We start from the raw sequence: 54,685 nt of genomic DNA on the forward strand, positions 1-54,685 counted from the left end.
CGGCGGTGGTGCCGAACAGTCCGGCGATGGCGGTGGTCAGCAGGGACACTGTGACGGCGATCACCAGCGACCTGCCGAGGCCGTGCACGAGCTGGGCGTAGACGTCATTGCCCGCGCCATTGGTGCCCAGCAGGTGGCCTCCGGTCCCGGGGGCGACGGTGAGTGCGGCGAAGTCCGCCTCACTGTAGTTCCAGTGCGTCAGGAACCGGCCGAAGACTGCGAAGAACACGAGGAGGGCGAAAAGCAACAGGCCGCCGAGCGCTGCCTTGTTGCGTGCGAAGCGCCGCATGTACAGCTTGAACGGGGAGAGCCGCCTGCCGCCGGGCCCGGTCTTCCCGGCGGCCGGTGCCCCGGTCCTCGCGGGGCGCATGTCTTCGGCGTCGGGTCCGGCGCCTGGCATGTTGATGACCATGTCAGCTCACCCTGATCCTGGGGTCGAGGGCCACGATGACGAGGTCGGCGAGGATGGCGCCGATCGCCGTCATGAGGGCGCCGAAGGCTGCGACGGCGACGACGCCGTGCACGTCGTTGGTGCTGATGGTCTTGGTGAAGTACTCGCCCATCCCGTGCCAGGCGAAGACCGTCTCCGTGATCACGGCGCCGGTGAAGAGCGCGGGCATCGCGAAGGCGACCTGGGTGGCGACGGGAATGATGGAAGTCCGCAGCCCATGGCGGTAGATGGCCTGTTGCCGCGTCAGCCCCTTGGCGCGGGCCGTACGGACATAGTCGGAGTTGATGTGGTCGAGCAGCAGCGACCGCTGCAAGAGGTGGTACCCGGCATAGGAGATGAAGGTGAGCGAGATCGTGGGCAGGATCGCGTGCGACGCGCGGGAGCCCAGGATTGCCCAGAAGCCGCCGACGTCGGGGCTCTGGGCACCGGCCACGGGCAGCAGTGTGTTCCCCAGGGCCTGGTTCAGCGCGATCGCCCCGAGCACCACGGCGAGGGAGGCCACCGCGGAGGGCGTGTTGAAGGAGAGGACGGAGATTCCCTGCCACACCCGGTCGGCGGGCCGGTACTGGCGTGACGCGGTGTGGACGCCCAGTGCGACCCCGACGATGATGGAGAGGACCGTGGACGCGAGGACCAACTGCCCACTGACGAAGATCCGGTAGGCGACCTGCGCGTTGACACTGCCGCCGGTCGGCGACTGGCCCCAGTCGAAGTGGGTCACGATCTGGGATATCCAGTGCCACCACCGATCGAGGATCGGCTTGTCCGGATTGAGGTTGTAGAGCGACAGCGAATGGTTGATCTGGGCTGGAGTTCGAGGCGGTCGCAGCGCGGTGTAGTTCGACGCGGGCTTGAGGAAGGCGTTGGCGAGGAAGTACGTGAGGTTGGTCGCGACGACGATCATCAAAAACCAGCCGACTGCTTTGCGGGCGATGTAACGCAGCACTGTGAGCCGGCCTTTCGTGAGGTAGGGCGAGTCGGCCCGCGGATCCGGTGGGTGACCGGACGCTTGGCCGCGTTGACCGGGCACCGGTTCACGAGCGCTCGGGCAGGACGACGTGCGGATGCTCGGGGGGTCAGAAAAGGGTTGGCGCGCAGCCGCTCTGATGCACGATCCTGGGGTGGGCTGCCGGATCCGCACGGGCGGGCGGGGCAGGGGTGAGCAGTGCGCCGGGCATGAAGCGACAACCTCGCGTGGGTGTGAGCCAGTTCAAGACGGCCGCAGGATGCAGCGCCGTTGCTGACAATCCCAACTGCCCTTATGTCACGTCAAGGTTGGTCAGGTCGCGATCCGGTTAAGCCGAAACCACATTTCAGTCATTCTTCGTGAAACTTTTCAACGCCGTGGCGGACGCGCGTTGAACGACAGGATTCCGGCGGTCGCCGGGCGCCGCGCGATGCCCGGGCTCCGTCGCTCGGCGAGGTGGGATACGGGGTCTCGTGACTCCGGGGGCGGGCTCCTGGTGCGCGGCGACGCCGGTGTCCCCGACCGGCTTCCGGCAGGCCCACGAAAATGATCGAAGGCCGGTTTCGGATGGTTCCGAAACCGGCCTTCGATGACGACTCTCACGAGTCGGGACGACAGGATTTGAACCTGCGACCCCTTGACCCCCAGTCAAGTGCGCTACCAAGCTGCGCCACGTCCCGGTGCGTGATCACGCGGGACAACCATACCGCACGGCCAAGGGTGCCCAGGTCACGTCGGGCGCCCGCGCGGGGGACAATCGCGGGATGGAGCACGGAAAGGGTACGGGAGGCGCGGCGCGGGGCGGCAGGGACCGGGACGCCGGGGGCAGGGCCCGCAGCGCGCGGCCGCGCGACGGCCTCGGCAGGCCGCTGCCGTACGGAGCGCGCGGGGTCGCGCGGCAGCCCGAGGGCGTGGTGCGCACCCCCGCGGAGAGCGTCGCCGAGGCGCAGCGGCTGCTCGACGCGGGGCTGCCGTTCCACGCGCACGAGGTGTTCGAGGACGCCTGGAAGTCGGGCCCCGACGAGGAGCGCGCGCTGTGGCGCGGGCTCGCGCAGCTCGCCGTGGGGCTGACGCACGCGGCGCGCGGCAATGCCAAGGGCGCGCGGCGGCTGCTGCTGCGGGGCGCCGCGGTCGTCGAGGCGTACGGGCGTCCCGCGCACGGCCTCGACCTGCCGGGGCTCACGGCGTGGGCGCGCGGCCTCGCGGACCGGGTGGGCGCGGGCAGGCCGGCGGCCGACCCCGCGGCCGAGGCGCCGCGCCTGCTCGGTTGACGCTGCGGGCACGCTCACCCCTCGACGAGGATCACCTCCAGGGTGCGCGGGCCGTGCACGCCCTCCACCCGGTCGAGCTCGATGTCGCTGGTCGCGGACGGCCCGGAGATCCAGGTCAGCGGGCGGGTCGGGTCAAGGCGCGGCATGGCCTGCGGGACGCCGCCGACGACCTGTTCGGGGACACGCACGACGCAGATGTGGTGGTCGGGCACGAGCGTGATGCGGCGCCTGCCCTGGTCGGGCCCCGCGTCCAGGACGATGGTGCCGGTCTCGGCGATCGCGAGGGCGCAGCCGGTGACGACGGAGTCCACGGCGTCGAGCCGGGCGGGCGTGGCCGTCTCGGGGACGCGGGTCGCTGCGGCGTCGGCGAGCCACTCGTCGGGCAGCCCGTGCGGGACGGCGACGGAGGTGCTGCCGCGCTCGGCGAGCAGGCGTACGACGAGCGCGGGCAGCCCGGCGGCCGCGCACCGGTGCACGACGGCGCGGTAGTCGTCGAGATTCTCCGCGAGCAGGTCCACGATCCGGTCGTCCGGCGTGTGGGTGTCGCGGTAGCCGCGCTCGGGCTCCGGCGCCTCGGGCGCCTGGGCGACGGCCGCGCGCACCCGGGCCAGGATGCGTGCGCGGGCGTGGGGTGCGGTGCTCACGATCCGCCGTCCTTCCTGCCGCCCGTGCGGGTGGCGCCGTTGGTGCGGTTCTTGCGCCACCAGTCGCGGAACGACTCGGGCGGCAGCTCCGGCAGGTCGCGGCTGTCGGTCCAGGCACCGGCGCCCGGGACCCGCGACGGGTGCAGCCTGCGGGTGGCACTCGCCGCCCGCTCCCCCGCCGCGAGGACGCCCGGGTGCTCGAACACCCAGGTGGCCGCCTTGATCGCGGCGCGCTCCAGCCGGTGCCCCTTGCCGCCCTGGTGGGCGATCTCGTCCCGCAGGTGCACCAGCACCTCGGGGATGTCGATGGCGACGGGGCACACCTCGTAGCAGGCGCCGCACAGCGAGGAGGCGTACGGCAGCGACGCGTCGATCTCGCTGCGCGTCCCCCGCAGCTGGGGGCTGAGGATCGCGCCGATCGGGCCGGGGTAGACCGAGCCGTACGCGTGGCCGCCGGCCCGCTCGTACACGGGGCAGACGTTGAGGCAGGCGGAGCAGCGGATGCAGCGCAGCGCCTGGCGTCCGACCTCGTCGGCGAGGGTGTCCGTGCGGCCGTTGTCGAGGAGGACGAGGTGGAAGGTCTCCGGTCCGTCGCCCTCGGTGGTGCCGGTCCACATGGTCGTGTACGGGTTCATCCGCTCGGCGGTGGACGAGCGCGGCAGGGTCTGGAGGAAGACCTCCAGGTCGCGCCAGGTCGGTACGACCTTCTCGATACCGACGACGGAGATCAGCGTCTCGGGGAGGGTCAGGCACATCCGCCCGTTGCCCTCGGACTCGAAGACGGCGAGGGTGCCGGTCTCGGCGACCATGAAATTGGCCCCGGAGACGCCGACCTTGGCGCGCAGGAACTTCTCGCGGAGGTGGAGGCGCGCGGCCTCGGCGAGTTCGGCGGGCGCGTCGGAGAGGTCGTCGGGCGCCGGCCTGCCCCACTGGGCCATCCGGCGGGCGAAGATCTCCCTGATCTCGGCGCGGTTGCGGTGGATGGCGGGCACCAGGATGTGGGACGGCCGGTCGTCGCCGAGCTGGACGATCAGCTCGGCGAGATCGGTCTCGTACGCGGCGATGCCCTCGGCCGCGAGCGCCTCGTTGAGCCCGATCTCCTGCGTGGCCATCGACTTGACCTTGACGACCTCGGTCTCGCCCGTGGCCTTCACCAGGTCGGCGACGATGCGGTTGGCCTCGTCGGCGTCGGCGGCCCAGTGGACCTGGCCGCCCGCCGCGGTGACGGACTCCTCCAGCTGGACGAGGTAGCGGTCCAGGTTGCGGAGGGTGTGGTCCTTGATCTGCTTGCCGGCCTCGCGCAGCTCGGCCCAGTCGTCGAGTTCCGCGACGGCCTTCGCGCGCTTGTCGCGGATGGTGTGGGTGGCGTAGCGGAGGTTGCCCCGCAGGGTCTCGTCGGCGAGCGCCTCCTTCGCCGCCGTGGGGAACGCCGGCATTCCGACGAACGTGCCGCTCATGACCAGGGCTCCTCTTCGGTCGAGGCAAGGATCTCGGCGAGGTGCAGGGGGCGCACCGGGTCGCCCTCGCGCCTGAGCACGCCCCCGATGTGCATCAGGCAGGAGTTGTCGGCGCCGCACAGCACCTCGGCGCCGGTGGACCCGGCGTTGCGGGCCTTGTCCCGGCCCATCGCCGCCGACACGTCGGGGTTCTTGACGGCGAAGGTGCCGCCGAAGCCGCAGCACTCCTCGGCGCCGGGCAGCTCGCGCAGGTCAAGGCCCTTGACCGCGCCGAGCAGCCGGCGGGGGCGGTCGCCGAGCCCGATCAGGCGCAGGCCGTGGCAGGAGGGGTGGTAGGTGACGGAGTGCGGGAAGTACGCGCCGACGTCGGTCACACCGAGGACGTCCACCAGGAACTCGGTGAGCTCATACATCCGAGGGGCGAGCGCGGCGGCCGCGCTGTCCCCCATCGCCGGGTAGTGGTTCCTGACCATGGCGGCGCAGGAGCCCGACGGGGTCACCACGTGGTCGTAGCCGTCGAAGACGTCCGCCATGCGGCGGGCGAGGGGCACGGTCTCCGCGCGGTACCCCGTGTTGAACTGGGGCTGTCCGCAACAGGTCTGCCCTTCGGGGAAGTCGACCTCCACCCCGAGGCGCTCCAGGAGCCGCACGGTCGCGACACCGGTGGACGGGTACACGGCGTCATTGACGCAGGTGACGAAGAGAGCGACGCGCATGGGTCGAGCATATGCCGGGCCCGTGCGCGTACAGAAGGGCCGGGCCGGTGTGAGGGGACGCCAGACATCGGATGGCTGCGGGCGTTCCGTACGTCCGCCCGCCCGGCCGAGGGGGGCGGGCGCCGGGGGCCGGTCTCTGGCGCTGTGACGGCCGCCACGCGACCTGGCGCGCATGTCCGGCCGGATCGCGGGAAGGCGCGGGTCCGAAGTCCGCCTGAAGGACCCCTGCGGAGAAAGGCAGGCACACCCGTGCTGATGGCTCACCCCACGATGCTGCGTCACCTCGTCGAGAGCTACGAGGCGGCAAGGGCCCTGCATGCCCGGCAGGGCGGCAAGGAGGCTTTGCGGCGCCTGGAGGACGCCACGTACACGCTGTGCGTCTCGACCGGCACCAGGACCGCCGAGGAGGCGCTGGCGGCCGCGGGCAGACGGATCGCCGCGGCCGAGGCCGCCACCGAGGCACCCGGCGGGCTCGCGGCCGCCGTCTGACCGGTCGGCAGCGCCCCGCCGCGGCAGCCCAGCCAGCCGTACGACACGTGGAACGAACGGATCGGGCCCATGGAAGGGCGTCTCCCTGAACCCACCGCGGAAACGCTCCGCGAGGCGGCCGAGAAACTGGCGGACTCGGCGGAGGCCGTGAGCGAGATCGCCGTGAGCGCGGCGGCGGCCGTGGATCCGTGGCTGCTGCCGCACCGCCTGAGAATCCTCCGGTTCGTCGGTGACCGGCCGGGGCTCAACCTGACCCGGCTCGCCGAGGGGACCGGCATGACACTGCCGCGCGCCAGCCGCATGTGCGCGACCCTGGAGGCGGCAGAGCTGATCGAGCGCAGGCCCGTACGCGGGGACCGCAGGGAGATCGGCCTCGTCCTGACCGAGCGGGGCGCGAGCCTGCTCGCCGACTACCGCGACCGGCGGGCCGCACGCCTCACCGACGTCATGCGCCACATGCCGGGCGAGAGCGCCCTCGCCCTCCTCGCCGGACTGCGCTCCTTCGTCTCCTCACTCGCCGACACCCAGGACCCCTGAGCCTCCCCGCGGCTCGTCGCCGGCGGCGAGCGCCTCGGGCACAGAGCCGTACACCGGCAGCGCCTCGTCGAGGCCTATGACGTCGAACAGCCGCCGCAGGAAGGCGGAGGGGCTGGCGATCCGCAGCCGGCCGCCGAGCGCGACACGGGCGCGCAGCAGCACGTTCACCGTCGTGGAGTCGGCGAAGGCGACCTTCGACAGATCCACCACGACCGGTCCGTCGGCCTGCCCGTCCGCCGCTTCTGCGAGCGCGTCGCCGAGCGGGGCGACCGTGTCGAGGTCGAGTTCGCCGTCGACGGCCAGGACGACCGCGGCGCCTTCCCGGCTCGACGTCAGTTCCATCGCCCTGTCGGCGCTGGGAGGAGGCAGCACGGTGTTCCTTAGGACGGTGGACGGCTCGGCATCAGGAGACCCCACGATAGAAGCGATAGTTGTCATTTGACAACATTCTCTGGTGGGCAACAATCTGTTCACCGGCTGCGGGCGGGTCCGCCGCGCCGGGAGTACAACGTGCCGTACCAGGAAGCAGGGGCTGAATGACGCTACGCGCTGTCCGCCACGTGACCTCGCGCCGCCTCGGCCGGCGGACCGCCGAGCTCGCCGAGGCGCCCCGCCGCCGCGGCGCGGAAGGCGCTGAGCCCCTCGGCGAGCGCCACGATGTCCCCGGGCTCCATGCGGTCGAGCACCGTCTCGACCTCGCGCGCGCGAAAGGAGCGGTACTCGTCGAGCACGGTGCGCCCCTGCCTGCTGAGCCGCAGCTCCACCTCGCGCCTGCTGGTCGGGCTCGGCGAGCGGACGACCAGGCCCATGGCCTCCATCCGGTCGCACAATCTGCTCAACGACGAGGGACGCGAGCCGAGGATCTCGCTCAGCGTGCGAAGATTGGCGCCCTCGTACCCTTCGATGACCAGCAGAGCCCGTAGTTGCGACGGCGAGACGGGCCCGGACGGCGCCGCCTCCTGGCCACGGCCCCAGAGCACCTCAAGCAGCTCGGAGGCGGCGCGGGCGGCCATGGCGACCTGCTCGCGCCGGTGCGACTGAGCCGTGAAGCGGGACATCGATCCACTCTTTCATCCGACACGGGTATTTGTCAGCCCAGACAGATTCACCCTGAGAAGAAGGCCTCAAGAACGTGACTGTACTGGCGGACATGGAAAGAGCGGTCCGGTCAGCGGCCCCGCACGCCCTCGTGGACGTGGTGCGCGAAGGGCTCGCCGCCGCGTACGGCGCGACTCGGGTGCGGCTCTACCTGGCGGATTACGGGCTGACGGCGCTGCGGCCCGTCGGCGGTCTCGCCGAGGAGGCCCTGTCGCTGAACAACAGTGCCGAGGGCCGCGCCTTCGGCAGCCAGGAGCCCCGGGAGCACCAGGGGCGCGAGGAGGTCGACCACCATCTGCCCGTCTCGGTGCGCGGCGACCGGCTCGGGATCCTGAGCGTGCGGATGCCGCTCGCGCGGTCGGTGCCCGAGGCGGTGGCCGAGCTGGTGCGCGTCGCCGACCTGCTGGGGCACGAGATCCTGGTCGCAGAGCGCGACACCGACCTGTACCGGCAGGCGCGCCGGGTCAGCAGGCTGACGCTCGCCGCCGAGATGCAGTGGGAGCTGCTGCCCGCGCGGGCGTGCGAGGCGGCGGAGTACGCGATCGGGGCGCAGCTGGAGCCCGCGTACGCGATCCACGGCGACAACTTCGACTGGTCGGCCGACGAGCACGCGCTGACCCTGTCGGTCACCAACGGCATGGGCAAGGGCATCGAGGCGTCCCTGCTGACCCATCTGGCCGTGAAGGCGCTGCGCAACGCCCGCAGGGCGGGCATCGGCATCGCCGACCAGGCGGCGCTCGCCGACCAGGCGCTGTACGCGCAGCACCGGGGCGCGCAGTACGTGTCGACGCTGCTGCTCCACTTCGACCTGGCCACGGGCCAGGTGCAGGCGGTGGACGCGGGCTCGCCGCAGCTGTGGCGCAGGCGGGGCAAGTCGGTGGAGCGGATCGATCTGGAGGCGCAGCTGCCGCTCGGCATGTTCGAGGAGTCCGACTACCGTGCGCAGCCGTTCCTGGTGGAGCCGGGCGACCGGCTGCTGTTCGTGAGCGACGGGGTGTACTCGGCGGTCTCGCCGCACGGCGAGGCGTACGGGGACCGGGCGCTGGCCAGGGCGATCAGCTCGACGAGTCTGCTGCCCGCGGCGCTGGTGCCGCAGGCGGTGCTCGGGGAGCTGGCGCAGCACCGGCAGACGGAGACGCTCGACGACGCCCTGGTGGTCTGCGTGGACTGGTTCGGCCGGGGGGTGCGGGCGTAGGGGCGCACGCACCGGTCGGCGGGGTGCGCGGGCCCGGGCGGAGGCCGAAGAACGGGGCGGGCCGCCGGCTCCCCGGCCTGTGGGCCGGTGGTCGGGGTCCTCTGTGAGTCCCGGGCCGGCGGGCCGGTGTGCCGGAGACGGGGGCTTGGGCCGGAGCCCGGGGTCTGCGGCTGCCTGACCTGTGGGCCGGGCCTCGGGGGCTTGCGGGTACCGGGTCTCGGGGCGCGCGTGCGCCCGGCGGGTGGGCCGCCGGGCTCAGGTCTACCGGGGCAGGTCGAAGCGGGCCCTGACGCGCTTGCCGACGGGGACGAGCTCGGCGGTGACCGCGTCGCTGACCGCGCGGACGATCTCCATGCCGTGGCCGCCGAGCCGCGCGGGGTCCGGCGGGAAGAAGCGGGGCAGCGTCGTGCTGCTGTCGTAGACGGTGACCGACGCGTAGCGCGCGGTGCCTTCGAGCTCGATCACGTAGGGGCCGTGGCTGTGCCGCTCCGCGTTGGTGACCAGCTCGCTCACCACGAGCAGCACGTCCTGGCGGGTGCGCTCGTCGAGCGGGGCGAGCCACTCGGCGCCGAGCTGCTGGAGGAAACGCACGGCGAGGTCTCTGGCCGACGCTATGGAACCCGGCTCCCCGGTGAACTGCGCGGCCCTGTTCAGGCACTGGGTCGGCTGCACGGACGGCTCCGTACCGACGGGGAGCGTCGCCCCCGAGACGGTGATCTGTTCGTTCATCTGCTCCTGCCCGCGCACCAGTGGGCGTCCGGGATCCCCGCTGTCCGTCCACGCTTATGCCCCCTCATGCGCTTCTCATGCGCACGGTCGGCGGTGAGGGCTGTCACGACCTGCCGGGCAGCCTCACGACGGTCACGAAGAACTCGTCGATCTGCCGGACGGCCGCGATGAACTGGTCGAGGTCGACCGGCTTGGTGACATAGGCGTTGGCGTGCAGCTTGTAGCTGCGCAGGATGTCCTCCTCGGCCGACGAGGTGGTGAGGACCACCACGGGGATCAGCGCGAGCTCCGGGTCCGTCTTGATGCGCTCGAGGACCTGGCGGCCGTCGTAGCGGGGCAGGTTGAGGTCGAGGAGGATCAGGTCGGGGCGCGGCGCGTCCTCGTACGGGGCGCGGCGGTAGAGGAAGTCGAGGGCCTCCTGGCCGTCGCGCACGACGTGCAGGGCGTTGCGGATCTTGTTGTCCTCGAACGCCTCGCGGGTCATCAGCTCGTCGCCCGCGTCGTCCTCGACCAGGAGGACCTCGATGGGCTTCGGCTGCGCGGGAAGGGTCATGTCGCGGCTCCGTACGGGGTGCTCGTTGCGGGGGCGGGGGCGGGGAGCGGCACGGGCCGCTGCGCGGCGTGCCGGTCGGCGGAGTCTGCGGGCAGGACGAAGTGCAGGGCGGTGCCGCCGTCGGGCACCGGTTCGAGCCAGATCCGGCCCCCGTGGAACTCGACGATCTTCCGGCACAGGGCGAGCCCGATGCCGGTGCCCTCGTACTCGTCGCGCGCGTGCAGGCGCTGGAAGATCACGAAGACCTTCTCGGCGAACTCGGGGGCCACGCCGATGCCGTTGTCCGTGACGCTGAAGTGCCACAGGGCGGCGTCCTCGGCGCCGGGCGCCGAGTTCTCGCGCACGCAGTCGAGCACGATGCGCGCGGGCCGGTCGGGGCTGCGGAACTTGATCGCGTTGCCGATGAGGTTCTGCCAGAGCATGGCGAGGGTGGTGGGGTCGCCGTGCACCTCGGGCAGCGGGGACTGCCGTACGACGGTGACGCCGTTCTCCTCGATGACCATGGCGAGGTTGCCGAGGGCCCGGTCGACGGACGCGTCGAGGCCCACGGCCTGCCAGGCGTCGTGGACGCGGCCGACGCGGGAGAACGTCAGCAGGTCGTTGATGAGGACCTGCATGCGCTTGGCTCCGTCGACGGCGAAGTCGATGTACTGCTTGCCCCGGTCGTCGAGCCGGTCGCCGTACCGCTTCTCCAGGAGCTGGCAGAACGAGGCGACCTTGCGCAGCGGCTCCTGGAGGTCGTGCGAGGCGACGTAGGCGAACTGCTCCAGCTCCGAGTTGGAGCGGCGCAGCTCCTCGGTCTGGTCGGCGAGCAGTTCCTCGCGCTGCCTGCTGTCGTCCAGCTCGGCGACGAACCGCGCCCGCATGTCCTCGACGGCGGCGCCCACGGCGCGCAGGTCGGAGGGGCCCGTGACCTCGATGCGGCGGCCGAACGCCCCGGCCCGCACGCCGTCCGACGCGGCCCGCAGCTGGGCGAGGGGGCGGCCGACCATGTGGTGGAGCAGGAGCGCGAGGGCCACGACGGCGGCCACGAAGAAGACGAGCATCACGAGGAAGACGACCTCGCTGACCTGCCTGCTGTGTTCGAGGCGCGCCCTGGCCTGGTCCCTCGCGGTGTCGAGGTGGTCGCCCTGGGTGGCGAACAGCTTGCGCAGCCCGTCGAACTGGATCCTGCTGCGGTTGAGCTGGGCGCCGGACGCGGTGAGCTTGCCGTGCGCGCGTACCTGGCTGATCAGGGGCTGTGCGACGTCGGCGCGCCAGCGCGCGGCGGCGCGGGTGATGGCCTCGGTGTCACCGAGGAGCGCGGGGTCGTCCGCCAGGATGCGGTGCACCCCGGCGGTGAAGCGACGCTCGCTCTCGACGCCGTCGGTGTAGGGCTGGAGGAACGTGGGGTCGGCGGTCAGGGCGTAGCCCCGTACGCCGGTCTCCTGGTCGAGCAGCGACTTCTGGAGCTGGTAGACGGCGGCCCTCGCGGGCTGGATGCGGTCGGTCAGCTCGTCGCTGCGGCTGTTGGTCCTGGAGAGCAGCACGCCGCCGACGGCGGTGCAGCCGACCACCACGACGACCATGGCGGCGAGGATCAGCCGGCCCCAGCCCTGGACGGACAGCCGGTCGCGGGTGAGGTGCCAGAGGGTCATGCGCGGCCTCCCCAGCCGAGGTGGAGTACGGCGACGTCGTCGGCGAGCCCGCCGAAGGGCGCGGCGCCCGCGGTGGCCTCGGCGACCAGGGTGTCGACGAAGTCCCGTGCGGACAGGGCGCCGTGGCGCCTGGCGAGGGCGAGGAGGCCCTCCTCGCCGAGGCGGGACACGGGGCCCGTACGGCCCTCGAACAGGCCGTCGGTGAAGAGCACGACATGGCCGCCAGGCGGCAGCGGGACCGTGCTCTCGCTCCAGCGGCCCGCGCCGGGCAGCAGGCCGAGCGCCATGCCGACGCTCGGCTCGATCCAGCTGACGGAGGTGCCCTCGCGGACCAGGAGCCCGGGGTGGCCGGCCCGCACGACGCGTACCTCGCCGCCGCCCCGCGGGAAGGAGAGCGAGGTGACGGTGGCGAAGACGTGCTGGTCGGAGCGTTCCGCGACGAGTATCTCCTCCAGCAGCCCGACCAGTTCGAGCGGGGCGGTGCCGCACAGGACCGCGGTGCGCCAGGCGACGCGGAGGCAGACGCCGAGCGCGGCCTCGGCGGCGCCGTGGCCCGACACGTCGCCTATGACCGCGTGGACGGTGCCGTCCGTGGTCTGCACCACGTCGTAGAAGTCGCCGCTGAGGAGGCCGTGGGCGCGCCCCGGCTCGTAGCGGGCGAACGCCTCGAAGTCGTCGCCGCGCAGCAGCGGCACGGGCAGCAGGCCGCGTTCGAGCCTGGCGTTCTCCTGGGCCATGAGCTCGTTGGCGCGCAGGGCGGCGGTGGCGCGTTCGACCTGCTTGCGCTGGAGCGCGTAGCGGACGGCGCGGCTGAGGATCTCCGGGTCGAGGCGGTCCTTGACCAGGTAGTCCTGGGCGCCGGTGGCGACGGCGGTGAGGCCGGTCTCGCCCTCGGCCATGCCGGTCAGCACGACGATGGCGGCGTCGGGGGCCCGGTGGACGATGCGGGTGACGGCGTCGACGCCGTGGGCGTCGGGGAGGTGGAGGTCGAGCAGGACGCAGACGGGCCCGGTGGCGCCTGTCAGGTGCCGCTGGGCCTCGCTGACCGTCTTGCACCAGGTCAGGGCGGACTCCAGGTCGCTGTCCGCGAGCATCTCCTCGACCAGCAGCGCGTCGCCCGGGTCGTCCTCGACCAGGAGCAGGACGGCGTCCACCGCGCGCCGGGCGTCCCGTGCGCCGGACGCCGTCTCCTGCACGGGCAGCGCACCGGACGCCGGCACGCTGCTCCGCCTCGGCCCAAGCTGCGGCACGGGCACCCGAAGGGGCGACTCTGCCACGCTCACACCCCCACTCGCCTGGCGGCGCGCACGACGGCACCGCTCCGGCGGGAAGCATATGCGACAGCGGTTACGTGTTTTCGGGGACGGCCGCCCCGGCCGGGGAGCGATCGGTGGCAAATGGCACGCGTCACCCCGGCGTCGGCGGGCAGACGGACTCCCGAGGAAGGAAGATCCGCGAAGGGGGGTGCCGATGACCACCGTCGAAGAAGGGCCTGACGGCGCGACCGCCGAGGGCTCGCGGTGGCTGGACGCCCGGCCCGCGGGGGCGGCCGAGGCACGTGACCTGACCGCCGCCTACCTGGCGGGGCAGGGTGCCCGGGTGCCGGAGCCCGTGCGGGACGACGTACTGCTCGTGGTCTCCGAGCTGGTGACCAACGCCCTGCGGCACGCGGGCGGGGCGCACGGCCTGCGGGTCGCGGTCCGCCCTGCGGGTGTCGAGGTGACCGTGCAGGACGGCAGTGCCCGGCGGCCCGTCGAGCGCGGGCACGGCGGCGAGTGGCTGCCTGGCGGCTACGGCTGGCCGATGGTGTGCCGCCTCGCCGAGGTGGCGGTCGTGCCGCTGGGCCCTGACGGGAAGCTCGTACGGGCGACCGTGCCGGTGCGGCAGGGCTGACGGAGGGGCCGGTGCCCGCCCTTCGGGGCGAGCCTGGCGCCGCCGGCGGGAAGCCGGGCGGCGAGCCGCGGATGAGGACGGCGAAGAGGAAGACGGCGAGGAAGAAGACGAAGGGCACACGGGAAGGGCCGAAGACCGCGTCGAGCGGGAGAGCGGTGTCCGGCCCCTCGGGCCCTGGCACCCGGGCCCAGGCCGACCGCCCCGCGCAGGGCTGCCGGCGCTACCGGTGGCCGACCGGCGTCGCGGTCGGTGCCGGGGCCGCTCATGACGAGTGCCGGCACCGACCGCGGCCAGTGGCCGCGCGCTGCGGAGGCTTACGCCCCCCGCTTCCCCCCAGAACCGGTTCGCAGCGCGCTGTGCGACAAGCATGGCGCAGGTGGGGGCCGCTTTTCTTCGTTCAGCTTCTCTTACGAAATCCGGTGTGAATAATGGTGAGGCCAACAGGACGACCCCTCTCCCCTTCCCCCCGGAGGGCCACCGGACATGCACAAGAAGGCGCTCAGCGCCATGCTGCGCGAACGCCGCGCCCTGATCAGCCCTGAGTCGCACGGGCTGGCCCGGCCGACCGGGCAGGGAAGACGCGCGCCCGGCCTCTCGCAGCAGCAGGTGGACCTGCTGCTGAACCGCGCGATCCACACGTACCACCGCCTCGAATCGGGCACGTACCACAATCCGCCGGTCGGTCTGCTGCGTGAGGTCGCGCAGCTGTTCCGCTTCGACGAGCAGGAGTGGGTGTCCCTGTGCCGCTACGCGCGGGACGAGGACCCGCCGGGGCCGCTGCGCCCCTCGGCGGGCAAGGAGATCCCCGGCATGTGGCAGGAGGCGGTCGAGGGCATCCTGCACCCGGCCTACATCACGGACGCGTCCTGGGACATGCTGGCGTGCAACAGCCCGTTCACGGAGATGGTGCCGGACGGGCGGGTGCCCGCGAACATGATGCGGTTCATGCTGCTCGACCCGGACGGGCGCGCGATCCTCAGCGACTGGGAGACCGCCTGGGCTCCGCTGCTGGTACCGCAGTTGCGGGCCGCGCTGGTGGCGCGGCCCGACGACACGGTGCTGCGGGAGATCGAGCGCGAGGTGCTCGCCGACCCGCTCGCGGGGCCGCTGTACGAGGCGGGCGGCGCGGTCATCCACCCCGACGGCGACGAGCGGCCGATCCGGCACGTGAAGCTGGGGCCCGGCTGGCTGCGGATGTGCGCGGCGCAGCCGCTGGCGTCGCCGGGGGCGCGGCTGATCATCCTGATGTACCAGCAGGGCCCGCGGCAGGACGGCGCACCGGCGATCCGCTCGGGCGGGGTCTGAGCCCCGCCGCCGCCCGCCGGGGCCGCCGCGGTCAGGAGTTGCCGAGCGGCAGCCCTGGCGGGTTGACGCGTGAGGTGGGCACGGCCTCGTCGGTGAGGTTCCACGCCTTCAGCCAGGCCGCGTACTGGCCGTGCCTGATCAGGTGGTCGACGGCATCCGAGAGGGGCTCTGCGAGCCCGCTGCCCCTCTTGGCGGTGGCGCAGATGAGGCCCTGGAGCGTGGAGCCGGCGCCCGAGTAGGTGCCGGCGCTGCGGGTGGCGCCGGGGGTGTGCGCGGTGCGCACGGTGTGGTAGGCGACGCTGGGGTTGGGCGCGAGGTAGGCGTCGATGCGCCCGGATTTCAGGGCGAGGTAGGTGCTGTTGGCGTCCTGGAAGTACCTGACGGTCAGTGCCTTCCCCGCGGCCTTCAGCTGGTCGCGCCAGTGGAGCAGCAGCTTCTCCTGGTTGGTGCCCGCGCCGACCGCGACGGTCTTGCCCGCGAGGCTGCGGTACGTGCCGTCGAACCTCCACGGGTCGGATGCGCGCACCTCGAAGCCGAGGTTGTCCTTGCGGTAGCAGGCGAACTCGTACTTCTCCTTGCGCTGTTCGGTGTCGGTGATGTTGGAGAAGCCGACGTCGGTACGGCCGCTGTCGATGCCGACGAAGAGGTTGTCCCAGGTGGCGTTGGAAAGCTGGGGCCGCAGGCCGAACACGGCGGCGACGAGGCGGCCGAGGTCGGGTTCTGAACCGGTCAGGGTCCGCTGGTCGCCGCCGACGTAGCCGAGCGGCGGGGAGCCGGCGGGGAGGAAGCCGAACCCGATGTCGAGGGTGCCCTTCCGGATGAGCCGCTTCGGCAGCTCGGCCCGGATCGCGGCGACCTCGGGGACCTTGAGGACGGCTTGGCGCGCGGCGCCGTTGGACTGCGCGCCGACGGTGACGGTGCCCTGGGCCGCGGCGGGAGTGCCGGCGGCGCCGTCCGCCGCGGCGGAGGACGAGGAGCCGCCGCAAGCGGCGAGGGAGAGGGCGAGCGCGGAGGCGGCGAGCAGCGCGACGGCGGCGCGGGGGCCGCTGCGGACACGGAGAGACGGCATGGGGATCCTCGGGCGTTCGGGGGCGGAAAGGCGGAAAGGGGCGCGGCGGGCGGGACGCCCGCCGGGCGGGTGCGGTGGGCCGGGACGCGGTGCGACCGCCGTGCGAGGCGCGGTCAGAGGACGCGGCTGAGGAACGCGCGGGTGCGCTCGTGGACGGGGTCGACCAGCACCTGTTCCGGCGGGCCCTGCTCGACGATGCGGCCCCCGTCGAGGAAGACCACGTCGTCGGCGACCTCGCGGGCGAAGCCGGTCTCGTGTGTCACGACGATCAGGGTCGTGCCGCCCTCGGCGAGCGCGGAGATCACGGCGAGCACCTCGCCGACGAGTTCCGGGTCGAGCGCGGAGGTGGGTTCGTCGAAGAGGATCACACCGGGTTCGAGCGCGAGCGCCCTGGCGATCGCGACGCGCTGCTGCTGGCCGCCGGAGAGCTGCCGGGGGTAGGCGTCCCCCTTGTCGCCGAGCCCGACGCCCGCGAGGAGTTCGCGGGCCTGCTCCTGCGCCTGGGCGCGGGTTTTGCGTCCGGTGGCGACGGGCGCCGCTGCCACGTTCTCCGCGGCCGTCAGGTGGGGGAAGAGGTTGAAGCCCTGGAACACGAAGCCGATGCGGGCCCGTTGGGCGCGGATGGCGCGGGGCGCGAGCTCCCGCAGCCTGCGGCCCTGCCGGCGCACACCGATGAGTTCGCCGTTGACCTCGACGTGTCCGGCGTCGAGTTTCTCCAGGTGGTTGACGGCCCGCAGCAGGGTGGACTTGCCGCTGCCCGAGGGACCGAGCACGGCGGTGACGTGCCCCGCGGGGACCGTCAGGTCGATCCCGTCGAGCACGTGGTGGGGCCCGAACCACTTGTGTGCGCCGCTCACCTCCACGGCGGCGGGGGCGGCCGGGGCTGCGGCGGCCGCGGTGTGTTCGCGGAATGCGGGCGCGGCTGGTGTGTTCACGCGGGGGCTCCCGGGGCGGTGCGGGCCCGCAGGGTGCGCACCGCGGTGCGGAGCCTGGCGAGCGGGGTGGGCGGCAGGGTGCGCAGGGCACCGCGGGCGAAGCGGCGTTCCACGGAGTACTGGACGACGGATACGGCGCTGGTGAGAATCACGTACCAGACCGTCGCCACCAGCAGCAGCGGGACCACGTCGCCGGGGAAGGTGCTGCCCATGTTCTGCACCTGTCCGAACAGGTCGAGCAGGGAGACGTAGAAGACCAGCGAGGTGCTCTTGACCAGGCCGATCAGCTGGTTGACGTAGGACGGCACGATGGCGCGCAGCGCCTGCGGCAGGACGATGCGGGTGAACTGGTGGCGCCGCGGCAGGCCGAGGGCGTCCGCGGCCTCGTGCTGCCCCTGGTCGACCGAGAGCAGCCCTGCCCGCACCACCTCCGCGGCGTAGGCGGCCTCGTTGAGGCTGAGTCCCACCACGGCGATGACGAGGTCGGTGGCGAGGTGGGACTCGTCGAAGTGGACGAAGCCGGGCCCGAAGGGGATGCCGAGGCTCAGTGTCCTGTACAGGGCGGAGAAGTTGTACAGGAACAGCAGCACCACGATGAGCGGCACCGAGCGGAACAGCCAGATGTAGAGCCAACTGACAGCGCGGAGAACGGGGTTGCGGGAGAGCCTGCCCAGTGCGAGCAGGATGCCGCCGGCGAGGCCGAGTACCGCGCTGTACGCGGCCGCCTTCAGTGTGACCAGCAGGCCGCCGAGGATCGAGGGCCGCAGGAACCAGTACGAGAACCGGTCCCACTGGTAGAACGGGTTGGTCGCAAGGCCGTGTGCGATCTGGGCGGCGAGCACCAGCACGACGAGGGTGGCGGCCCAGCGCCAGGGGCGCCGCTGCGGCAGCACGCGCTGTGCGGCGGCGGGCCGCGCCGGGCCGTCGCCCCGCGGTGGCGCGGCGGTGACGGGCGCCGCGGTGACGGGCGCGGGTGGCTCGCTCATGGGGGCTCCAGCGGAGTCGGTGAGGGGAGGGCGTGGACGGGGACGCGCGGCAGCCGGAGTGCGGCGGCAACCAGCCGTGCGGGGAGGCCGTTGCCGTGCGGGCGCGGCTCGGCGGTGTGCCGTGCGAGCGGCACGGGCCCGGGTGGTGAGGACGGTGCGCGGACCCGCGCGCCCGCGGCGGGCGCCGGGTCAGGCGCGGTGCGTGGCGGGGCGGCGCCGACAGAGCGCGCTGCTGACGCGGAGCAGGTCGACGCTGCGGTCGAGGACCGCGGAGAAGCAGCGGTGGCAGCGCCACATGGCCTCGTCAGCCGCTGTGCGCATGCCCTCTCACCCGCCCCCGGTCTCGTGTGCTCCCACCGCCGAAGACGCCCGGCGGGCCCTCAGTTAGGCACGGGGAACGGATCGGTGTCAACGTGCGCGGCGCGGTGCGGCCCGCGTGCCCACCCCGCGTCCCACCCCTCAGGACGGCGGTTGACGCGGCGCGGCGCGGGTGGTCGACTGACGCCATGCAGAGGCGAGTTGCGCTGGTCACCCGCGGGCACATCGACTTCGGTCGCGTGTGGTCCGCGGCGTGTAGCGCCTGACGGCCACCCTCCAGGTCCTCAGCCGCCCGCGCTCCGTCTGCCCCTCGCCGCCCCGTCCACCGCTCGCCGTGTGCCCGCGCACCCGTCCTGGAGCCCGTGCACGGGGGTCGGCGGCCGCGCCCTGTCCGCGCGTTCCCGCAGGAAGGTTCCCTTTCCCATGGCCACGACGCCCTCCGTGCCCGCAAACCCCCAGGACGCCGCCTGGGTGCGGGTGCGGGCCTCGGATCCGCTGGTGGCCCCGATGCTGCGCCAGCTCGGGGACGAGTACTCCGCCCGCTACGGCAAGGACGCACACACCGAACTGGCGCGCTATCCGGCCGAGGAGTTCGAACCGCCGCACGGGGTCCTGCTGTTGCTGCTGGAGCAGGGCGCCGCGGTGGCCGGCGGCGCGTACCGCCGCCGTGACGCGTCGACCGCCGAGCTGAAGCGGATCTGGACGCACCCGGCGCACCGCAGGAGGGGTCTCGCCCGCCGGGTGGTCGCCGAGTTGGAGCGGACGGCGGCCGCGGCGGGCTACCCCCGGGTCTACCTCACCACGGGCCCGCGCCAGCCGGAGGCACGCGCCCTGTATCTCGCCGCCGGCTACACGCCTCTCTTCGACCTGTCGGCGGATCCGGAGGACATCGGCCCGCTGCCGTTCACGAAGGACCTCGCACCGCCGCCGTACACCGGCCGGCGCGTGGTGTGAAGCGGCCGCCGGCGGGAAAGGGGTCCGGCAGTCATCGCCGCGGCGCCCGCACGGGTCCCGCGGCGCGGTACCGACGAGGGGCGCGCTGACGACATGGGTGAAGGGCCGGCGGACGCCGGACGGCAGCTGGCGGGCGGCGGCCCCGCCGCGGGAGTCGGCACGGAGCGTGCGGGGCGGCCGCGGCTGCCGGTCCGGCAGCTGGCGGCGGCCTCCGTCGGCAACGCCGCGGAGTGGTACGACTGGTACGCCTACTCGTTCCTCGCGGTCTACTTCGCCGACCAGGTGTTCCCCAAGGGCGCAGGCGACTCCCTCGTGCCGCTCCTCTCCGCCTTCGCGGTGTTCGCCGTGGGGTTCTTCATGCGGCCCGTCGGCGGCCTGCTGATGGGGGCCGTGGCGGACCGGCGGGGCCGCCGCGCCGCACTGACCCTCACCATCCTGCTGATGGGCGGCGGCAGCCTGCTGGTCGGCGTGACACCGACGTACGCCGCGTCCGGGCTGCTCGCCCCGGTGGTCCTCGTGGCGGCCCGGCTCGTCCAAGGCCTCTCGGTGGGTGGGGAGTTCGCGGCGTCGACGACCTTCCTCGTGGAGTCGGCGGGAGAGGGCAGGCGCGGGCTGTTCTCCAGCTTCCAGTACGTGTCGACGACCGTGGGCCAACTGGTGGCATCCGGCATCGCGGCCCTGCTCGCCGGCAACCTGACCGAGGGCCAGATGGCGTCCTGGGGCTGGCGGATCCCGTTCCTCCTCGGCGCGGTCATCGCGCTCGTCGGCTTCTGGATCAGGCGCGGGGCCGTGGAGACCCGCAGCGCGCCCGCGCCGGGGGCCGCGCGGCCCGGTCTCTTCGAGGCGCTGCGCCGCCACCCGCGCGCCTCGCTGCTGATCTGCGGGATCACCGCGGGCGGCACGATCGCCTACTACACGTGGACGACGTACCTGCCCACGTATGCGACGGTCAACGCGGGTGTCGGCAAGGGGACGGCGCTCACCGCGGGCACGATCTCGCTGGCCTTCTTCGCGGTGCTCCAGCCGCTCGGCGGCATCCTCTCCGACCGCGTGGGCCGCAAGCCGCCGCTGATCGCCTTCGCCGTCGGGTTCGCCGTGCTCGCCGTGCCGCTGCTGCACCTGCTCCGCGGGGGCTTCTGGTCGCTGCTGCTGGTGCAGTGCGCCGGCATGGTCCTGCTGACCGGGTACACGGCGGTCGCCGCCGCCGTGAACGCGGAGGTCTTCCCCGCGCGGGTGCGCGCCGCGGGCATCGGCTTCCCCTACTCCCTGACAGTGGCCCTCTTCGGCGGGACCGCGCCGTACGTCGGCACCTGGTTCGCCGACGCCGGGCACGCCGGCTGGTTCCCCTGGTACGTGGCGGTGCTGTGCCTGGTCTCCGCCCTGGTGTACGCCAGGCTCCCGGAGACGGCCCACGGGACGCTGGAGCGCTGACCGCGCGCGTCCGCATCACGCCTCGCCGGGGTCCTCCTTCCGTTCCGCGAGGTCCTGTTCGAGCAGCCCCACGAGTTCCCTTGCGCGTGAGATGTGCACCACGAGCAGCGCTCGGTAGCGGGCGAAGTCCCCCTGCCGCAGGGCGTCGAGCAGTTCGCGGTGCTCGGCCGCCGCCGCGCGGTCACGCTCGGGGATGCGCTCGGACATCAGCACCCGGTACGGCCGCTGCCGCTCCGCGACCCGCTTGACCTCGTGGAAGAGCACGGGGCGGTCCGCCAGGCGCCAGAGGATCTCGTGGAACCGCTCGTCGAGTTCCACCCTGCGCCACACCGCGCCGGTGTCGATGAGGGACTCGATCTCTCCGTTGATCTCGTCGAGCCGTTCGATGTCCCGTGCGGGGATACGCCCGGCGGTCCTGGCGAGTTCGGCCTCCAGGGACTCCCGCAGCCAGCAGATGTCGGCCATCTCGCGCGGGGTCAGCTCGGTGACGAAGTGGCCCCGGTTGCGGTGGTGGATGAGCAGTTGCTCCGCCACGAGGATCTTGAACGCCTCGCGGACCGGGACGCGCGACTGACCGAGCGCCAGCGCCGTCTGGTCCTGGCGCAGGTGCATGCCCGGCCTGAACTCCCCCACCGCGATCTTGTGGCGGATCTGGTCCGCGGCGTTCTGCACCTTGAGCCCGTAGCCCCCGTCGACGGGTTCCTCACCTGACACCGCAGTCACCTCCGACTCGTTGACCGTCACCCTATGCGAGTTATACGGTCCATAGATAACATGTTATGTCATCGGAGCCGGATGAGCCCGCAGGACTCGACGCCTCCGCAGAGTCCGTTGCGGGGCCCGGCAGCGCAGAGCCCCGCACGATCCGCAGACCAAGGACGGTGTCACGTTGCCCCCCACCACGAGCCACGCATTCAAGACACTCGGCCGCCGACTCAGCAACTGGGGCCGCTGGGGCGAGGACGACCAGCTCGGCACGGCGAACCTCCTCACCGACGAGACGCGCAGGGCGGCCGCCGCCCTGATCCGCACCGGGAGGATCGTCGACCTGGGGATGCCGTTCGGCGACGAAGGGCCCCAGACCGGGGCCAACGGAAGATTCAACCCCATCCACCGCATGACGCAGCTGCCCACGGACGGTGCGACGCCGAGCGGCCAGATCGTCTCCGACGACATGGTCGTCATGCCGCTGCAGTGCGCCACCCAGTGGGACAGCCTCGCGCACGTGGGATACGACGGGCTGCTCTACAACGGCGTGCCGGCCACCGCGGTGACGGCCTCCGCCGGAGCCACGCGGAACTCCGCGGACCAGGTCGTCGGCCGCCTCGTCGGGCGCGGGGTGCTGCTCGACATCGCCCGCCTCAAGGGCGTCCCCAGCCTCGGCGCCTCGGAGGAGATCACCGCGGACGACCTGGACGCGGCGGCTCTCGCGCAGGATGTCGAGGTGCGTCCGGGCGACATCCTGCTCGTCCGCACGGGGTGGTACCGCCACTTCCTCGATCCCTCGCTCGGCGTGCCCTACGTGAGCGACGCCGTGCCGGGACTCGGCGTCTCCTGCTGCGCGTGGCTGCACAAGCGGCAGGTGGCAGCCGTGGCGGCGGACAACCAGGCGGTGGAGGTCAAGCCCAGCGTGGAGCCGGGCGCGGGGCTGCCGGTGCACATGGTCCTGATCAGGGACCTCGGCATGACCCTCGGTGAGATGTTCGACCTGGAGGAGCTCTCCGGGGTCTGCGCGTCGGAGGGCCGCTGGGAGTTCTTCTTCAGCGGTCTCGGCCTCAAGGTCAGCCGGTCCGTGGGCTCGCCCGTCTCCCCCGTGGCCATCATGTAGCGGCGCGGGACCCCTTCCCCGCCCCCAGATAGTATGTTATTTCTTCTGGGAGGGCGCGGACAGGGCCTTCACACAGCATGCGCGCGCCGCGTGGCGCGGGGTGCCCCCACCTCCCCTGAGCACGAACGAGCCGCCGCTGGTCCAAAGGAGCACCAGTAAGGAGCATCACCATGGATGTCGGTCACAGCGCCGCGAAGGGGCACGTCACCAGGCCCTCGGCCCGTGAGCAGTTCACGGTCTACCTGTCGGGCTACCTCGGCACCGCGATCGAGTGGTACGACTTCTACATCTACGGCGTCGCCTCGACGCTCATCTTCGCCAAGATCTTCTTCCCCGACGTGCCGTCCTGGCTGGGGATCATCGCGTCCTTCGGAACGTTCGCCACCGGCTACATCGTCCGGCCGATAGGCGCGGTCATCTGGGGGCACTACGGCGACCGCCTCGGGCGCAAGCGGGTGCTCGTGCTCACCGCACTGCTCATGGGGCTCGCCACCGTCCTCGTCGGTGCGATGCCCACCGCGGCCCAGGTCGGGCTGGTCGCGCCCCTCCTCCTCGTCCTCCTGCGAGTGGTGCAGGGGCTCGCCGCTGCCGGCGAGTGGGGCGGCGCGTCGGTCATGACCTCGGAGTTCGCCAGGCCGGAGCAGCGCGGCCTGTGGGGCAGCATCTCCCAGCTCGGCTCCATCTCCGGCACCGTCATCGCGACCCTCGTCTTCACCTGGGTCGAGTCCCTGCCGAAGGCCGCGTTCATGTCCTGGGGGTGGCGCCTGCCCTTCCTTGCCGCAGCCCTCCTGGTGGGCCTCGGCCTGTGGATGCGGTTCCGGCTGGAGGAGAGCCCGGTCTTCCGCGCCGCGCAGGAGCACAAGGACCTGCACGCCCGGGTGCCGCTCCTCGAACTGCTGCACAAGAACAGGCGCGGTGTGGCCCAGGCACTGCTGATCACCATCGGCCCCTTCACCGCGAGCTCCATCTTCCTCACGTTCTCGGTGACGTACGCCGTGCAGATCGGCTACGCGACGGACACCGTCCTGCACGCCGCGATCATCTGCCAGGCCGTCTCGATCCCCTTCATCCTTGGCTTCGGCGCGCTGTCCGACCGGGTGGGGCGCCGACGGCTGTGCTCGATCGGCGCTGTCCTCCTCGGCGTGAGTGCGCTCACCGTGTTCCCGCTGATCAACACGCATTCCCCGGCCGGGCTCTACGCCGGCTGGCTGTTCATGTACGTGTGCTGGTCGATGATCTTCTCGATCGCGCCGTCCTTCTACTCCGAGCTGTTCCCCACCAACACCCGGTACACCGGTGTGTCCCTCGGCTGGCAGCTGTCGGGCGCCGTGGGCGGCGGCCTGACCCCACTGATCGCCAGCTCGCTGCTGCTCGCCGCCGGCGGCCCGCCGCACACCTGGCTCATCGGCCTCTTCACGGCCCTGACCTGCGTGGGCACACTCGTCGGCGCGCTGCTCACGCCCAAGGCAGCGCGCGCGGCCGAGCTGGTGTGAGCACACCACGGCCCCGCGTTCCGCCGCCCAGGACCGCCGTCCGGGTCCCCCTCAGAAAGGAAGCCCCATGAGTACCTCCCGACCGCCGGAACTCCTCGCCACGCGCAACACCATGAAGGACAAACTCGCCCGCGGAGAACACGTCTTCGGCGTGTGGCTCGACTCGATGCGCACACCGGCCATCGTCCGCATCGCCGCCGCCGCGGGCTGCGACTACGTGTTCATCGACATGGAGCACTCAAGCCTCTCTTTCGAGAGCGTCGGCGACATGTGCGAGATGGCCAGGGCATGCGGTATCACCCCCGTGGTCCGGCCGTACTCACTCGACTCCGGAGTCGTCGGCCGGGTCCTCGACATCGGCGCGATGGGTGTCATGTTCCACGACGTGACCACCCCGCAGGAGGTACGGCGCATGCGGGACGCGGCGCTCTACCCGCCCGCGGGCAACCGCGGTTCGACCGCCCAGTCGGCGGCCCAGGACTACCGGGGCGGCCCGGGCGCCCGGATCAAGGCCGCCGTGGACGACCAGGTGCTGATCGCCGCGCAGGTCGAGAGCGCCGAAGGGGTGGCGCGCCTCGACGAGTTGCTGGCCGAGGGCGTCATCGGGTTCGTCGAGGTGGGCAGGGGCGACCTCTCCACCGACCTCGGCCATCCCCTGGAGACACGCCACCCCGAGGTTCTCGCGGCGATCGACTCCGTGGTCGCGGCCTGCGACCGCCACGGGGTGGCCTGCGGCACGCTGTGCTCCTCGCTGGAGGACGCCGCCGACATGCTCGCCCGCGGGATGCGGTCCGTCGTCTACCCCAACGAGCGGAACATCCTGCTCAGTTACTACCGTGACACGATGGACTCCCTGCGTGGCCTGGCCGCGGGCAGGCCGGCGGCGGGAGGCTCCCCGTGTTCGTCGTGATCGTGTCCTTCACCGCCCGCGAGGAGTCCCTCGCGGAGGTGCACCGCGAGATCGCCCGCAACGCCCGGGCGTCCGAGGCCGAACCGGGCTGCCTCTCCTTCACCGTGCTCCAGGACCCGCAGGACCCGCGGGCGTTCGTGCTGTACGAGCAGTACCGCGACGAACGGGCCTTCACCGAGGAGCACCGTTCGACCCCGCACTACGAGCGGTGGAAGGCCGTGGAGCGCCGGTGCGTGATCGACGGCAGCCGGTCGGTGCGCACCCTGGTGCCGCAGGCGGGCACACCCGCGGGGGCGCAGGGACAGCACGGGGTGGGCGCGTGATAGCCACCGTCAACCCCGCGACGGGCGAAGAGGTGCGCAGGTACGCCCCGCACACCAGCGCCGAGGTCGAGCGCAGGGTGGCGCTCGCCGCGACGGCGCAGAGCGCCTGGCGGCACACTCCCGTGGCCCGGCGCGCGGAACTGCTCGGCGCTGTCGCCCGGGTCCTGCGGGCGGGCGCCGAGGACCACGCCCGGCTGATCACCCTGGAGATGGGCAAGCCCCTTGCCGAGGCGCGGGCCGAGGTCGAGAAGTGTGCCGTCACGCTCGACCACTACGCACGGCACGCGCCGGGGTTCCTCGCCGACGAGGCCCTGGCGTCGGACGCGGCCGACAGCAGGGCCGTCTTCGAACCGCTGGGCGTGGTGCTGGCCGTCATGCCGTGGAACTTCCCCTTCTGGCAGTTCTTCCGTTTCGCGGCGCCCGCGCTCGCAGCGGGCAACGCCGCCCTGCTCAAGCACGCGGCCAACGTCCCCGGGTGCGCACTCGCCGTCGAAAGGGTGCTGGCCGCGGCCGGCGCGCCCGTCGGCCTCATCTCCGCGCTGCTGGTCGAGGCCGACGCGGTGGCCCCGCTCATCGACGACCCGCGTGTCGCCGCCGTCACCCTGACGGGATCGACCCGGGTCGGCGCCCTCGTGGCCGCCCGCGCGGCGGCCGCCGTCAAGAAGCAGGTGCTCGAACTCGGCGGCTCCGACCCGTTCGTGGTCCTCGCCGACGCCGACGTACGAGAGGCGGCGCACGCCGCGGTCGCGGCCCGTTTCACCAACACGGGCCAGAGCTGCGTCAACGCCAAGCGGTTCATCGTCGATGCCGCCGTGGCCGACGAGTTCACCGCGCGCTTCACGGAGCGGGCGCGCGCACTGACGGTCGGCGACCCCTTCGACCCGGCCACGGCCGTCGGGCCGCTGGCCAGGCCCGACCTGCGGGCCGCCCTGCACGACCAGGTGCGCCGCAGCGTCGAGGCGGGTGCCGTGCTGCGTACCGGCGGCGAACCACTGCCGGGCCCGGGGTCGTACTACCCGCCCACGGTCCTCGACCGGGTGGTGCCGGGCCATGCGGTCTTCGACGAGGAGACGTTCGGTCCCGTCGCGGCCGTCACCCGGGTCGAAGGCGACGACGAGGCGGTCAGGCTCGCGAACCAGACGGAGTTCGGGCTCGGCGCGTCGCTGTGGACATCGGACCGGGAACGCGCCGAGCGGCTCGCCCGGCGGATCGACGCGGGTGCGGTCTTCGTCAACGGGATCGTCGCCTCGGACCCGCGACTGCCCTTCGGCGGCGTCAAGGCATCCGGCTACGGGCGCGAACTCGGCTCCTACGGCATCCGGGAGTTCGTCAACGTCAAGACGCTGTGGATCGGACCGCGGCACGACAAGGAGGTGCCACGATGACAGGACCCACACCCCGGCGGCCCTTCCCCCCGGCCGTCCTGCGCCCCGAGGAGCGGCCCGCGGTCGACCGCGGCAACGGCGCACGCACCACACCGCTGGTCGACCGCGCCCTCGGCGCGACCGGCTTCCTCAACGGGATCACGGCCTTCGAACCGGGCGCGGCGATCGGGCACCACCTGCACAACTGCCCCGAGAGCGTCATGGTCATCGAGGGCGAGGCCGTGGTGGACATCGACGGGCGGGAGACGCCGCTGCGCCCCTTCGACGTGACGTTCGTGCCCGCGAACATCCCCCACCACTTCCGCAACGCGTCGGCGTCCCGGCCGATGCGCATCTTCTGGACGTACGCCTCGGTCGACGCGACCCGGGCGCCGGCCGCGGGCGGGCGCGCGACCCGCATCGACGAGGAGCAGCGGACGGCGGGCGGCGCCGGGCGCGAGGGCGTCACGGAGTGCGTGGCCCTTCAGGTGCGGCCCGGCGCGCAGGAACAGTTCGAGGCCCGGGTCGCCGAGGCGGCCCCCCTCTTCCAACGGGCCGCAGGCTGCCGCTCGTTCGAGCTCGTGCGGTCCGTCGAGGACGGCCTCTCCTACCAGCTGCTCATCGAGTGGAGCACCCTCGACGACCATCTCGTGGGGTTCCGGACGAGTGAGGACTTCGTCCGGTGGCGGGAGCTCGTCATGCCGCTGCTCGTCGCTCCGCCCCGGGCGCACCACGTGCGCCACGTCCTCAGGTCCTTCTGACCACGATCCGCACGCAACACCGATCCGTACAGCAACAGTCCGCGAGGAGAACGAGATGAACACACTGCCAGAGGGACACGTCGTCGCGATCACCGGTGCGAGTTCGGGCATCGGCGCGGCCACCGCGCGGCGCCTCGCGGCCGCCGGCGCGTGCGTCGTGCTCGGCGCCCGCAGGCGGCAGCGGCTCGACCTGCTCTGCCGCGAGCTCGGCGACCGCGCGGTCGGCGTCCCCATGGACGTACGGGACCCCGAGGCCGGCCGAGAGCTGGTGGCGAAGGCCGTCGGGCACTTCGGCCGGCTCGACGCCCTCGTCGCCAACGCGGGCGTGGGCAGGTACGGAGGCATCACCGACCACACGGACGAGGAGCTCGCCGAGATGCTCGACACCAATGTGGCGGGCACCGTGTGGCCCGTGCGCGCGGCGGTTTCGCACATGCGGGAGCGCGGCTCGGGAGACATCGTCGTCGTCAGCTCGGTGGCCGGCCTGGACGTGCGGGCCAACGAGGCGGTCTACGGGGCGACCAAGCACGCCCAGATCGGGCTGGCGAAGGGCCTCGACAGGGAACTGCACCGGTCGGGCATCCGGGTGACCGCACTGTGCCCCGGCGGTGTGGTCACCGAGTTCGCCATGGCGCCGGGGGCCGGGCGCACGGAACGCTCTCCCGAACTCGCCGACATGCTGCGGGCGGAAGACGTGGCGGAGTCGGTCCTGACGGTGCTCGCCCAGCCCAGGGGCGTGCGCACGCTCGTGTACAAGCTGCGGGGTCTTTCCGAGGAGGACTGAGCGCTCCTCGCGGGGGTGGGACGCAGGGCCGGCCGGGTGCGTGCGGGCCGGCCCCGCAACGGCGCCGGGCCGGGCGCGGCGGACGGGGACGGGCGGGAAGGGGCGGCGCTGCCGTGCAGACGATGTGGATCGAGGCGTTCCTCGCGGTCGTGGACCGGCACGGCTTCTCTGCCGCGGCCGGCCATCTCTACCGCTCGCAGGGGCGGGTGAGCAGCTACGTCACCGCCCTCGAACGGGAGCTTGGGGTACGGCTGTTCGACCGCCATCAGCGTCCCACCCGTCTCACCTCGGAGGGTGAGGCGTTCCTCCCGCATGCCAGGGCGCTGCTCGACGAGCTGGACACGGGGCGCCACGCGGCGCTTGCGGTGAAGGGACTGGCCCGGGGTGACGTGGCCGTCGCCACGTATCCGAGCGCAGGCTGTGAGTATCTGCCGCACGTCCTGCGGAACTTCGCCCGCGACTACCCGGACATCGAGGTCAAGCTGGTCGAGCGGCGGATACGCGGCCTCGACCAGGTGCTCGACTCCGAGGAGGCGTCGATCGCCATCCGCCCCACGGTCCCCCGGCCGATGTGCCGCACACCCGTCCATGCCCAGCCGCTGTGGCGGGAGCCGATGTGCCTGGTGGTCGCCGAGGACCATCGGCTGGCGCGCCGCGGCGCGGTGCGGGCGGCGGACCTGGCGGACGAGCCGCTGATCATCGGGGGCCGCAACAGCGAGGACGCGGAGATCACCCGGCTGCTCTCGGCGGTCGGGGTCACCCCGCGGATCAAGTACATCTCCAACCAGCCGCAGTCCATCGTCGCGATGGCCAGGCAGGGACTCGCCTGCGGGATCATCAATCTGATGGCGCTCCAGAGCATTCGGCTCGACAAGGTGGCAGTCGTGCCCGTGGCCCCCGAGATCAGCCGGGAGGTCGCCGTGTACTGGACGGCGGCGGCGGAGCCGTCGGCGGCGGCGATGGCCCTGCTCAGGACGGTGCTGCGGACCCCGCCCCCGCAGCAGGTGGTGGATCTGCGGGGCACCGCGCACCGCCGCCACCCCGCTGTGTTTCCGCCGCTGTGAACGGGGGCGGCCGCCTCAGTCACCGCCGCCCGGCTGCCCGCTTCGCGCGGCGGGCGGCCGCGCCCCGTCGGCGGGGCGGCCGGCCGCCCCGCGCCCGCGGGCCCTGCCGACCAGCAGGACGACGACCACACCGAGTACCCCGGTGCAGGCGATGCCGAGCATGCCCGCGCTGAAGCTGCCCGTCGCGTCCTTGGCCGAGCCCATCGCGTAGGGGCTGACGAACCCCGCGAGGTTGCCGATGGAGTTGATGGCGGCGACGCCGCCCGCCGCCGCCGCGCCGGTCAGGAACGTCATCGACAGCGTCCAGAACACCGGCTGCATCGCGTAGAGGCCGAACATGACCCCGCACAGGCACACCATCTTGGGCAGGGCCCCCGGTATCCAGACGGCACCCGCGATGCCGAGGGCCGCGAGTCCCAGCGGGACCGCCGTGTGCAGGCGCCGCTCCCCCGTGCGGTCCGAGTGCCTGCTCCACAGCACCATGCCGACCGCGGCCACCAGGTAGGGCACGGCGGTGGTCAGGGTGACGCCGACGTCCGACCGTACGCCGAAGCCCTGGATGATCTGCGGGAGGAAGACGCCCACCCCCGTGTTGACCGAGCAGATGGCCACGTCGACCACGGCGAGGGCGAGGATGCGGGGGTGGGTGAGGGCCCTGAGGACGGGCACGTGTCCGGCATCCGCTTTCGCCTCGGCCCGTTCGGCCGCCAGGCGCGCGCCCAGCCAGGCGCGCTGCTCGTCGGGGAGCCATCGGGCGTCCTTCGGGGAGTCGGAGAGGTAGAAGAACGTGACGACACCGAGCACGACGGCCGGTACGGCCTCCACGATGTAGACCCATTGCCAGCCCCGCAGCCCCAGTGCGCCGTCGAGGGAGAGCAGTGCGCCCGACAGGGGCGCCCCGACGACCACGGACAGGGGCACGGACACCATGAACAGGCTGATGATGCGGGCACGGTGGGCGGCGGGGAACCAGAGGCCGAGGTAGAAGATGACTCCGGGGAAGAAGCCGGCCTCCGCGGCGCCGAGCAGGATTCTGACGGTGTAGAAGCTCGCCTCACCCCGCACGAGCACCATCGCGCCGGAGACCAGCCCCCAGGTCACCATGATCCTGGCGATCCAGCGGCTCGCGCCGGCGCGCGCGAGCATCAGGTTGGAGGGCACCTCGAAGAGGAAGTAGGTGAGGAAGAAGGCGCCGGCGCCGAACCCGAAGGCCCCGGCCGTCAGGCCCAGGTCCTTGTTCATCTGGAGGGCCGCGAAGCTCAGGTTCGTGCGGTCGAGGTAGGAGACGAAGTAGCTGACGAGCAGAAAGGGCACGAGCCTCTTGCTCACGCGGCGCACGGTGCGCTGTTCGATCTCCGTCATGTGCCCGGTCCGGTCCTGAGTCATGTGCGGGCCATCGCGTAGACGTCCCGGGCCGTGTCGTGGAAGAGGCTCTGCTTCTCGGACGGCGTGCCGTCGGCGACCGCGAGCTTGTAGCAGTTCCAGACGTCCCGGTACGTGAGGAAGTCCCGCGTCACCGGGAAGTTGCTCTCGAACATGCACCGCTCGGGGCCGAAGAGCTCGATGCAGGTCTCCACGATCGGCCGTGCGGCACGGGCGAGTTCTCCGGGATCGACGGTGGCCGCCGTCTCGAACCCGAATCCGAAGACCGGCATGAAGAAGCCGCCGAGCTTCATGTAGACGTGGGGCAGCGCGGCCAGCGCCCTGAGCCCCGCACGCCATTCGGCGAACGCCTCGTCGCGCCTGGCCGCGTACGCGCCCGTGCCGATGGGGCCGCCCGCGTGGTTGACGACGACGGGCGTCCCGGGGTGAGCGGCGGCGAGGGAGAGCAGGTCCCCGAGCTGGGGGTGGTAGAGCCAGGCGTCGAAGCTCAGGCCGTGTGCGGCCAGGCGGGCGTAGCCGGCACGGAACCGCTCGTCGCGCAGCATGCCGGGCGGTGCCAGCTGCTTGACCTCGGGGTCGTGGGCGGCGATGTGCCGTACCCCCTTCAGCCGGCCGTTGCCTGCGGCGACCAGGGCTTCGAGTACCCGGTCGGCCTCGGCGCCGAGCGTCAGGTCGGCGAAGCCGACGATGGAGGAGCAGAAACGGGTGGGGCCGTAGCGGCCGCTCGCGCCCACCGCCGCGGCCCCGGCCGCGAACTCGACCTCGCCCACGGGGCGCAGGGCCTCGGGTCCTTCGGCGCGGTGGAAGGACCCACACTCGATGTAGACGGTGGCCCGCACGTCGTGTCCGCTGCGCAGGTCGGCCACCAGGTCGTCGACCAGGTACCGCCCGGCGGCGCCGTGCCAGAGGTGGTGGTGCGGGTCGATGATGGGGAGGGCCGGGTCGACGACGGGGCCTGAGGGGACGTTCACGGGGATCTCCTGGGTGCCGTGGCCGCCGTCGGCGTCCGCGCCACCGGTGGGCGCCGGCACGGCCGGTGGTCAGAGGAAGGCGATGGCGGACGGGCTCGGTGTCGCCACGGTGCGCGTCACGGTCAGACTGCCGTTCATGGTGTCGACGGCGAACTCGACGATGGAGTCGCCCTGTTCGTTGGCGACGAACAACCGCGTGCCGTCCGGCGCGAGCGCCATGAAGCGGGGTTCTGAGCCGCCGCTCGGCACCCATCCCCCGAGGTGAGGACGGTCGCCACCGTCGTCCAGGGAGAACCGGGCCACCAGGTCGGCTCCGCGGTGGGAGACGTACAGGAAGCGTCCTGACGAGCCGACCACGATCTCGGCGGCGGTGCTGTGCCCGAAGAAGGAGTCCGGCAGCGCAGGCACCACGTGCAGGGGCGCCAGCACGCCGGCAGCCTCGTCCCAGGCGAGCGACACGACCGTGGAGTCGATCTCGGTGACGACGTAGGCGCGCGGCAGCACCGGGTGGAAGGCGATGTGCCGTGGGCCGGAGCCCGGCCGCAGGCGTGCCTCACTGACGACCGCCAGCTCGCCCGTGCCGTCGTCGACCCGCAGGACGAAGACGCGGTCGAGGCCCTTGTCGGGGACGAGGAGAAACCGTCCCGACGGGTCCATGACCGTGTCGTGGGGGTGCGACGCCTTCTGCTCGACCCGGTGGGGCCCTGCGGGACCCGGGAGCGCCAGGCGGTGCGTGGCGTCGAGCGGGCTGCCGTCAAGCGCCAGCGGCAGCGTCGACACGCTGCCGTCGGCGTAGTCGGCCACGAAGAGGAACCGTTTCGACGGGTGCAGTGCCACGGCGACACCGTTGCGGCCCGCCGAGTGTGCCCGGCCGAGCGGGGCGATCGCGCCGGTGGCCGGGTCGACGGTGCAGGCGGTCACGGCGTCGAGATCACCATGGGCCGCATACACCACGTTCCGCTCGGGATCGGCCCGCAGGAAGGAGGGGTTGTCGATGCCGTCGAGCCGGCCGGCGGGCCGCCACGGCGTGCCGCCGCCGTGGTGGAAGACCCGGATGCCGGTGCCGCGCGCTTTTCTCTCCTCGGTGGTGAAGCATCCGACGACCGCCAGCGGGCGGCGGCCGGGTCGGTCCTGCCGGTCCGGTGTCACACTGTCATCGCTCATCTGGTCCGCCTCGCGGTGGTGTGGGGGCATGGGTGAGGGGCAGGGGCACTCTCCAGGCTCGGCCGGCGCCACTACAGGGGCTGCCGGGTGGCCTGGCGGGTCGTCAGCCGCCAGCCGCTGTCCTCCCGCTCCCACACCAGGACGTGGTGGATGCGCATGGTGAAGGCGGGGACGCCGGGCGGCCGGGCCACCATGTCGAGCACGCCGATCGTGACCGCGCCCGTACCAAGGACGCGGGTCTGCCCGGCGATGCGGGTGATGGCACCGTGGGCGTGGCGGCCGGCCGCGACGCCTTCCAGGTACTGGCCCTTGGTCTCGACAAGCCCGGTGGTGTGGACGAACCGGGTGAGGCGGTCCGACATGATCTCGTCCAGTGCGGCGACGTCCGACTCCGTCTGGGCGAGGAAGAACGCGTCCTCCCTGGCGCGCACCTGCGCGGTGTTTTCCATGCTCGTCTCCGTTCGTCTCTCGATACGGGGCAGCCGCCGCGGACGAGGCACCACGGCGGACCGGTGCGGCCGCGGGGCCGGGGTTACGGCCGTGCCGCCGTGGACTGGCGGAGCAGGAGGCGCCAGGTGCCCTGCTCGACGCCCCAGACCAGCGTCTGTTCACACCGGGTGGCGGCGGCCGGGCGGGCCGGGTCGGACACCTCGACCGTTCCCGTGGTGACCGCAAGGTCCCCGTGGACCGCCGTGCCGCCGCTGAGCCTGCGGACGCGGGCGGGCCCGAAGACGCCGCTGGCCAGGCCGAGAAGGTACTCCTGTCTGGTGTCGGCGAAACCCGTGGGATGGATGTGGACGAGCTGCGGGGAGAGCAGCTCGCCGAGGCCCGCGGAGGGGCCCCCTGCGCCGGTCTCCGCGAGCGCTTCGTACAGGAGCTTCTCGCGCTCCTCGACGATCCGGACGGTGTCCTGTTCCGCCGTCCCTGCCGATGCGGTCATGGGCTGGCTCCCGCTCCGAGTCTGGGGGTGGTGAAGGGGCTGGGGTTCTGCATGGGTGTGCCGTGCGAGAGGTGCGCTCGCGGGGTCCGCGGCTGTCACACCGGGATGCGTGTGGCGTGGCGCACCAGAAGGCGCCAGACTCCGTCCTCCTTGATCCAGACCAGGGTCTGGCGGATGCGGATGCTGAACGGCTCGCCGTGGGCGGTGTCGATCATGTCGATGAGGCCGCGGGTGACGGCGGTCTCGCCGAGTATCCGGGTGTGGCCCCGTACGGTCGTGGTCGGTCCGTGGCGGTGCACTCCGTGCCGCTGGCCCGCGATGTTCTCCGCCTTGGTCTCGGCGATGCCCGTCGAGTGGACATAGGTCACGTCCTCGGAGAGGAGATCTTCGAAGGCGTCGGTGTCACCGGCCGCAAGGGCGGCGTAGAGCGCCTCCTCGCGGCGGGCGATCAGGGCACGTTCGGTGCTGTCGTCTGACATGGCGCGTCACTTCCGGTTCGTGGGAACGCCGCGGCCCGCGGCCCGGGCGGGTCAGCCCCGCGGGATCTTCTTCTTCGCGACCTGGTGCTCGATCTCCCGTACGCCGCTGCCGTTCGCGATGAGCCGGCCGACCGTCTCCTCGATTTCCACGATCTCCTCGATCTCGTGGAGCACGTCCGCCGCGCGCTCCGCCGGGATTACGACGACGCCGTCGTCGTCCCCCAGGACGATGTCGCCCGGCCTCACCTGGGCACCACCGCAGGTGATCGCCACGTCGAAGCCCTGCGGTTCCACCTCTGTCGGGGGCCGCACCCCGGCCCCGCGCGAGAAGAGGGGCATGCCCAGGTCGCGCTGTCCCGCGCGGTCCCGTGTCTTGGAGTCGGTGACGATGCCCGCGGCGCCCGAGCGGTGCGCGAACGTCGCCATGTTGTCGCCGAGGAGATTGTCGTGGGTGCCGCCCGCGCCCATGACCAGGACCTCGCCCTCGGAGATCCTCGACAGCAGCTCGTACATGCTCTCCTTGAGCCCGCCTGAGCGCCGCGTCGGCCCGAAGGCGACGGTACGGGCCCGGGCCGCGACACGGCTGCCCGCCACGAGCGGCAGTACCTCGTCCATCCAGCCGCTCAACCCGAGCCGGAGAAAGGCGTCCGTCACCAGGCCCGTAGGAACATCTCGAAATCGCGCGAGGACATCGTCACCGATTTTCTCCTGCATGCTTTCCGGCATCTCTCACCTCAAGGTGTCGACAGGAATGCGCGGCAGTGCACCGCCCGTTCGTACGGGAATTTCCCGACGCCGAACAGCAGGCCGCATGCGTTTCGTTCACACGGCCGTGGGCGCCCGGGCCGCCGTCGGGCGATCACGTACAAGGACGTTAAATGCTTGTTGCAAGGGGGTCAACGCCGGAATTCAGGTCGTTTCCATCCGGAAATCGGATAGTCCTCTTCAGGGCCCCGTACCGGCGTGGCAGCGCCGCGAGAACGATCCGGCTCCCGGCCATGGCCACGCCCCGCGGCCCGCGGCCGCCCCGCCGTCGGCCCCCTGGCGGAGTCCGGGAGCCGGTAGGCTTCTTCGCCTGGAAAGCTCCTCGAAATTCAGCAGGAAAAGGAACCGAAAATCCCCATTGCCCGATTTGACAGCCGGCAGAGGGTGTCGCTGCCGCCGTCGCGCAGGGCAATGAACCGGCACCGAGCCAGACAGCCACAGGAAGGGACAGCATGACGAACGAGTCCGACATATGGGCGAATCCGAACTTCCCGTCGGTCGATCAGTCGGATCGCACCGTTCCCGTCAACCTGCGCCAAACAGGTCGACCTGACATCACGCTTCTGATATCGACACGCGCCCGGAAGTCGCCCTACTGGCACCTGGCCGTCGAGGCCGGCTGCCGACGCGCAGAGGTGTACAACCGCATGTACCTGCCCAGGGGTTACGTCTCCAAGGAGGGCGACGGCGGGTCCGCGGCCGAGTACGAGTCGTTGACGGAGCGTGTGACGTTATGGGACATCGCGGCCGCACGACAGATCCGCGTACAGGGGCCCGGGGCCACCGAGTTCGTCGACTACGTCGTGACGCGGGACGTCACACGGCTGGCACCCATGCGCGCTGCGTACGTCGTGCTGTGCGATACCGAAGGCCGGGTGGTCAACGACCCGCTGCTGCTGAAGTTCTCCCCCGAGGAGTACTGGTTCAGTATTTCCGACTCGGACCTCTCGCTGTGGCTGAAAGGGGTGAACGCCGGCAAGGGGTTCGATGTCCGAATTGAGGAGATCGACGTGTCACCCGTCCAGGTCCAGGGCGCGCAGGCACACAGGCTGATGGCCGACCTCATCGGCGACACGGCATCCGGGATGCCCCCTTTCGGGCTGGCGGAGGCCCGGATCGAGGGGCTTCCGGTGGTCGTTTCGCGCACGGGGTTCTCCGGCGAGGCCGGATATGAGGTGTACCTGAAGAATTCCAGCACGCACGCGGAGAAGATGTGGAATGCCATCCTCCGAGCGGGCGAGAAGTACGGGCTCGCGGTGACCGGTCCCATCCAGCCGCACCGGATCTCCTCGGGAATCCTCGCCTGGGGGCAGGACGTCGACCATGAGATGGTCCCTTTCCAGGTCGGCCTGGCGGCCCACATCCCCCGCACCAAGGCGTCGGACTACATCGGCCGGGACGCCCTCGAACGAATGCGGGCCGAGATCGCCGCCGGACACCATCCGTACAAGCTCACCATGGTGGGGCTGAGGATGGAGGGGGAGCCGATCGCGGACTACCTGTCCGACTTCTGGCTGGTCGCGCCCGCACCGGACGCGGAGCCGGTGGGCTATGTGACGTCCGCTGCGTACGCCCCGAAACTGCGGACGAATGTCGCCTTGGCCCGGCTGCCGGTCGACCTCGCGGTTCCGGGGACACCGGTGTACGTGTTCGAGCCGACGGGTGACGCGACGGGCAGGAGCATCCCGGCGGTGGTCTCGGTCTTCCCCATCGAGTGAGCCGTCCCGGTCCCGATCGCTCGGGGTAGGCCCGAGAATGCGCCAGGGCCGGTTTCCGATGCCTCGGAAACCGGCCCTGAACTGCGACTCTGTCGAGTCGGGACGACAGGATTTGAACCTGCGACCCCTTGACCCCCAGTCAAGTGCGCTACCAAGCTGCGCCACGTCCCGATGCCCGTGACCTGGGGTTTCCCCCGGCCGAACGCGCAAGAGAAGAGTACCGCACTCACCCGGGTGGTCACGAACCGCTTCCGGTGGGCGTCGGACGGCCGTGCGGGGGAAGCTGTCCCTGGCGCAGTGGATTGTTCGGTCACACGGAAGGAACCACGTCATGCCCGCAAGCAGTGACCTGCTCATCGACGGCTTCGGCCGCATCCGGGAGGTCGTGCACGAGGCGGTGGACGGTCTTGGCCCCGAGGAGCTCGCCACCCGGCTCGACGACGACGCGAACTCGATCACCTGGCTGGTCTGGCACCTCACGCGGGTCCAGGACGACCATGTCGCGGACGCCGCGGGCTCGGAGCAGGTGTGGACGGCGGACGGCTGGTCCGACCGGTTCGAGCTGCCCTTCGAACCCGCGGCGACCGGGTACGGGCACTCCTCGCGCGACGTGGGCGCCGTCAGCGGCGTCTCGGCCGACCTGCTCACCGGCTACCACGAGGCGGTGCACGACAGGACGGTCGCCTATCTGCGCACGCTCGGGGACGACGACTTCGAGCGGGTCGTGGACGACGCCTGGACCCCTGCGGTGACGCTCAGGGTCCGGCTCGTCAGCGTGCTCTCCGACGACCTCCAGCACGCGGGCCAGGCCGCGTTCATCCGCGGGGCGCTCGAACGCCGGTAGCGGCCGCCTGCCCGGCTGCTGTTCCCCCCGCGGGAGCCCCGCCCGCCGCGGCCTGCTCGGCGGCGGCCTTCTCGGTCGCCGGGAGGTACGAGAGCAGCTCCCGCGCCGCCGACGTGGTGCGCCGTCCTTCGGGCACGGCGACCGACACCTCCCACTGGCAGCTGTCCGCGTCGGCGAGCTCCACCGTGCACAACATCGCCGCCTGCGGCTTGCGGGCGACGGGGCGCGGGACGACCGCGACCCCGAGGCCGTGTCCCACCAGTTCGATCAGGCTGTGCACGTCGTTGACCTCGAGCGCGACCCTGCGCTCACGGCCCGCGGACGCGAACGCGGAGTCGGTGCGGCTACGGGCGCCCCAGTCCGTGTGGAAGTCGACGAAGGTCTCGTCGGCGAGTTCGGCCCAGGTGATCTGCTCGCGCACGGCGAGCGGATGCTCGGGCCTGCACAGCAGCACCATCCGCTCGCGGGTCAGCGGCAGCAGCCTGATGCCGTCGGGGACCGAGCAGGACAGCGCGAGGAACGCCAGGTCGAGCCGCCCCTCGGCGACGTCGGCTGCGAGCGCGGCCGAGCCGGCCTGCCGCAGCCGGATCTCCACGCCGGGGTGCTCGGACCTGAACCTGGCCAGCAGGCTCGCCACGTCCACCCCCGCGATGCACTGCTCGGTGCCCACGGCGAGCGTGCCGCGCAGCAGCCCCTGCACCGCGGCGACGGCCTCCTTCGCCGAGCGGACGCTGGCGAGGGCCCTGGACGCCTCGACGAACAGGGCGCGCCCCGCGTCGGTGAGCTCCACCCGGCGCGTCGAGCGCACGAACAGCGGGGCGCCGAGCTCGCGCTCCAGCGCGCGCACGGAGGCGGAGAGGCCGGACTGGGAGACCATGAGACGTTGCGCCGCGCGCGTGAAGTGGCGCTCCTCCGCGACGGCGACGAAGTATTCGAGATGGCGCAGTTCCACGATTGAGAAGCCTAGTCTCTCAATGCGTTCACTTTCTTCTATTGGACGGACAGGCCGCCGGGGGTCCAGGGTGTGGGACGTCTCCCCCAGAGGAAGGTGAACCCCACTATGAAGACTCGCCGCATCGGGACCGCCGAGGTCAGCTCGATCGGTCTGGGCGGTATGCCGATGTCCATCGAGGGCCGGCCGGACGAGGCGCGGTCCGTCGCCACCATCCACGCGGCTCTGGACGCCGGGGTCACGTTCATCGACACCGCCGACGCGTACCACCAGTTCGCCGACGAGGTCGGGCACAACGAGTCGCTGATCGCCAAGGCGCTGGCCGGCCACGAGCGCGGGTCCGAGGTGCTCGTCGCGACCAAGGGCGGCCACCTGCGTCCTGGCGACGGGTCGTGGACCCTGAACGGCTCGCCCGCGTACCTGAAGGGCGCCTGCGAGGCGTCCCTGCGGCGGCTCGGCGTCGAGGCCATCGGGCTCTACCAGTTCCACCGGCCCGACCCGAAGGTGCCGTACGAGGAGTCGGTCGGCGCGATCCGCGACCTGCTCGACGAGGGCAAGATCCTCCAGGCGGGCATCTCGAACGCCAACCCGGAGCAGATCAGGACGGCCAACGAGATCCTCGGCGGCCGCCTGGTGTCCGTGCAGAACCAGCTCTCCCCCGCGTTCCGCTCCAGCGAGCCCGAGCTGGACCTCTGCACCGAGCTCGGCATCGCGTTCCTGCCGTGGAGCCCGTTCGGCGGGATCAAGAACGCGGGCGCGCTCGGCTCGCGCTTCGCGCCGTTCGCCGAGGTCGCCAAGGCCCACGACGTCAGCCCCCACCAGGTGGCGCTCGCGTGGCTGCTTGCGAAGTCGCCGGTCACGGTGCCGATCCCGGGCGCGAGCCGCCCCGAGTCCGTCCGCGACTCGGTGCGCGCCGCCGACCTGGAGCTGACCGCCGAGGAGCTGGACCGCCTGGGCGCGGCCTGAGCCGCCCGGCGCGCGACGGCCCCGGCTCCCGGCGGCCGGGGCCGTCCCCGCCTCACAGCACGTGCGCGTCGAGCCAGTCCGTGAGGTCGCGGTGGACCTCGTCGCGGTTGGTCTCGTGCAGGATCTCGTGGCGCGCGTCCTCGTACGCCTTCCAGGTCAGGTCGGTCAGGCCGAGGTAGCGGAAGTCCTCGATCAGCTCGTAGACGAGCGTCATGCGCTGGTGGCACGGGTCCTGCTCGCCGACCGCGACATGGACCGGCAGGTCGGCGGGGATGCGGGCGAGCGCCCGCGGGTCGTTGATCTTGCGGACGCCGAGCACCCAGTCGAGCGCGAGCCCGGCGGAGAACGGGAAGCCGCACCGCTCGTCGGCCGCGTAGGCGTCGACCTCCGCCGCGTCGCGCGACAGCCACTCGAAGCCCGTGCGGTGCTCGTACGGGTCGTTGAACGAGGCGAACAGCTCCGTCACGAACGACGAGCGCGCGTCCCTGCCCTCCTTCTCCGCCTCCAGTTCGAGCCGTACGGCGGTCTCGGCGGTCTCACAGCCGGGCAGCGAGCGGAACGTACCGGTGAGGATCAGCCCGGCCAGGTCGTCGGGGAACTCCTGGGCGTAGTCGCGCGCCAGCATCGAGCCCATGCTGTGGCCGAGCAGGAAAAGGGGCGCGCCGGGGTGGAGGGTACGGGCCTTCTCCCCCGCCGTGCGCAGGTCCTCGACGTTCGCCCGCCAGCTGTCGCCCTCGGCGCCCGCGGCCCCGTACCCGCCGGTCGAGGTGGCGGTCGCGCCGTGGCCGCGCAGGTCGGTCGCGAGGACGCCGTAGCCGTGCGCGGTCAGGTGCTGCGCGAGGCCGTCGTAGCGCAGGGCGTGCTCGGCGGCGCCGTGCGCGATCTGCACCAGGGCGCGCGGCCTGCCGCCCTCGGGCAGCCAGGTGTAGCCGGCGATCTGGACGCCGTCGTGGGCGGTGAGCAGTCCTGGCGTGTAGCGGATCATGGGCGGCGCCTCCGGTGCGGTGTGGGCATGCGGTCGCGCGGGCCTCCCCGCGACTCTCTTCCCGTGCCCCTGTCCCCGCGCCCGTACGCCATGCCCCTCAGCCCTCGAAGTCCTCCCTGCGGTGCAGGTGTGCGGCGAGTTCGGCGGCGAGCGACTTGACCGTGTCGAGTCCTGCCCTGCCCCAGCGGTGCGGCTCCGTGTCCCCCGCGCACACCGTGCCGAGGACCAGGCCGGCCCGGTCGGCGACCGGCGCGCCGAGGTAGGCGCGGATGCCGGCCTCGTCGACCAGCGGGTTCGCCGCGAACCTGGGGAAGTCCCGCACGTCTTCGAGGACGAGCGCCCTGCCCCTGGCCACCACGTGCGGGCAGAAGCCGCGGCTGCGCGCGAGGCCCCGCCCCACGCGCCTGCCCGGCGGTGTGTGCAGGCCGGCGAAGAACTGCCCACCGCCGAGCAAAAAATTGACGCCCGCGTACGGCGCGCCGGTGAGCCGGGCGAGCCGCAGGGCCAGCGCGTCGAACGCGGGCTCGGGGCGCTCGCCGAGGCCGAGCCCCCGCAGCCGCCTGTCGCGCTCGGGCGCCTCGCGGTCGTCCGGGGTGATCAGCATCCTGCCGATCGGGTCGTAGGTCACGAGGCCGCCTCCCCCGCGGTGGCGGAGGTGAGCAGGTGCTGTACGAGGGTGACGAGGGTGCGGATGCCGGAGCTGGCGATCCTGGCGTCGCACAGGACCACGGGCACCTGGGGGCCGAGGCCGATGGCGTCCCTGATCTCGTCGGCGTCGTAGCGGAACGAGCCGTCGAACTCGTTGACGGCGACGACGAATCCGATGCCCCGCTGCTCGAAGAAGTCGACGGCGGAGAAGGACTGCTCCAGGCGGCGGGTGTCGGCGAGGACGACGGCGCCGAGCGCGCCCGCGCACAGCTCGTCCCAGAGGAACCAGAACCTCTCCTGCCCCGGCGTGCCGAACAGGTAGAGCACATGGTGCGGGTCGAGGGTGATCCGTCCGAAGTCCATGGCGACCGTGGTGGAGGTCTTCGCCTCGACGCCCGTGAGGTCGTCGAGCCCGGCCCCGACCTGGGTGAGGAGTTCCTCCGTGCTGAGCGGCGCGATCTCGCTGACGGCGCCGACGAAAGTCGTCTTGCCCGCGCCGAACCCGCCGGCGACCAGCACCTTCAGTGCCTGCGGGAAGGCCTCGGGCCCGGCCGCCGGGTCGGCGGGCGCGGCGGGGTCGGCGGCGGGCGCGCGCGGCGCGGGGGTCCTGGCGCCGGGGGCGCCGGACTCCGCCGGGGTGCGGGCCGCGGGCACGGAGCCCGCGCCCGGCGCCGTGACACGGTCGGGCGCGGTGTCGACCGCGGCCCGGGACACGGGTTCAGAGCTGTCGTCGTAGGCCATCGAGCACCGCCTCAAGCAGTAACTGGTCGGTGGGGTCCTGGAATCTGGAGGGCGGGCGCACGGTGATGGCGCCGCACTGCACCAGGTCGGCGAGGAGGATCTTGGTCACGGTGGCGGGCAGCCCCATGCGGCCGGCGATCTCCGCGACGGGGGTCGGCGCAGGGCAGAGCCCGAGCACCTCGCCGTGTTCCGGTCCGAGGGGCGCCTCGGGCACGCTCCCGGTGGATATCACCAGCGTCAGCAGGTCGAGGGCGACGGCGGGCCTGGTCCTGCCGCCGCTCACGGTGTACGGACGGATCAGCCGGCCGGCTGCCTGGTCGAGCCATGGGCCGTCCTTCGCGACCGGCACCCCTCACCGCCCCGGTCCGTCGTGCGCCGCGCCCGCCGGCCGCCGCGCGGGCGTGACGAGGTACGGCCGCACGCTCTTGACGAGCATCGCCATCTCGTAGCCGAGGATCGCGGCGTCGGCCTCGCGGCCCGCGAGCACCGCGAGGCAGGTCCCGGTGCCCGCGGTGGTCACGAACAGCAGGGTGGAGTCGAGCTCCACCACGACCTGGCGCACCGTACCGCTGTCGCCGAACCGCGCCCCCGCGCTGCGGCCGAGGGAGTAGAGGCCGGAGGCCAGGGCGGCCATGTGGTCTGCGCTGTCGGCGTCGAGGCCGTGCAGCGATCTGACCAGGCCGTCCGAGGAGAGCAGCACCGCGCTGCGGGTGTGGGGGACGCGCTGGACCAGGCCGGCGAGCAGCCAGTCCAGGTCCTGGGCATGGCCCGTCGATACGTCACTCGCCATCGTGTTCTCTCACTCCTCGTTCGTGGGGGTGCGGCGGAGCGCCTCGGGCTGGTGCGGGGCCGGGCGCTGCGCGGGGTGCCGCTGCGGGAGGTCGGGTCTTGCCGGGGCCTGCCGCCTCTGCGGCTCGGGTGCGGGCTGCGGGGCGGTGCCGGTGCCCGCGTCCGCCGCGGCCTTGGCGCCCGCCTCCGTCTCGGCGAGGCCGATGCCGCGCCGGAACGCAGCCATCAGGCCGGGGTCGTGCACGGCGGGCTCGCCCGGGTCTTCCGCGGGCGGGGCGGGGGGCCGCTCCCGCAGCTCGGGCGCCAGGTGCTCCTGGCCCTGCCGCTTGGGCAGCCGGGGGCGTCCCTGCTGGGCCGTACGGGCGGCGCCGGGGGCGCGCACGTCGCGCACCGGGGGGACGCTCCGCGCTGCCGGGGCCGCGTCGCCGCGCGCGGGCGACGGGATGCGCACGCCGGGGCCGGTGGGCGCCTCCGGGAGGGAGGAGCCTGCCGCCGGCTCCGGCGGCCGGGCGGCTGTGCCCTCCCGCGCCGGCGGCGGCGCGCTTCCCGCGGTCACGGCGGGCGGCGCGGTGCGCGCCGCGTGCGGCGGTGCGGAGCCGTCCCCCAGGGCCGCGTCCTGGCCGTCCTGCCCGGTGCCGAGCAGTGTCTCCGGCAGGACGAGGACGGCCTGCACGCCGCCGTAGATGTTGGACTGGAGCCGTACCGCGATGCCGTGCCTGCGGGCGAGCGCGGACACCACGAACAGGCCGATCCTGCCGTCCTGGAGCAGATGGGCCACGTTGACCTGGTCGGGGTCGGCGAGCAGGCCGTTCATGTGCTTCTGCTCGTCGGGCGCCATGCCGAGGCCGCGGTCCTCGACCTCGACGGCGAGCCCGGCGGTGACGCGCTGGGCGCGCAGCAGCACCTGGGTGTTGGGGGCGGAGAACAGCGTCGCGTTCTCGACGAGCTCGGCGAGCAGGTGGATCACGTCGGCGACGGCGTGGCCGCGCAGGGTGCCGTCGACGGGCGGCACGAGCGTGACCCGGGGGTACTGCTCGACCTCGGCGACCGCAGAGCGCAGCACCTCGGTCACGGAGACCGGCCTGCTCCACTGGCGGCGCGAGACGGCGCCGCCGAGCACCGCGAGGTTCTCCGCGTGCCTGCGGATGCGGGTGGCCAGGTGGTCGACGTGGAAGAGGCCCTTGAGCAGCTCGGGGTCCTCGACCTCGTTCTCCAGGTCGTCGAGGAGCTGGATCTCCCGGTGCACGAGGGACTGCAGCCGCCGGGCGAGGTTGACGAACACCTCGACGCGCTGTTCGTCGCCCGCGCTGCTGGAGAGCTGCGACGCCTGGACGACGGCGGCCACCGCGGCCTCCTGCGACCGGGTCAGCTCGCGGCCGAGCCGGTCCAGCTCGTCGCCCGCCGCGTGCGGGTCGGGCGGCGTGCGGCGCACGGCCACCCGGTCGCCGCGCCGCAGCTGCTCCACGACGGAGCGCAGTTCGTCCTGTCCGCGCGCGCTCGTCCTGCGCAGGGCGTGGCAGCGCTCGATGACGCCGCGCGCGGTGCGCTCGGCCCCGAGCGCGGCGGCCGCGACGGAGGCGAAGGCGACGAGCGCGGTGCCTGCGAGCGCCGCCCAGGCCCCGGCTGTGGGCTCGGTGCCGGACTGGCGCAGGACGACCACGACGGCCGCCGCGCCGCTGAGCGAGGCGACTATGGCGGGCAGGACCGCCGCCCGCAGCAACCGCGGCCGTATCCGCGTGTCCTGGCCCTGCCGCGGCGCCGTGCGGGCGCCCGCCGTTCTGCCGCGGGCGCCCGGCCTGCCGTGCCGACCGCCCTCGCGGCGGTCGGGCCGCGCCGCGGGTGCGCGAAGTTGAGACATGCCGTCAGTGCCCTCCGTTGATCATCAAGCACTCACGGTAGTCGTGACCGACGGGGGTACGAACGGCAGTTGGCGAACTTGCCCGCGCAACGTCCCGCTCTGGTATGAGCGTCAGGACATGCGTTCGACCATCTCGTCCCGGCTGCTCAGACCGCCGCGCACGGCGGGCCGGCCGCCGGCGGGCGTCCTGGCGGCCTGGCGCCACCAGGGGGCCTCGGGCACCCGGTCGGCCGTCGGCTCGAAGGGCTCGCCGGGCCGGGGCAGCGCGACGGCCGCGCCGGCGTCCGCCGCGGCCTCGACGGTGCCCTCGCCCGGCTCGGCCCACGGGTGGGGCGCGAGGTTGAAGGTCCCCCAGTGGATGGGCATCATCACGCCGGACGGCGTGCCGCCCTGGAGGTCCAGGTGGGCCCGCATCCCCTCGGCGGGCGTCATGTGGATGTCGGGCCAGTACTCGGAGTACGCCCCGATCTGGATCATCGTGGCGTCGAACGGACCGTGGGCGGCGCCGATGTCGCAAAAGCCCGTGAAGTAGCCGGTGTCGCCGCTGTGGTAGACGCGGTGCTCGGGGCCCGCCACCGCCCAGGACGCCCAGAGCGTGTGCTGCTTGTTGCGGATGCCGCGGCCGCAGAAGTGCCGCGCGGGAGTGGCGGTCAGCCGCACGCCCGCCACCTCGGTGGCCTCGTGCCAGTCCAGCTCGCGCAGCCGGGAGGGTGCGACGCCCCAGCGCTCCAGGTGCGCGCCGACGCCGAGCGGGACGGCGAAGACCGTGTCGGTGGTGGCGAGCGCCTTGATCGTGGGCATGTCCAGGTGGTCGTAGTGGTCGTGGGAGATCACCACGACGTCCACAGGGCCCAGGGAGGCCAGGGGCACCGGCACGGGGTGCAGGCGCTTGGGGCCCGCGAAGGAGAACGGGGAGCAGCGCTCGCCCCACACCGGGTCGAACAGCACCCGCGCCCCGTCGATCTCGGCGAGCACGCTGGAGTGGCCCATCCAGGTCAGCCGGAGCCCGGTGGCGGGCGGCTTCGCGAGGTCGGCCAGCGTGGTCGGGTACACGGGCACGGTGCCTGCGGGGGCCCTGCGGGCGCGGGCGTCCTTCTCGAAGTAGACCTTCGCCAGGTCGAGCGGCGAGCCCGAGGGCCTGGTGCGCGCCGTGCCGTCCGGGTTCTTGAACGTGCCGTCCGAGAAGTGCGGCGAGCGCCGGATGCGGGCGAGGCGCTCGCCGGTCGACTCGGCGCCGAACGCCTCGGGGCGGCCTGCCGCCAGCAGGCGGCCGACCGCCGGCACGGCGAAGGAGCGGGGCAGCGGCGACGGGCCTGCGCCCTGGGGGGTGTGTGCGGGGGATCCGGAGTTTTCCACGGCATGAGAACGTTTCCGGGCCGCTGCGGATTCCCGTTCCCGCGCATCCGCCACTCCCGGTGCGGGTCCTGCCGCCCGGCCCGGCGGCCGCGGCGCTCCCGGTGGGTGCGCGCGGAGCGGGGTGAGTAGGGTGTCGGGATTCGCCGTTCAGATGACGTCGTTCGCGGGTTCACCGCGGCGCGCCACCATGCCGGGACGGGCGGGGCCACCGACAGGAGAGGACCACTGTGACGGACCAGCCGAGCGGCGGCGAACCGGGCAGGACGGTGTACGACGTGCTGGTCGTCGGGGGCAGCGGGGTGGACACCGTGGTCCGGGTCGACTCGCTCCCGGTGCCGCTCGCCGACTCGGTCGACGTGAGCGCGATACGGGAGTGGCCCGGCCACACCGGGGGCAATGTGGCGCTCGGCTGCCGGGCCCTCGGGCTCGGCGTGAAGTTCCTCGACTTCGTCGGCGAGGACTGGACAGGGGAGCAGGTGCGGGCCAGGCTCGCCGAGGGCGGCGTCGACTTCGAGGCGCTGCCGTCACCGTCGGGCACCCGGCGTGCGGTGAGCCTGGTGGAGCGCACGGGCCGGCGGATGTCCTTCCAGGACGCGCGGGAGCCGGCCGGGCTGCGGATGCCGCGTTCCTTCTACCTGCCGCACCTGCGCGCGGCCCGCCATGTGCACCTGTCGGTGGTGGACTTCGCCCGCCATCTCTTCGACGACATCGCCGAGGCGGGCGTGCCGGTCTCCACCGACCTCCAGGACTGGGACGGGCTCAGCGAGCATCAGCGGGACTTCGCGCTCCGCTCCGACCTGGTGTTCCTGAGCGCGGCCGGGGCGGGCGGCCGGATCGCCTCGGTGATGAAGGAGATCCTGCGGGAGGGGCGCGCCGAGGTCGTGGTGGCCACGGCGGGCGCGGGCGGCTCGTACCTGATGACGCGTGAGGGCAGCAGGACGCCGCGCCCGGTGGCCGCCGAGGTGCCGCCTGCGCCGGTGGTCGACTCCAACGGCGCAGGCGACGCGTACGTCTGCGGCTTCCTCTACGGCAGGCTGGCAGGGCGGGGCCTCGACGAGTGCGCGGCGCTCGGCGCCCGCGCGGGCGCCCACGCCTGCACGGGCCAGGGCCCAGAAGCGCTGATAGGCCGCGACGACCTGCTGGCGCGGTCGCGTTGAGGCTTGCCGCTCCGCTTGCGGCCTGCGCACCTGCGGGGCGTCAGGTCTGGCGTACCGGCGCGTAGTCGGCCTCCCCGACGCCGAAGGTCCAGGCGACGCCCTGCCGCGCCAGGCGTACTGCAGGAAGCCGTCCCGGTAGGCGGGGGCGGTCCCGTCGCCGCGGTCCAGGCGGCCGGCTCGTCTCAGCCGCCCCGGCGCCGGTCGTGCCCGGCCTGCCGCAGACGTTGGGCGCCGGGTCCGACAACCGGCTCCCGCCAGGGCCTTCGCCGCCACCGCCCGCACTGTCAGAGGGCCTTGATAGAACTGCTGCAACGTCGGCCGACCAACGAGCCACCCGTTCTCTGGAGCCATCGCCATGCCCTCGGACAGCCTCACGGAATTCCACGGTCTGCCCACTTTCGACTTCTCCGGCGCGCCGGGCGCGCAGGGGCTGCCGCCCGCCGACTCCGTCGCGTGGCGGGTCTGGGTCGAGTCGTACGACGCGGAGATCCCCTGGGACAAGGAGTTCGACCGGTTCGCCGAGGCCGTCGACCTCAGCCGGGTGAGGGCGCTGGTCGTGGGCGCGTGGAGCGACGCGTACGAGTCGGGGCCCGACGAGGTCGTCAAGGCGCTCACCGGCGCACGCGACCGGCTGGCCTCGCTGCGCGCCCTCTTCGTCGGCGACATGACCTTCGAGGAGTGCGAGATCTCCTGGATCAACCAGACCCAGGTGGCGCCCCTGCTGCGGGCCTTCCCCGCGCTGGAGGAGTTCGGCGTGCGGGGCGGCCAGGAGCTCGGGTTCGACCCCGTGGACCACGCCTCGCTGCGCGCGCTGCGGATCGAGACGGGCGGCCTCGACGGCGCCGTGGTGCGGGGCATCGGCGCGAGCACGCTGCCCGCGCTCGAACGGCTCGACCTCTGGCTCGGCGTGGAGGACTACGGCGGCACGACCACGGTCGCCGACCTCGCGCCCTTCCTGTCCGGTGAGCGCTTCCCCGCGCTGCGCCACCTCGCCCTGCACAACAGCGAGTTGCAGGACGAGATCGCGGTGGCCTGTGCCTCGGCCCCGGTCGTCGCGCGGCTCGAGACGCTGGACCTTTCGATGGGCACCCTGGGCGACACGGGGGCCGAGGCGCTGCTCGCCGGGCGGCCGCTCACCCATCTCAGGCGGCTCGACCTGTCGCACCACTACATCTCCGCTGCGCTCCAGGAGCGCATCACGGCCGAACTGACGGGCGCCGGCGTGGAGGTGGACCTCGACGACGACGGGGCGCGCGAGGACGCGGAGGGCGACGAGGACTTCCGCTACGTGGCCGTGGCGGAGTAGCGCCATGGCGGGGTGGGTCGTGGTGGGGATACCCGGCGGCCGCCGGGTCGGGCTGTTCGGCGCCGCGCTGCGCGCCGCGGGGCTGCCGCCCGCGCGGCTGGTGCCGTGGGCCGATGTGCTGCGGGGCCGCTCCCCCGCGTTCGCGGGCGGGGAGACGGTCCGCGTGGAGTCGCCCGGCGAGGACGCCGAGGTGGACCGGCTGCTGCGCGGCCCGCTCGAACCGGCGCGGGTCGAGGGCACCGCCCGCTGGTACGCGGCGCTGACCGGGGCCGTACGGGGGCTCGGGCGGGCGGCAGCCGCTGCCGGGGCCGCCCTGCTGCACGACCCCGCGGAGCTCGCGGTCCTCTTCGACAAGCGGCTGTGCCACGGCGTGCTCACCGCCGCCGGGGTGGCCGTGCCCGCGTCCCCGACATCGGGTCCCGCCGCGCCCGCCGCCGCGGGCTGGGAGGAGGTGCGGGCCCTGATGGCGGGCGCCGGGCTGCGCCGGGCGTTCGTGAAGATCGCCCACGGCTCCTCGGCCTCCGGTGTCCTGGCCGTGGAGACGGCGAGCCGCGGGCGGGTCCGCGCGGTCACCTCGGTCGAGCGGGACGCCGCAGGCCGGCTGTTCAACTCGCTGCGGGTGCGGCCGTATGCGACGGAGCGCGAGGTCGCCGCGGTGGTGGACGCGCTCGCGCCGGACGGGCTGCACGTGGAGCAGTGGCTGCCGAAGGCGGCCCTCGGCGGGCGCCGCGCGGACCTGCGGGTCGTCGTGGTGGCGGGCAGGGCGACCCACGCGGTCGTGCGCACGAGCCGCTCCCCCATGACCAACCTCCATCTGGGCGGCGTCCGCGGCGACCTGGCGGCGGTGCGCGGAGCGGTGGCGGCGGCCGGCGGGAGTCTCGACGAGGCGCTCGCGCTGTGCGAGCGTGCCGCCGCCTGCTTCCCGCGCACCCACTGCGTCGGCGTCGACCTGCTGCCCGAGTCGGGCTGGCGGCGCTTCGCCGTCGGCGAGGTCAACGCCTTCGGGGACCTGCTGCCCGGGCTGACCGGGCTGCCGGGCACCGCGGCTGAGGGGCTCGACACCTATGCGGCCCAGCTGGCCGCCGCGCCCCTGCGGGGTGCCCGTGGCTGAGCGGCCCGGCACCGGTCGAGACCAGGGCGGCAGCCCCGACATGAACGAGGTGGTCGGCAGGGACGACCTGCTGTTCGTCACGCTCGACACCCTGCGTCACGACGTCGCCGCGGAGCTGGCCGCCGCGGGGCGCACGCCCGAGCTCGCCCGCAGGCTGCCGGGCGGCCGGTGGGAGGAGCGGCACGCGCCGGGCAGCTTCACCTACGCGTCGCACCAGGCGATGTTCGCGGGGTTCCTGCCCACGCCGGTGCGCCAGGGCCCGCACCCCCGGCTGTTCGCCGCGCGCTTCCCCGGCAGCGAGTCCACCGCGCGGGGCACGTACGTCTTCGAGGAGGCGGACCTGGTGTCGGGGCTCGCCGCCGCCGGGTACCGCACGGTGTGCGTCGGCGGGGTCGGGTTCTTCAACCGCCTCGGCGCCCTGGGGTCCGTGCTGCCAGGACTGTTCCAGGAGGCGCACTGGGAGCCGGAGTTCGGCGTGGCGTCGCCGCGCTCCTTCGAGGCGCAGGTGGCGCGGGCCGAGCAGGTGGTGGCGGGGCTCCCGCCCGAGCGGCGGCTGTTCCTGTTCGTCAACGTGTCCGCGCTGCACCAGCCCAACTGGTTCCACCTGCCGGGCGCCACCGCCGCGGCGGGCGACACGCGGGCCGGCCATGCCGCGGCCCTCGCCTACGTGGACCGGCACATCGGCCGGCTGTTCGCCGCCATGAGCTCGCGGCGGCGCTGCTTCGCCGTCGTCTGCTCCGACCACGGCACCGCGTACGGCGACGACGGCTGGAGCGGCCACCGCATCGGCCACGCGTCCGTGTGGACCGTCCCGTACGCCCACTTCTTCCTTGACGACCCGAGGACCGCACCATGAACGAAGGACCCGCGACGGCCCTCTCCCCCCGGCAGGCGCCCCCGGCGCACGGCCCCGGGGAGCGTGCCCCGGCCCCGCGCCCTTACCAGCACTACGTCTACGCCTACCCGCACAAGACCGCCTACGAGGAGCTCGACGACGCGCCTGCGCTGCGGGATGTGTGGGCGGGCGAGCCGCGCGACGCGCTCGCGCTCTATCTGCACATCCCGTTCTGCGAGGTCCGCTGCGGCTTCTGCAACCTGTTCACCAGGGTCGGCGCGCCCGACGGGCTGACGACGCGCTACCTCGACGCGCTGGAGCGGCAGGCGCTCGCCGTGCGCGAAGCCCTCGGCGACGCGGAGCCGGTGGCGTTCGCCGCCGCGGCCTTCGGCGGCGGCACCCCGACGTTCCTCACCGCCGGTGAGCTGGAGCGGCTGTGCGACATCGCGGAGAAGCGCGCGGGCGCCGACCTGTCGGCCGTGCCGCTGTCCGTCGAGGCGTCGCCCGCCACGGCGACCGCGGACCGGCTCGCCGTCCTCGCGGACCGCGGCGCGACCCGGCTGAGCCTCGGGGTGCAGAGCTTCGTGGAGGCGGAGGCGCGGGCGGCGGTCCGCCCGCAGCGCAGGGCCGACGTGGAGGCGGCGCTCGGCCGGATCCGCGACGCGGGCATCCCCGTCCTCAACATCGACCTGATCTACGGGATCGAGGGGCAGACCGAGGAGAGCTGGCGGCGCTCGCTGCGGGCCGCGCTCGCCTGGCGCCCCGAGGAGCTGTACCTCTACCCGCTGTACGTGCGGCAGAAGACCGCGCTGGGCCGCCAGGAGCCGGGCGATGCGGCCTGGGACGCGCAGCGGCTGCGGCTGTACCGCCACGGCCGCGACCTCCTGCTCGCCGAGGGCTACGAGCAGGTGTCGATGCGGATGTTCCGCAGGCCCGACTCCGCCGCGCAGGAATCAAGCGACCACGCCTGCCAGACCGACGGCATGGTCGGGCTCGGCTGCGGCGCCCGCTCGTACACCTCGCGGCTGCACTACTCCTTCGACTACGCCGTGGACATGCGGGAGATACGCGCCATCGTGGACCGCTACACCGGGACCGCGGACTTCTCCCGCGCACACCGCGGCTTCCTGGTGGATCCCGCGGGCGACGAGCCGCGCCGCCGCCACCTGCTGCAGTCGCTGCTCCAGGCCGCTGGGCTCGGCCTCGCGGAGTACCGGGCCAGGTTCGGCAGCTGCCCCGCCGACGACTTCCCCGCCGAGCTCGCCGAGTTCGCCACGCGCGGCTGGTTCGACGGCGCGGCGGCGGACGCCGGGCTGCTGCGGCTCTCCCCCGAGGGGCTCGCCCACTCCGACGCGCTGGGGCCCTCGCTGTTCTCGCCCGCCGTACGGGCGCGGATGTCCGCGTACGAGCCGAGGTGAGGCGGCGGGCGTGGACCTGACCGTGCCCACTTCGTGCGGCACGGTCAGGTCGATGGCGTGGGGCAAGACGGAGGCGTGCGCCCCGGCGGTCAGTCCATGCCCTTCCTGCCCGGCGTCCAGAACGGCTTGGTCAGGACCGCTCGCCGGTCCCACCCCGCTTCCTGGACGAGCACCCGCCGCACTGCTTGCACGTCCCGTGCCTCCCCGGCGACATACGCGATCCCGCCGGGTTCGGGGGCGAGACGCCGTACCGCGTCCGGCAGTGACGTCTCCCCCCGGAGTACCCAGTCGAGCCGGTCGCCGCCCGCCAGGGGCAGCCGGTCCGCAGCCGTCGCCGTCTCGACACAGCCGGAGACGACGGCTTCCCCTGGCAGTGCCGCGAGCATCGCACCGAACGCGACCGAGGCCGTCTCGTCGCCGACGAAGAGGTGGCGGGTGGCATCGGGACGCAGCGTGAAGGTGCCCTCGGGTCGCCGCAGCCGCACCTGTTCACCCGGTACGACGGTGCGGCCCCATGCGGCGCCCGGCCCGCCCGCCGCGTGGTCCAGTACGCACAACTCGACGCCGCCGGACGGGTCGTAGTGCCAGATCGAGTACGTACGGAGGGTGAGTCCGCCGACCAGGACCCGCACCTGCTGGCCTGGCTGGACCTCCAGACCGGCCAGTTGCCCGCCTTCGATGCGCAGCCGACGCATCCGGGCGGTGATCTGCTCGGCCTCGGTGACGGCGCCGCGTACGGTCAGGAGATCGAGGACGGGGTTCAGGAGAGCGGGCATGAAGGGCTCCTCAGCGGGGCGGCGTGTCGTACTCAGCAGGAGACTGGACGCGATAGTACGCGTTTGCGAGGGAACGCGATAGTGCGTGCTGGCGTGGTATCGCCGTGACCGGCGACCGCAACTCCCAGGACCGCGCCGCTCTCCCGGGCCGTGGCGCCGAGACCGGATCCCAGGCCCGCCGGGCCGCCACCCCGGAACAGCCCGCCGCCTCCGCGGGGATGCCACGCCACGCGACGCCCGTGCGCAGCACGGGCAACCGCCCCGGACAGCGGCCGGGCCGCTCGGGAACGGGCGGCTCTGCCACAGATCGTCAGGGGCAAGACCGGAGCCCGATTCATTCCGAGACGGCCGGTTAGACTCGCGGACATGGCGTGAGACCTCTCCGGTCCTGACGACCTCTCGGTCGACGGGCCAGACGCGGACGGACGTTCCCTCGTACCCCGCCGGTCGGCGGGGTGATTCCGCATGGAGAGTTCTCGTGACATTCCACGACAGCCACGCGCAGGCCGGATCCGTGGCATCCCCCTTCGAAAGACTGCTCAGCGCGATCGACGACGACGACACCGTGGCGGGCCTCGTCCTCATCGGCTCGCGCAGTTTCCCCGGCATGGCCACCGCTCACTCCGACCACGACGTCCTCCTCGTCACCGAAACGCCGGACGAGGGTACGGACACCGCAGGTCCGAGCGGCAACGACGGGACGTGGCGCGGCTCTTGGTCACGTGCCCTCGACATCTCGGTGGTGCCGCTCCCGGAGTTCTCCGCGTACGCCCTCCCCGGCCACCGCGACTCCTGGAACCGGTACGCCTTCGTCCACGCCCAAGTGGTACGCGACCGGCCCGACGGGCTGATCTCCCGGCTCGTCAGGGAAAAGGCTGGACTGTCCGATCAGGAGGCCGGCAACCTCGGCAGGGGCGCGCTCGACGCGTACATCAACTCCTGCCACCGTGCCGCGAAGGACCACCGCGCGCGACGCACGCTCCAGGCCCGCCTCAACGCGGCGGAGAGCATCCCCCACGCGCTGACCGCCCTCTTCGCGATGGACCACCGCGTCCGCCCCTACAACACCTACCTGGTGTGGGAGTTGACCCGGAACCCTCTCCTGGGGGAACCCGCCTTCGCCGCCGACCGGCTCCTGCCCCGCCTGGAGCGCATCCTCACCGACGGTGATCCCGCCACGCAGCGCGACCTCTTCGCCGACATCGAACGCGTGGCGAGAGCACACGGCCTGGAAGACGTCATCGACGCCTGGGGCCCGCTACGGCTGTTGCGCCGCGGCACGAGCGCCGCTCCCGCCGCCACGACCGCCGCGACCAGCCGGGTGCTGGCGTACGTGAACCGTACCCACGACCTCGACCACGTCCTCGTCGGGCGACTGCCAGGCGGCCACCAGCAGGGGGCCTGGCTGCTGCGCGACGCGAGCGGGGCGGACGCCGTTTTGAAGTGGGACACGGACAAGGGCGCGGCCACGCGTGTCAGGCGCGCAAACGCGATGATCCCCCGGGCCCGGGAACGCGGATGGCCCACCCCCGCATGGCTCGCCGCCGGAACGACCCCGAGCGGCTACCCGTACCACCTCCAACAGCGCGCGACCGGCGCCCCCGCACTGCGGGTCGACCGGGCGTTCGTGCGCGCGGCACTCCCGGTACTCGACCTCCAGGCGGACCTGTACCCCTCCACCGAGCAGGACTGGTCCGCCCACGACCACGCCGTGGTCTTCCACGAGGCTTCGGGCCCCGCACAGGCACTGTCCGCGTTCTCGCCGGCAGGCGAGGCGTTTTCCGGCGTGGCGCGCGCCTGGGTGGCTCCCTTCCGCACGGCTCGCCCGACGTCCCGTGATCTCGTGCACGGCGACTTCACCCCCGACAACGTGCTGCTGACCGACGGGAGGATCTCGGCCCTCGTGGACGCGGACGCGCTCGGAAAGGGCACCCGGTTCCACGACGTGGCCTCGCTCGTGGCCCACGCCGCTCTCTGGGACGGCGAACCTGCCGCCCTCGCGGACCTGTACGCCTACGCACGGCAGAACGCGGGACCGGGCGAATTCGAAGTAAGCCTCGTCGCCGTCCTCCTGGGCCTGCTCGCCTTCACCGTCGAGCACCACCATGCAGCCGCACCCGCGCTGATCCCCGCGGCGACCTCGCTGATCGTCTCGGCCGCGCGCGCACATCCCTCTCCGCCCCGGCCCGACGCCACCTGACCGCAAGCCGCAGGCGGTCCCCCGGGGGGACGTTTTCGTCCCCACGCGCCGCCCGCGGCCCGGCAGCACTCGAAGGACGTCATCAGCAAGGCGGCGGGCAGGAGACGGCCACGGTCCTGCCCGTGGGTAAACGCGCGGGCAGTACCGTGGCAGCGTGGCGA

At 72.9% G+C, this 54,685-nt stretch carries 57 protein-coding genes, 2 tRNA genes and 1 pseudogene (1 of these 60 only partly in view); 25 read left to right on the top strand and 35 right to left on the bottom strand.

Annotated elements, in window-relative coordinates; genetic code table 11:
- The 3 genes from AB0910_RS01275 to AB0910_RS01285 form a co-directional block, all read right to left on the bottom strand.
- On the bottom strand, positions 1-412 hold the 5' end (the start) of the coding sequence (locus AB0910_RS01275) for an ABC transporter permease (protein WP_366742396.1). 545 nt of this gene lie to the left of the window's left edge; 412 of the gene's 957 nt are visible here — the first part of the coding sequence; it begins with the start codon at positions 410-412; its stop codon lies off the left edge, out of view.
- Between the two features lies 1 nt (position 413).
- Positions 414-1,397 (bottom strand): ABC transporter permease, encoded by a 984-nt coding sequence (locus AB0910_RS01280; RefSeq protein ID WP_366742397.1) that lies wholly within the window; start codon positions 1,395-1,397, stop codon positions 414-416.
- A gap of 627 nt (positions 1,398-2,024) precedes the next feature.
- Positions 2,025-2,098 (bottom strand) — tRNA-Pro (locus AB0910_RS01285).
- Positions 2,099-2,182: 84 nt separating this feature from the next.
- Here AB0910_RS01285 and AB0910_RS01290 point away from each other — a divergent pair.
- Positions 2,183-2,689 carry a DUF309 domain-containing protein gene (locus AB0910_RS01290; RefSeq protein WP_366742398.1) on the top strand — a complete coding sequence of 169 codons (507 nt, stop codon included), beginning with the start codon at positions 2,183-2,185 and terminating at the stop codon, positions 2,687-2,689.
- A gap of 14 nt (positions 2,690-2,703) precedes the next feature.
- Here AB0910_RS01290 and AB0910_RS01295 read toward each other — a convergent pair whose 3' ends face one another.
- The 3 genes from AB0910_RS01295 to AB0910_RS01305 are packed head-to-tail and all read right to left on the bottom strand — an operon-like array spanning position 2,704 to position 5,506.
- Positions 2,704-3,333, bottom strand: a complete 630-nt coding sequence (locus tag AB0910_RS01295) for an LUD domain-containing protein (RefSeq protein WP_366742399.1) — start codon at positions 3,331-3,333, stop codon at positions 2,704-2,706.
- Positions 3,330-4,790 carry a LutB/LldF family L-lactate oxidation iron-sulfur protein gene (locus tag AB0910_RS01300; protein ID WP_366742400.1) on the bottom strand — a complete coding sequence of 487 codons (1,461 nt, stop codon included), beginning with the start codon at positions 4,788-4,790 and terminating at the stop codon, positions 3,330-3,332. Before AB0910_RS01300 ends, AB0910_RS01295 begins: the two co-directional genes overlap by 4 nt.
- The gene (locus AB0910_RS01305) at positions 4,787-5,506 is read right to left on the bottom strand and encodes a (Fe-S)-binding protein (RefSeq protein ID WP_366742401.1); all 720 of its coding nucleotides are present in this window, start codon (positions 5,504-5,506) and stop codon (positions 4,787-4,789) included. Before AB0910_RS01305 ends, AB0910_RS01300 begins: the two co-directional genes overlap by 4 nt.
- 249 nt (positions 5,507-5,755) lie before the next feature.
- Here AB0910_RS01305 and AB0910_RS01310 point away from each other — a divergent pair, with 249 nt between their 5' ends.
- Together AB0910_RS01310 and AB0910_RS01315 are read left to right on the top strand one after the other, a co-directional pair.
- Complete coding sequence (locus tag AB0910_RS01310; protein ID WP_366742402.1) at positions 5,756-5,995, top strand: DUF5133 domain-containing protein; 240 nt, start codon at positions 5,756-5,758, stop codon at positions 5,993-5,995.
- A gap of 69 nt (positions 5,996-6,064) precedes the next feature.
- On the top strand, positions 6,065-6,532 hold the full coding sequence (locus tag AB0910_RS01315; RefSeq protein ID WP_366742403.1) for a MarR family transcriptional regulator: 468 nt from the start codon (positions 6,065-6,067) through the stop codon (positions 6,530-6,532).
- On the opposite strand, the gene AB0910_RS01320 is transcribed toward AB0910_RS01315, so the two are convergent.
- Together AB0910_RS01320 and AB0910_RS01325 are read right to left on the bottom strand one after the other, a co-directional pair.
- On the bottom strand, positions 6,506-6,904 hold the full coding sequence (locus AB0910_RS01320) for an STAS domain-containing protein (protein ID WP_366742404.1): 399 nt from the start codon (positions 6,902-6,904) through the stop codon (positions 6,506-6,508). The genes AB0910_RS01315 and AB0910_RS01320 overlap by 27 nt on opposite strands.
- Before the next feature lie 170 nt (positions 6,905-7,074).
- Positions 7,075-7,590 carry a MarR family winged helix-turn-helix transcriptional regulator gene (locus tag AB0910_RS01325; RefSeq protein ID WP_366742405.1) on the bottom strand — a complete coding sequence of 172 codons (516 nt, stop codon included), beginning with the start codon at positions 7,588-7,590 and terminating at the stop codon, positions 7,075-7,077.
- Between the two features lie 92 nt (positions 7,591-7,682).
- On the opposite strand from AB0910_RS01325, the gene AB0910_RS01330 reads away from it, so the two are divergent.
- Positions 7,683-8,825, top strand: coding sequence for a PP2C family protein-serine/threonine phosphatase (locus AB0910_RS01330; protein WP_366742406.1), 1,143 nt, complete (start codon positions 7,683-7,685; stop codon positions 8,823-8,825).
- Positions 8,826-9,086: 261 nt separating this feature from the next.
- Here AB0910_RS01330 and AB0910_RS01335 read toward each other — a convergent pair whose 3' ends face one another.
- The 4 genes from AB0910_RS01335 to AB0910_RS01350 all read right to left on the bottom strand — a co-directional run bounded on the left by AB0910_RS01335 (position 9,087) and on the right by AB0910_RS01350 (position 12,946).
- Positions 9,087-9,554 carry an ATP-binding protein gene (locus tag AB0910_RS01335; protein WP_366742407.1) on the bottom strand — a complete coding sequence of 156 codons (468 nt, stop codon included), beginning with the start codon at positions 9,552-9,554 and terminating at the stop codon, positions 9,087-9,089.
- A gap of 103 nt (positions 9,555-9,657) precedes the next feature.
- A complete protein-coding gene (locus tag AB0910_RS01340; RefSeq protein ID WP_366742408.1) occupies positions 9,658-10,107 on the bottom strand; it encodes a response regulator in 450 nt (149 codons plus the stop codon).
- Positions 10,104-11,744 carry a CHASE3 domain-containing protein gene (locus tag AB0910_RS01345; RefSeq protein ID WP_366742409.1) on the bottom strand — a complete coding sequence of 547 codons (1,641 nt, stop codon included), beginning with the start codon at positions 11,742-11,744 and terminating at the stop codon, positions 10,104-10,106. The genes AB0910_RS01340 and AB0910_RS01345 overlap by 4 nt, the downstream gene beginning before the upstream one ends.
- On the bottom strand, positions 11,741-12,946 hold the full coding sequence (locus tag AB0910_RS01350; RefSeq protein WP_366742725.1) for a SpoIIE family protein phosphatase: 1,206 nt from the start codon (positions 12,944-12,946) through the stop codon (positions 11,741-11,743). The genes AB0910_RS01345 and AB0910_RS01350 overlap by 4 nt, the downstream gene beginning before the upstream one ends.
- A 268-nt stretch (positions 12,947-13,214) precedes the next feature.
- Between AB0910_RS01350 and AB0910_RS01355 the strand changes: the two genes are divergently transcribed.
- Both AB0910_RS01355 and AB0910_RS01360 read left to right on the top strand, forming a co-directional pair.
- Entirely contained in the window at positions 13,215-13,637 is a 423-nt protein-coding gene (locus AB0910_RS01355; protein WP_366742410.1) for an ATP-binding protein, read from the top strand.
- A 483-nt stretch (positions 13,638-14,120) separates the two neighbouring features.
- Complete coding sequence (locus tag AB0910_RS01360; protein WP_366742411.1) at positions 14,121-14,942, top strand: XRE family transcriptional regulator; 822 nt, start codon at positions 14,121-14,123, stop codon at positions 14,940-14,942.
- 31 nt (positions 14,943-14,973) lie between these two features.
- Here AB0910_RS01360 and AB0910_RS01365 read toward each other — a convergent pair whose 3' ends face one another.
- The 4 genes from AB0910_RS01365 to AB0910_RS01380 all read right to left on the bottom strand — a co-directional run bounded on the left by AB0910_RS01365 (position 14,974) and on the right by AB0910_RS01380 (position 18,253).
- Positions 14,974-16,011: an ABC transporter substrate-binding protein gene (locus AB0910_RS01365; protein ID WP_366742412.1), complete on the bottom strand. Its 1,038-nt coding sequence runs from the start codon at positions 16,009-16,011 to the stop codon at positions 14,974-14,976.
- Between the two features lie 113 nt (positions 16,012-16,124).
- Entirely contained in the window at positions 16,125-16,874 is a 750-nt protein-coding gene (locus AB0910_RS01370; RefSeq protein WP_366742726.1) for an amino acid ABC transporter ATP-binding protein, read from the bottom strand.
- 68 nt (positions 16,875-16,942) lie between these two features.
- Positions 16,943-17,932, bottom strand: a complete 990-nt coding sequence (locus tag AB0910_RS01375) for an amino acid ABC transporter permease (protein WP_366742413.1) — start codon at positions 17,930-17,932, stop codon at positions 16,943-16,945.
- A gap of 189 nt (positions 17,933-18,121) precedes the next feature.
- On the bottom strand, positions 18,122-18,253 hold the full coding sequence (locus AB0910_RS01380; RefSeq protein ID WP_366742414.1) for a hypothetical protein: 132 nt from the start codon (positions 18,251-18,253) through the stop codon (positions 18,122-18,124).
- Between the two features lie 420 nt (positions 18,254-18,673).
- Between AB0910_RS01380 and AB0910_RS01385 the strand changes: the two genes are divergently transcribed.
- Positions 18,674-19,204 carry a GNAT family N-acetyltransferase gene (locus AB0910_RS01385; RefSeq protein ID WP_366742415.1) on the top strand — a complete coding sequence of 177 codons (531 nt, stop codon included), beginning with the start codon at positions 18,674-18,676 and terminating at the stop codon, positions 19,202-19,204.
- 93 nt (positions 19,205-19,297) lie between these two features.
- A complete protein-coding gene (locus AB0910_RS01390) occupies positions 19,298-20,635 on the top strand; it encodes an MFS transporter (RefSeq protein ID WP_366742416.1) in 1,338 nt (445 codons plus the stop codon).
- A gap of 15 nt (positions 20,636-20,650) precedes the next feature.
- On the opposite strand, the gene AB0910_RS01395 is transcribed toward AB0910_RS01390, so the two are convergent.
- Positions 20,651-21,349, bottom strand: coding sequence for a GntR family transcriptional regulator (locus AB0910_RS01395; RefSeq protein WP_366742417.1), 699 nt, complete (start codon positions 21,347-21,349; stop codon positions 20,651-20,653).
- 175 nt (positions 21,350-21,524) lie between these two features.
- Between AB0910_RS01395 and AB0910_RS01400 the strand changes: the two genes are divergently transcribed.
- From AB0910_RS01400 to AB0910_RS01435, 8 genes are all read left to right on the top strand, one after another.
- Positions 21,525-22,463 carry a cyclase family protein gene (locus AB0910_RS01400; RefSeq protein ID WP_366742418.1) on the top strand — a complete coding sequence of 313 codons (939 nt, stop codon included), beginning with the start codon at positions 21,525-21,527 and terminating at the stop codon, positions 22,461-22,463.
- A 170-nt stretch (positions 22,464-22,633) separates the two neighbouring features.
- Positions 22,634-23,956, top strand: a complete 1,323-nt coding sequence (locus AB0910_RS01405; RefSeq protein WP_366742419.1) for an MFS transporter — start codon at positions 22,634-22,636, stop codon at positions 23,954-23,956.
- A 67-nt stretch (positions 23,957-24,023) separates the two neighbouring features.
- Positions 24,024-24,866, top strand: a complete 843-nt coding sequence (locus tag AB0910_RS01410; protein WP_366742420.1) for an aldolase/citrate lyase family protein — start codon at positions 24,024-24,026, stop codon at positions 24,864-24,866.
- Positions 24,854-25,189, top strand: coding sequence for a putative quinol monooxygenase (locus tag AB0910_RS01415; RefSeq protein WP_366742421.1), 336 nt, complete (start codon positions 24,854-24,856; stop codon positions 25,187-25,189). The genes AB0910_RS01410 and AB0910_RS01415 overlap by 13 nt, the downstream gene beginning before the upstream one ends.
- Positions 25,186-26,574 carry an aldehyde dehydrogenase family protein gene (locus AB0910_RS01420; protein ID WP_366742422.1) on the top strand — a complete coding sequence of 463 codons (1,389 nt, stop codon included), beginning with the start codon at positions 25,186-25,188 and terminating at the stop codon, positions 26,572-26,574. Before AB0910_RS01415 ends, AB0910_RS01420 begins: the two co-directional genes overlap by 4 nt.
- On the top strand, positions 26,571-27,314 hold the full coding sequence (locus AB0910_RS01425; RefSeq protein ID WP_366742423.1) for a cupin domain-containing protein: 744 nt from the start codon (positions 26,571-26,573) through the stop codon (positions 27,312-27,314). Before AB0910_RS01420 ends, AB0910_RS01425 begins: the two co-directional genes overlap by 4 nt.
- Before the next feature lie 55 nt (positions 27,315-27,369).
- On the top strand, positions 27,370-28,098 hold the full coding sequence (locus AB0910_RS01430) for an SDR family oxidoreductase (RefSeq protein ID WP_366742424.1): 729 nt from the start codon (positions 27,370-27,372) through the stop codon (positions 28,096-28,098).
- Positions 28,099-28,220: 122 nt separating this feature from the next.
- Positions 28,221-29,162, top strand: a complete 942-nt coding sequence (locus tag AB0910_RS01435) for a LysR family transcriptional regulator (RefSeq protein ID WP_366742727.1) — start codon at positions 28,221-28,223, stop codon at positions 29,160-29,162.
- A 15-nt stretch (positions 29,163-29,177) separates the two neighbouring features.
- Here AB0910_RS01435 and AB0910_RS01440 read toward each other — a convergent pair whose 3' ends face one another.
- The 7 genes from AB0910_RS01440 to AB0910_RS01470 all read right to left on the bottom strand — a co-directional run bounded on the left by AB0910_RS01440 (position 29,178) and on the right by AB0910_RS01470 (position 34,825).
- Complete coding sequence (locus AB0910_RS01440) at positions 29,178-30,524, bottom strand: MFS transporter (protein WP_366742425.1); 1,347 nt, start codon at positions 30,522-30,524, stop codon at positions 29,178-29,180.
- Positions 30,525-30,544: 20 nt separating this feature from the next.
- Entirely contained in the window at positions 30,545-31,576 is a 1,032-nt protein-coding gene (locus AB0910_RS01445) for an amidohydrolase family protein (protein ID WP_366742426.1), read from the bottom strand.
- 9 nt (positions 31,577-31,585) lie between these two features.
- A complete protein-coding gene (locus tag AB0910_RS01450; RefSeq protein ID WP_366742427.1) occupies positions 31,586-32,680 on the bottom strand; it encodes a lactonase family protein in 1,095 nt (364 codons plus the stop codon).
- Positions 32,681-32,751: 71 nt separating this feature from the next.
- Positions 32,752-33,129, bottom strand: a complete 378-nt coding sequence (locus AB0910_RS01455; protein WP_366742428.1) for a nuclear transport factor 2 family protein — start codon at positions 33,127-33,129, stop codon at positions 32,752-32,754.
- Between the two features lie 83 nt (positions 33,130-33,212).
- Complete coding sequence (locus tag AB0910_RS01460) at positions 33,213-33,620, bottom strand: nuclear transport factor 2 family protein (RefSeq protein ID WP_366742429.1); 408 nt, start codon at positions 33,618-33,620, stop codon at positions 33,213-33,215.
- A gap of 95 nt (positions 33,621-33,715) precedes the next feature.
- Entirely contained in the window at positions 33,716-34,099 is a 384-nt protein-coding gene (locus AB0910_RS01465) for a nuclear transport factor 2 family protein (RefSeq protein ID WP_366742430.1), read from the bottom strand.
- Between the two features lie 51 nt (positions 34,100-34,150).
- Entirely contained in the window at positions 34,151-34,825 is a 675-nt protein-coding gene (locus tag AB0910_RS01470; RefSeq protein ID WP_366742431.1) for an RraA family protein, read from the bottom strand.
- A gap of 491 nt (positions 34,826-35,316) precedes the next feature.
- On the opposite strand from AB0910_RS01470, the gene AB0910_RS01475 reads away from it, so the two are divergent.
- Positions 35,317-36,582 carry a glycine cleavage T C-terminal barrel domain-containing protein gene (locus AB0910_RS01475; RefSeq protein WP_366742432.1) on the top strand — a complete coding sequence of 422 codons (1,266 nt, stop codon included), beginning with the start codon at positions 35,317-35,319 and terminating at the stop codon, positions 36,580-36,582.
- Positions 36,583-36,679: 97 nt separating this feature from the next.
- On the opposite strand, the gene AB0910_RS01480 is transcribed toward AB0910_RS01475, so the two are convergent.
- A tRNA-Pro gene (locus AB0910_RS01480) sits at positions 36,680-36,753 on the bottom strand.
- 160 nt (positions 36,754-36,913) lie between these two features.
- Here AB0910_RS01480 and AB0910_RS01485 point away from each other — a divergent pair.
- The gene (locus AB0910_RS01485; RefSeq protein ID WP_366742433.1) at positions 36,914-37,426 is read left to right on the top strand and encodes a DUF664 domain-containing protein; all 513 of its coding nucleotides are present in this window, start codon (positions 36,914-36,916) and stop codon (positions 37,424-37,426) included.
- Here AB0910_RS01485 and AB0910_RS01490 read toward each other — a convergent pair.
- On the bottom strand, positions 37,398-38,378 hold the full coding sequence (locus tag AB0910_RS01490; RefSeq protein ID WP_366742434.1) for a LysR family transcriptional regulator: 981 nt from the start codon (positions 38,376-38,378) through the stop codon (positions 37,398-37,400). The two genes, AB0910_RS01485 and AB0910_RS01490, sit on opposite strands and share 29 nt — an antisense overlap.
- Positions 38,379-38,486: 108 nt before the next feature.
- On the opposite strand from AB0910_RS01490, the gene AB0910_RS01495 reads away from it, so the two are divergent.
- Positions 38,487-39,344, top strand: coding sequence for an aldo/keto reductase (locus tag AB0910_RS01495; RefSeq protein WP_366742435.1), 858 nt, complete (start codon positions 38,487-38,489; stop codon positions 39,342-39,344).
- A 52-nt stretch (positions 39,345-39,396) separates the two neighbouring features.
- Here AB0910_RS01495 and AB0910_RS01500 read toward each other — a convergent pair whose 3' ends face one another.
- The 7 genes from AB0910_RS01500 to AB0910_RS01530 form a co-directional block, all read right to left on the bottom strand.
- Positions 39,397-40,329 carry an alpha/beta hydrolase gene (locus tag AB0910_RS01500; RefSeq protein WP_366742436.1) on the bottom strand — a complete coding sequence of 311 codons (933 nt, stop codon included), beginning with the start codon at positions 40,327-40,329 and terminating at the stop codon, positions 39,397-39,399.
- 97 nt (positions 40,330-40,426) lie between these two features.
- Positions 40,427-40,957: a GAF domain-containing protein gene (locus AB0910_RS01505; protein WP_366742437.1), complete on the bottom strand. Its 531-nt coding sequence runs from the start codon at positions 40,955-40,957 to the stop codon at positions 40,427-40,429.
- On the bottom strand, positions 40,954-41,502 hold the full coding sequence (locus tag AB0910_RS01510; protein ID WP_366742728.1) for an ATP/GTP-binding protein: 549 nt from the start codon (positions 41,500-41,502) through the stop codon (positions 40,954-40,956). The genes AB0910_RS01505 and AB0910_RS01510 overlap by 4 nt, the downstream gene beginning before the upstream one ends.
- Positions 41,503-41,695: 193 nt before the next feature.
- Entirely contained in the window at positions 41,696-42,067 is a 372-nt protein-coding gene (locus AB0910_RS01515; RefSeq protein WP_345642040.1) for a DUF742 domain-containing protein, read from the bottom strand.
- Between the two features lie 3 nt (positions 42,068-42,070).
- Positions 42,071-42,508 carry a roadblock/LC7 domain-containing protein gene (locus tag AB0910_RS01520; protein WP_366742438.1) on the bottom strand — a complete coding sequence of 146 codons (438 nt, stop codon included), beginning with the start codon at positions 42,506-42,508 and terminating at the stop codon, positions 42,071-42,073.
- 9 nt (positions 42,509-42,517) lie between these two features.
- Positions 42,518-44,365 carry an ATP-binding protein gene (locus AB0910_RS01525; RefSeq protein WP_366742439.1) on the bottom strand — a complete coding sequence of 616 codons (1,848 nt, stop codon included), beginning with the start codon at positions 44,363-44,365 and terminating at the stop codon, positions 42,518-42,520.
- Between the two features lie 111 nt (positions 44,366-44,476).
- Positions 44,477-45,649, bottom strand: coding sequence for an MBL fold metallo-hydrolase (locus AB0910_RS01530; protein ID WP_366742729.1), 1,173 nt, complete (start codon positions 45,647-45,649; stop codon positions 44,477-44,479).
- 350 nt (positions 45,650-45,999) lie between these two features.
- Here AB0910_RS01530 and AB0910_RS01535 point away from each other — a divergent pair, with 350 nt between their 5' ends.
- The 5 genes from AB0910_RS01535 to AB0910_RS01555 all read left to right on the top strand — a co-directional run bounded on the left by AB0910_RS01535 (position 46,000) and on the right by AB0910_RS01555 (position 51,548).
- Positions 46,000-46,878 carry a carbohydrate kinase family protein gene (locus AB0910_RS01535; RefSeq protein WP_366742730.1) on the top strand — a complete coding sequence of 293 codons (879 nt, stop codon included), beginning with the start codon at positions 46,000-46,002 and terminating at the stop codon, positions 46,876-46,878.
- A 355-nt stretch (positions 46,879-47,233) separates the two neighbouring features.
- Complete coding sequence (locus AB0910_RS01540; protein ID WP_366742440.1) at positions 47,234-48,184, top strand: STM4015 family protein; 951 nt, start codon at positions 47,234-47,236, stop codon at positions 48,182-48,184.
- A 4-nt stretch (positions 48,185-48,188) separates the two neighbouring features.
- A complete protein-coding gene (locus AB0910_RS01545; RefSeq protein WP_366742441.1) occupies positions 48,189-49,295 on the top strand; it encodes an STM4014 family protein in 1,107 nt (368 codons plus the stop codon).
- 40 nt (positions 49,296-49,335) lie between these two features.
- Positions 49,336-50,151 (top strand): STM4013/SEN3800 family hydrolase, encoded by an 816-nt coding sequence (locus AB0910_RS01550; RefSeq protein ID WP_366742731.1) that lies wholly within the window; start codon positions 49,336-49,338, stop codon positions 50,149-50,151.
- Positions 50,148-51,548, top strand: coding sequence for an STM4012 family radical SAM protein (locus AB0910_RS01555; RefSeq protein ID WP_366742442.1), 1,401 nt, complete (start codon positions 50,148-50,150; stop codon positions 51,546-51,548). Before AB0910_RS01550 ends, AB0910_RS01555 begins: the two co-directional genes overlap by 4 nt.
- Before the next feature lie 89 nt (positions 51,549-51,637).
- Here AB0910_RS01555 and AB0910_RS01560 read toward each other — a convergent pair whose 3' ends face one another.
- Positions 51,638-52,324 carry a siderophore-interacting protein gene (locus tag AB0910_RS01560; protein WP_366742443.1) on the bottom strand — a complete coding sequence of 229 codons (687 nt, stop codon included), beginning with the start codon at positions 52,322-52,324 and terminating at the stop codon, positions 51,638-51,640.
- Between the two features lie 187 nt (positions 52,325-52,511).
- A pseudogene (locus tag AB0910_RS01565) lies at positions 52,512-52,619 on the bottom strand (IS5/IS1182 family transposase); the annotation flags it as partial.
- Positions 52,620-52,802: 183 nt separating this feature from the next.
- Between AB0910_RS01565 and AB0910_RS01570 the strand changes: the two are divergent.
- On the top strand, positions 52,803-54,524 hold the full coding sequence (locus AB0910_RS01570; protein ID WP_366742444.1) for a phosphotransferase: 1,722 nt from the start codon (positions 52,803-52,805) through the stop codon (positions 54,522-54,524).
- Positions 54,525-54,685: the final 161 nt, after the last annotated feature.

The organism is Streptomyces sp. NPDC047002 (assembly GCF_040704505.1).
Taxonomy (GTDB): domain Bacteria; phylum Actinomycetota; class Actinomycetes; order Streptomycetales; family Streptomycetaceae; genus Streptomyces.

Bases quoted from the DNA above. Each gene is read 5' to 3' on its own strand.
- AB0910_RS01290 (WP_366742398.1), top strand. From the start codon at position 2,183: ATGGAGCACGGAAAGGGTACGGGAGGCGCGGCGCGGGGCGGCAGGGAC.
- AB0910_RS01300 (WP_366742400.1), bottom strand. From the start codon at position 4,790: ATGAGCGGCACGTTCGTCGGAATGCCGGCGTTCCCCACGGCGGCGAAG.
- AB0910_RS01305 (WP_366742401.1), bottom strand. From the start codon at position 5,506: ATGCGCGTCGCTCTCTTCGTCACCTGCGTCAATGACGCCGTGTACCCG.
- AB0910_RS01315 (WP_366742403.1), top strand. From the start codon at position 6,065: ATGGAAGGGCGTCTCCCTGAACCCACCGCGGAAACGCTCCGCGAGGCG.
- AB0910_RS01325 (WP_366742405.1), bottom strand. From the start codon at position 7,590: ATGTCCCGCTTCACGGCTCAGTCGCACCGGCGCGAGCAGGTCGCCATG.
- AB0910_RS01330 (WP_366742406.1), top strand. From the start codon at position 7,683: ATGGAAAGAGCGGTCCGGTCAGCGGCCCCGCACGCCCTCGTGGACGTG.
- AB0910_RS01335 (WP_366742407.1), bottom strand. From the start codon at position 9,554: ATGAACGAACAGATCACCGTCTCGGGGGCGACGCTCCCCGTCGGTACG.
- AB0910_RS01340 (WP_366742408.1), bottom strand. From the start codon at position 10,107: ATGACCCTTCCCGCGCAGCCGAAGCCCATCGAGGTCCTCCTGGTCGAG.
- AB0910_RS01345 (WP_366742409.1), bottom strand. From the start codon at position 11,744: ATGACCCTCTGGCACCTCACCCGCGACCGGCTGTCCGTCCAGGGCTGG.
- AB0910_RS01355 (WP_366742410.1), top strand. From the start codon at position 13,215: ATGACCACCGTCGAAGAAGGGCCTGACGGCGCGACCGCCGAGGGCTCG.
- AB0910_RS01360 (WP_366742411.1), top strand. From the start codon at position 14,121: ATGCACAAGAAGGCGCTCAGCGCCATGCTGCGCGAACGCCGCGCCCTG.
- AB0910_RS01365 (WP_366742412.1), bottom strand. From the start codon at position 16,011: ATGCCGTCTCTCCGTGTCCGCAGCGGCCCCCGCGCCGCCGTCGCGCTG.
- AB0910_RS01375 (WP_366742413.1), bottom strand. From the start codon at position 17,932: ATGAGCGAGCCACCCGCGCCCGTCACCGCGGCGCCCGTCACCGCCGCG.
- AB0910_RS01380 (WP_366742414.1), bottom strand. From the start codon at position 18,253: ATGCGCACAGCGGCTGACGAGGCCATGTGGCGCTGCCACCGCTGCTTC.
- AB0910_RS01385 (WP_366742415.1), top strand. From the start codon at position 18,674: ATGGCCACGACGCCCTCCGTGCCCGCAAACCCCCAGGACGCCGCCTGG.
- AB0910_RS01390 (WP_366742416.1), top strand. From the start codon at position 19,298: ATGGGTGAAGGGCCGGCGGACGCCGGACGGCAGCTGGCGGGCGGCGGC.
- AB0910_RS01405 (WP_366742419.1), top strand. From the start codon at position 22,634: ATGGATGTCGGTCACAGCGCCGCGAAGGGGCACGTCACCAGGCCCTCG.
- AB0910_RS01410 (WP_366742420.1), top strand. From the start codon at position 24,024: ATGAGTACCTCCCGACCGCCGGAACTCCTCGCCACGCGCAACACCATG.
- AB0910_RS01425 (WP_366742423.1), top strand. From the start codon at position 26,571: ATGACAGGACCCACACCCCGGCGGCCCTTCCCCCCGGCCGTCCTGCGC.
- AB0910_RS01430 (WP_366742424.1), top strand. From the start codon at position 27,370: ATGAACACACTGCCAGAGGGACACGTCGTCGCGATCACCGGTGCGAGT.
- AB0910_RS01435 (WP_366742727.1), top strand. From the start codon at position 28,221: ATGTGGATCGAGGCGTTCCTCGCGGTCGTGGACCGGCACGGCTTCTCT.
- AB0910_RS01440 (WP_366742425.1), bottom strand. From the start codon at position 30,524: ATGACGGAGATCGAACAGCGCACCGTGCGCCGCGTGAGCAAGAGGCTC.
- AB0910_RS01450 (WP_366742427.1), bottom strand. From the start codon at position 32,680: ATGAGCGATGACAGTGTGACACCGGACCGGCAGGACCGACCCGGCCGC.
- AB0910_RS01455 (WP_366742428.1), bottom strand. From the start codon at position 33,129: ATGGAAAACACCGCGCAGGTGCGCGCCAGGGAGGACGCGTTCTTCCTC.
- AB0910_RS01460 (WP_366742429.1), bottom strand. From the start codon at position 33,620: ATGACCGCATCGGCAGGGACGGCGGAACAGGACACCGTCCGGATCGTC.
- AB0910_RS01465 (WP_366742430.1), bottom strand. From the start codon at position 34,099: ATGTCAGACGACAGCACCGAACGTGCCCTGATCGCCCGCCGCGAGGAG.
- AB0910_RS01470 (WP_366742431.1), bottom strand. From the start codon at position 34,825: ATGCCGGAAAGCATGCAGGAGAAAATCGGTGACGATGTCCTCGCGCGA.
- AB0910_RS01475 (WP_366742432.1), top strand. From the start codon at position 35,317: ATGACGAACGAGTCCGACATATGGGCGAATCCGAACTTCCCGTCGGTC.
- AB0910_RS01485 (WP_366742433.1), top strand. From the start codon at position 36,914: ATGCCCGCAAGCAGTGACCTGCTCATCGACGGCTTCGGCCGCATCCGG.
- AB0910_RS01495 (WP_366742435.1), top strand. From the start codon at position 38,487: ATGAAGACTCGCCGCATCGGGACCGCCGAGGTCAGCTCGATCGGTCTG.
- AB0910_RS01500 (WP_366742436.1), bottom strand. From the start codon at position 40,329: ATGATCCGCTACACGCCAGGACTGCTCACCGCCCACGACGGCGTCCAG.
- AB0910_RS01520 (WP_366742438.1), bottom strand. From the start codon at position 42,508: ATGGCGAGTGACGTATCGACGGGCCATGCCCAGGACCTGGACTGGCTG.
- AB0910_RS01525 (WP_366742439.1), bottom strand. From the start codon at position 44,365: ATGTCTCAACTTCGCGCACCCGCGGCGCGGCCCGACCGCCGCGAGGGC.
- AB0910_RS01540 (WP_366742440.1), top strand. From the start codon at position 47,234: ATGCCCTCGGACAGCCTCACGGAATTCCACGGTCTGCCCACTTTCGAC.
- AB0910_RS01545 (WP_366742441.1), top strand. From the start codon at position 48,189: ATGGCGGGGTGGGTCGTGGTGGGGATACCCGGCGGCCGCCGGGTCGGG.
- AB0910_RS01550 (WP_366742731.1), top strand. From the start codon at position 49,336: ATGAACGAGGTGGTCGGCAGGGACGACCTGCTGTTCGTCACGCTCGAC.
- AB0910_RS01555 (WP_366742442.1), top strand. From the start codon at position 50,148: ATGAACGAAGGACCCGCGACGGCCCTCTCCCCCCGGCAGGCGCCCCCG.
- AB0910_RS01560 (WP_366742443.1), bottom strand. From the start codon at position 52,324: ATGCCCGCTCTCCTGAACCCCGTCCTCGATCTCCTGACCGTACGCGGC.